We start from the raw sequence: 56,043 nt of genomic DNA, 5'->3' as shown, positions 1-56,043 counted from the left end.
GCGAAGGCCCTCGCTGCGGGCGGCCGCACACCACATCCGCCTGAGGATCATGGCTTCATGTACGACCAGGGTTTCGAGGACATTGATGGTCACTTGTGGAACCTGGTGTGGACGGCGCCAGAAGCTTAAGGAAAAATAGCGTGCAGTCTCGGCCTGAAGCCAGCCTAGTCCGAAACCGCGTTTTTCCTTAACTCGCCGCGACCCAGCGACTAAACGGCTCGGCGTTCAATCCTTGCGGAACGTACCATTTCTTGCGAGTGGCATCCCATTTTGCCCCCAGCTTCTTTGCCTCATCCTTCTCGGCATAAGGCACGTTGAGAATGGTGATTGCGGGTTTCTTGGAATTGGTCGAAGCAGAAGGCGATACCGCCACCATCTCCATGGAATGCAACGGCCAAGCCATTGGTGCCTCGCATGGAACCTGCGATCCGTCCTCGCGTACTTCCACCCAACGATCGCCTTCTGCGCTGTGAATCTTGATAACGTATGGTGGGTCGAAGGGCAAAGACTCGTACATATCTCTACTGTTGAATGGCAGACAGCAAATTGTAGCACTGGCTCCCTGGCTTACTGTGGCCGCTGTTTTTAACGAAGTCTCGCGCCAGCGCATAAAAATCAAAAGGGTTACAGTCAAAAACTGTAACCCTTTGATTTAATTGGTCGGGGCGAGAAGATTCGAACTTCCGACCCCTTGCACCCCATGCAAGTACGCTACCAGGCTGCGCTACGCCCCGACTCGAGCTTCGGATTATATCAGAGCAATTTGTGGTTTTGTCAAAGTTACCTCAAACTATACGAATGACGATCGAACCACAACTGGCTGCGCGTGCGGCCGAACTGATTGCGCAATCCGATGGGCTGGCCATTGCTGCTGGCGCCGGCATTGGCGTGGATTCGGGCTTGCCGGATTTCCGCGGCAATGAGGGGTTCTGGAAGGCCTACCCTGCCCTCGGCCGAGCGCGGATGGAATTCACCAGCGTGGCGTCACCGCGCACTTTTCAAGACGATCCGGCTTTAGCCTGGGGCTTTTATGGTCATCGGCTGAACCTTTATCGCGAGACCGTGCCGCATGCAGGCTTCACGCTGTTGAAGGGTTGGGGCGAGACGATGGAGCATGGCAGCTTTGTTTTTACCAGCAATGTCGATGGCCAGTTCCAGAAGGCGGGTTTCGATCCGCAGGCGGTTTATGAGTGCCACGGTTCGATTCATCACTTGCAGTGCCTGGGGGCGTGCGGCAGCAAAATCTGGGCGGCTGATGATTTCGGGCCGGAAGTGGATGCTGATGCCTGCCGGCTGCGTAATGAGGCGCCGCGCTGCCCGGATTGCGGCGGGCTGGCGCGGCCGAATATCCTCATGTTTGGGGATTGGGGGTGGATTGAGCGGCGTAGCGAGATGCAGGCGGCGCGGTTGGAGGCTTGGCTGGAGAAGGTGCGTCGGCCGCTGGTGATTGAACTGGGGGCGGGGACGGCGATTCCTTCGGTGCGCCATTTTGGGCATGGTGTGGTGCAGCGCGGTGGCAGGATGGTGAGGATTAATCCGCGGGAGTTTGCGGTTGGTAGTGCGCAGGATGTGGGAGTTGCGGCTGGGGCGCTGGAGGGATTGCTGGCGATTGCGGCGGCAATTAATCAAAACCGGTAAACCAGGGTCAGACCCGTAGGGTCTGACCCGCCTGCTCTTGAGACTGGGCTTAAGTGAACTTCACCGAGAGGCTGGGGAGGCCTTCGATGCTGGCGGTGAGGGATTGACCTCGGCCCACTGCGCCGACGCCTTCGGGGGTGCCTGTGAAAATCAGGTCGCCGGGTTCGAGGCGGAATAGCGTGGAGAGGTTGGCGATGGTTTCGGATACCGACCAGATCATGTTATCGGTGCTGCTGGACTGCTTCACCGTTCCATCCAGGGCCAATGCGATGGGGGCGCTTTCAACCCCGGTGGCGTCGGCTGCGCGGCGCAACTCCCCTACCGGCGCAGAATAATCGAAGGCTTTGCCGATCTCCCAAGGGCGGCCGGCGTCCTTCATCCTGCCTTGCAGGTCGCGGCGCGTCATGTCCAGGCCCACTGCGTAGCCGAAAATGTGCTTGGGCGCGTCTGCTACCGAAATGCCGCTGCCGCCGGCGCCGATGGCTACCACCAGTTCGCACTCGAAGTGGAAATTGCTGGTTTGCGGCGGGTATGGCAGTTCGGCCACCGTGCCTGGCGCCACCGGCACCACGGCCGCTGCATCGCCCGGCTTGCAGAAGAAGAATGGCGGCTCACGGTCCGGGTCAGAGCCCATTTCGCGCGCGTGGCCAGCGTAGTTGCGGCCTACGCAGTAAACGCGGCGCACCGGGAAGCACTGGTCGGTGCCGGAAATTTGCAATGCCGCGAGCTGGTGCGGCGCGAATACGTAATCAACCATTCTCAATATCCTCAGGTGAACAAGAGCGCCCTCATGGCGATGCGGAAGGATGAAATCAGCTCCGGAATCGGCAAGTCGGGATAATTCAGCACCCGCAATTGTAGTCCCTGGTGCAGGCAAATCACGGCCTGCATGCGTCCTTCGACGGTGGCGTCGTCGGCAGGCAGGCCATGCTTTTCTCGGCCGGCCTTCAGCAGCGCCAGCAGGCTGGTGCACATCCTGCGGTCGGCATCCTGGCTCAAGGCGGCTATTGCGGGGTTGCGCGCACTTTCCGCGGCGATTTCCAGCGGCAGCGCCCAATGATCGGGGTCGAGGTTGTTATGGACACTCTGCTCGACGTCGTCGATGATCGCCTGCAGCGGGTCCGGCTGGCTGCCGATATTGCTGATGATTTCATGCACCCGCGTCTCGTTTTCCTCCACGAAGGCGGCGATGATCGCATCTTTGCCGGCGAAGTAGTTGTAGATATGGCCGGCGCTCATGCCGGCTGCTTTGGAGATCTCGGACATGCTCGCGCCGTGGAATCCGCTGCGGCGGAAACAGGTGGCGGCGGCGTCCAGTACCTGGCGGCGGCGATTAGCGGCGCGCTCTGGGTCGATGTGGCGTTTTTCAGTCATAAGGCGATACTCTGGCCAAGGGAATGAGCTTTGTCAAATTACAACGTGCTATGATTGAAAGGCAGTTACTTCATTCTTAAAGGAAAGAGTGATATGCCCTCCCGTACCTCTCGCTCGATTGAGATGCGGCCCGCGGAAGCGGGCGACCTGGCGTTCATGCAGCAGCTTTATTCCAGCACGCGCAGCGCCGAAGTTCGGATGGGGGGCTGTGACCTCGCCACCGAAACCCTGCTGCAAGGCTTGCAGTTCAAGGCGCAGCAAACCTGGTACGAAACCCAATACCCCAATGCCGACCTGGCCGTGATCATGGATCGTGAACGCCCGATGGGGCGCCTGTACGTCGATTACGGTCCGGACGAATTGCGCATCCTGGATATTTGCCTGCTGCCCGAATACCGCAACCGCGGCATCGGCCTCGGCTTGCTGCGCAGCCTGCAGGCCCAGGGCGAGCGCCTGCGCTTGCCGGTGCGGATCAACGTTCCGCTGGGCAGTCCGGCCCAGCGCCTGCTGCTGCGCTGCGGCTTCGACATCCTGGCGGCGGACGGCATCTACAACATCATGGAATGGATGCCGCCCGCCGGCATTGATTAAGCCCAGCCTCCCAGTACTTTGTACAAGGTGACCTGGTTCGTCGCCTTGGCCAGGCGCACGCTGATCAGGCTTTGCTGCGCCGAGTAAAAGGTACGCTGCGACACCAGGGCATTCAGGTAAGACTCCGCCCCTTTCTGGTAGCGCGCTTCGTGGATGCGGTAGCTGCGGCTCGCCGCTTCGGTCAGCGCAGTTTGCGATTCGACGCGTTCGTCCAGCGTGCCGCGCTGTACCAGCGCATCTGCCACTTCGCGGAAAGCCGACTGGATCGCTTTTTCATAGCGCGCCACGGCAATGCCGTTGTCCGCCTTGGCGATATCAAGCCTTGCCTTGTTGGCGCCGGAGTCGAACAGCGGCAGCGTCAGTTGCGGCAGGAAGGTCCAGGCACCGGTACCAGCCTTGAACAGGTTGCCCAGGCTGCTGCTTGCGCTGCCTGCGCTTCCGGTCAGGGTAATGCTCGGGAAGAACGCTGCGCGCGCCACGCCGATATTGGCGTTGGCGGCTCGCAGCGAATGCTCGGCTTCCAGCACGTCCGGGCGTTGCAGCAGCACGGAGGACGGCACGCCTTCCGGCAGTTCGGCCAGCGTGGTCAGCGCGGTCGGCAAGGCTTGCGGAAGCAGGCTTGCCGGCACTTGGGTACCGACCAGCAGGGCCAGCGCGTTCTCGCCGGCCGCTACCTGGGCGGTGTACAGGGCCATGTCGCTGCGCGCGGCTTCGACACTGGTTTGTGCTTCGTACATATCGAGCCCCGAGGTGGCGCCGGATTCGAAGCGGCGCTTGCTCAGCTCATAGGTGATCTGCTGGCTTTTCAGCGTGTCCTGCGCCAGCAGCAGGCGTTCCTTGTCGGCTGCCAGGCCAAGCCAGGTGCTGGCGACTTCGGCCACCAGGCTTAGACGCTGGGCGCGCTGGGCTTCCTGCGTGCCGAGATAGGTTTGCAGGCCCGCTTCCGAAGCGTTGCGCAGCTTGCCGAACAGGTCCAGCTCATAGGCAGGAATTGCCAGGCCACCGGTGTACTGGCGGCTGATGTCGCCGCCCGGTGCACGCGCGGCGCTCTGGCTTACTTGCGCATTCACCTTGGGCAGTTGGGCGGAACGGTCTATGCCGTACTGCGCCCTCGCCTTTTCAATGTTCAGCGCCGATACGCGCAGGTCGCGGTTGTTCTTCAGCGCCAGTTCCACGACTTCCCGTAGTTGCTGGTCGCCGATGAAGTCCTGCCAGGCGATTTCGCTGGCCGGCTTGGCATCGGCCGCCGCTTTAGCTGGCTTATAGGCCTCGCCCTGCGGCCAGGCCGCAGCGACCGGCGAGTCCGGACGCTGGTAAGTTGGCGCCAGGCTGCAGCCGGCCAGCAAAGCTGCCGCTGCAAGGGTAAAGAGAGTCTTGTTCATTTCAATTCGCCTCCGAAGCGATGGCCGGTGCGGCTGGTGCGGCGCTGGCGGCCCTGCGGCCAACCCATGCGCGCACCACCACGAAGAACACCGGCACAAAGAAGATGCCGAGGAAAGTAGCCGTCAGCATGCCGCCCAGCACGCCAACGCCGATCGCGTTCTGGCTGCCGGAACCTGCGCCGCTTGCCAGCGCCAGCGGCAGCACGCCGAGGCCGAAGGCGATGGACGTCATCAGGATCGGGCGCAGGCGCAGCTTGACCGCCTGCAGCGTGGCTTCACGCAGCTCGATGCCTTTTTCCTGCAGCTCCTTGGCGAATTCCACGATCAGGATCGCGTTCTTCGCCGACAGGCCGACCACGGTCAGCAGGCCGACCTGGAAGTACACGTCGTTCGCCAGGTGGAAGCCCCAGGTGGCGAGCACGGTACCGATCACGCCGAGCGGCACCACCAGCAGCACCGAGAACGGCACCGACCAGCTTTCATACAGGGCGGCCAGGCACAGGAACACGATCAGCACGGAGATGGTGTACAGCACCGTGGTCTGCGAGCCGGAATCGCGCTCTTCCACCGACAGGCCGGTCCATTCGAAACCGATACCGGCCGGCAGTTGCGCCACCAGCTTTTCCATTTCAGCCATGGCGACACCGGAGCTGACGCCCGGTGCCGGCATGCCCTGCACGTTCATCGAGGGCACGCCGTTATAACGTTCCAGGCGCGGCGAGGCATAGATCCAGCGGCCGGTAGCGAAGGCGGAGAACGGAACCATCTCGCCCTGCGCATTGCGCACGAACCATTTGTTGAGGTCTTCCGGCGCCATGCGCGACTCCGGCGTGCCTTGCAGGTAGACGCGCTTGACGCGGCCACGGTCGACAAAATCGTTCACGTAGGACGAACCCCAGCCCACGCTCAGAACGCGGTTCACGTCTGCGACCGACAGGCCCAGCGCAGTGGCTTTCTGCTGGTCGATATCCAGCTTGAACTGCGGCGTATCTTCCTGGCCGTTTGGACGCACCGCCATCAGCAGCGGGTTCTTGGCCGCCATGCCCAGCAACTGGTTACGCGCACCCATCAGCGCTTCGTGGCCGACGCCGCCCTGGTCCTGCAGTTGCAGGTCGAAACCGCTGGCATTACCCAGTTCCATCACGGCTGGCGGAGCAAAGGCAAATACCATCGCTTCGCGGATTTGCGAGAACGCGCCCATGGCACGGCCGGCAATCGCTTTCACCTTCTGGTCCGGATTCTTGCGCTCGGACCAGTCTTTCAGCCGCACGAAGGCAAGACCGGCATTCTGGCCGTTACCGGCAAAGCTGAAGCCCGCCACGGTGAACACGGAAGCCACGGAAGCTTTTTCGTCTTCCAGGAAGTGGTGCTCCAGCTTCTCCAGCACTTTCAAGGTGCGTTGCTGGGTAGCGCCGGTTGGCAGCTGCACCATCGAGAACAGCACGCCCTGGTCTTCTTCCGGCAGGAAGGAAGTCGGCAGGCGCATGAAGGACACGGCCAGCACTGCCAGCAGCGCGCCATACACCAGCAGCGAACGGCCGCTGCGGGCAATCATCTTGCCAACCCAGCCCTGGTACTTGGTGCTGCTGCGGTCGAAGCTGCGGTTGAACCAGGCGAAGAAGCCTTTCTCGGAAACGTGGGAACCAGGTTTCAGGAAAGTCGCACACAGTGCGGGAGTAAACACCATTGCCACCAGCACCGACAGCACCATGGCAGACACGATGGTCACAGAGAACTGGCGATAGATCACGCCGGTGGAACCGCCGAAGAATGCCATCGGCACGAACACGGCGGACAGCACCAGCGCAATACCTACCAGCGCGCCGGAGATCTGGCCCATGGACTTGATGGTCGCCTCTTTCGGCGACAAGCCCTCTTCCGTCATCACACGCTCAACGTTCTCCACCACCACGATGGCATCGTCCACCAGCAGGCCGATCGCGAGCACCATCGCGAACATGGTCAGCGTGTTGATCGAATAGCCCAGCGAGAACAGTACGCCGAAAGTACCCAGCAACACCACCGGTACCGCAAAGGTCGGGATCAGCGTGGCGCGGAAGTTCTGCAGGAAAACGTACATCACGATGAACACCAGGATCACCGCTTCAACCAGGGTCTTGACCACTTCTTCAATGGACAGCTTGACGAAGGGCGTGGTGTCGAATGCCACGGCAGCCTTCATCCCTTGCGGGAACTGCTTGCCCATCACTTCAATTTTCTTCTTCACCGCGTCGGCCGTATCAAGGGCGTTGGCGCCGGTGGCCAGCTTGATCGCCACACCTACCGCAGGCGAGCCGTTGTAGCGTGCCACGGTATTGTAGTTTTCGTTGCCCAGCTCAATGCGAGCCACGTCGCGCAGGTGCACTGTGGCGCCGCTGGCCGTGGTCTTCAGCAGGATGGCGCCGAACTGCTCCGGCGTCTGCAGGCGGCTTTGCGCAGTCACGGTGGCATTCAGCTGCTGGTCCGGCATGGCAGGAGCACCGCCCAATTCACCGGCCGAGACTTCGGCATTCTGCGCCTGGATGGCGGCCGTTACGTCGGCGGGTGTGAGCTGGAAGCTTTGCAGCTTCTGCGGGTCGAGCCATATGCGCATGGCGTACTGGGAGCCGAACAGGGTCACATCGCCCACGCCTTGCACACGGCTCAGCGGATCAATCACATTGGCGGCCACATAGTCGCCAAGGTCGGACTGTTTCATCTTGGCGTCTTCGGACACGAAGCCCAGCACCAGCAGGAAGTTGCGGGTCGCTTTCGACACCACCAGGCCTTGCTGCGTCACGGCGCTAGGCAGCAACGGGGTCGCCAGTTGCAGCTTGTTCTGCACCTGCACCTGTGCGATGTCCGGGTTGGTGCCGCTGTTGAAGGTCAGCGTGATGTTGATGCCGCCGGTCGAATCGCTGTTCGACGACATATAACGCAAGCCGTCGATACCCTTCATCTTCTGTTCGATGATCTGGGTCACGGCGTCTTCCACCGTCTTGGCCGATGCGCCCGGATAGGAACCGGTGATCGAAATCGATGGCGGAGCAATACTTGGGTACTGCGAAATAGGCAGCCCTTTGATCGCCATCACACCGGCCAGCATTACAACGATGGCGAGCACCCAGGCGAAAATCGGGCGATTGATAAAGAAGCGGGACATAATTGAAACCTCCGCTTAGCGCGCCGCGACTGCTGGCTTGTCCGCAGCTGCGGCGGTGGCAGTGCCTGTGGTGTTCTTCGCCACTACGGCCGGAGCACCAGGCTTCACTTTCTGCAGGCCTTCCACGATCACGCGGTCGCCGGCAACCAGGCCGGATTTCACCAGCCATTTATCGCCGATGGTGCCGCCGGTCTGCAGCACGCGCTGTTCAACCTTGCCTTCCTTGTTCAGCACCAGGGCGGTGGCCTCGCCTTTCGGGTTGCGGGTCACGCCCATTTGCGGCACGGCGATGGCGTGCTCGCTGACGCCCGTTTCCAGGACGGCGCGCACAAACATCCCGGGCAGCAGGTCATGCTTCGGATTCGGGAACAGCGCGCGCAACGTCACATTGCCGGTGCCAGGATCAACGCTCACGTCGGAGAACTGCAGCTTGCCTGGCAGCGCATACTTGCTGCCGTCGGCCAGCAGCAGCGTCACCGCGGCCTGGCCGTCGCCCTTCTTGAGCGAGCCGCTATCCATTTCACGTTTCAGGCGCAGCAATTCTTCGCTCGACTGGGTGACGTCGACGTAGATCGGATCCAATTGCTGCACAGTGGTCAGTGCAGTGGCCTGGCCGGCCGTCACCAGCGCGCCGGGCGTTACGTTGGAACGGCTGATGCGGCCGGAGATCGGCGAAGCCACCTTGGTGTAATCGACATTGATGTGCGCAGAATCAACTGCGGCTTGCGCGGCTTCCACTTCGGCCTTGGCCTGTTCGTATGCGGCCACGGCATCGTCGTAATCCTGGCGGCTCACGCCTTCAATTGCGACCAGCTCTTTATAGCGGGCGACTTTCGGCGCAGCGGCAGCCAGGTTGGCCTTGGCCTTGGCCAGGTTCGCCTTGGCGGAGTTGAAGGCCGCCACGTAGGTCGCTGCATCGATCTGGTACAGCTGGACGCCGGCCTTGACGTCGCCACCTTCGGTGAACAGGCGCTTCTGGATCAAGCCACCAACCTGCGGACGCACCTCGGCGACCAGGAATGCTGCAGTGCGGCCGGGCAGTTCGGTGCTCATGGCCAGCGCTTGCGGCGCCACGGTAAATACCGCCACTTCCGGCGCCTGCTGGGCGCCGCCCTGCGCCGGACCAACCTGTTTGCCGCCGCAGCCGGCGACCATTGCGACTACCGCAGCAGCGGTACCTAGCAGTATGAAATTCTTGTGCATGTTTTTCATCTTTTTTCCAGAAAGACTTAGAATGAACGATCATTCTAACACGATTTGGGATTCCGACTTACCAGTCAGTAATTCTACGTAGCCCTTAGAGGCGCCACTCTAATCGCAGTGCAGCATCTTTAAGTTTTATCAATATCTGCCAGAATGAGTTCATGCACTCACTTAAGAGCAATAATAAGAACCGTGTTTGACCTCGTGTCACCAGCGCTTCGCGCGCAACCGCAGTTCCTCCCGCTGGCATATGCCAACCATCTCCCTGCCCTTTTGCCTGTCACGGCCCCGCCGCGTCGCTGACTTCACGCGCGCCTGCTTGCGTCGCCGTGACGCACATCTGTTTCCAGCTTTATCCACAACCGAAAGGTCTGTATGTCAAGCCAGCTGTTTGGCCTCATCGTAGTAGCAGCGATCCTGTTTACTGCACTGCTGTTGTTGTTGATTTCTGGTGTCATCAAGTACATTCCAAACGACCGCACCGGGGTCGTTGAAAAACTCTGGAGCCCATCCGGCTCCGTGCAAAGCGGCCTGCTCGCACTGAATGGCGAGGCAGGCCTGCAGCCGGAACTCCGGCGAGGCGGTTTCCACTTCTTCGCGCCGTTCCAGTACCGCGTCCACATACATCCAATGGTGTCCGTAACCCAGGGCACCATCGGCTACGTTTTCGCGCGCGACGGCATCGACCTGCCCGCCGGACAGACGCTGGCCGACAACTCGGGCATCGACGATTTCCGCGACGTTCGCGCTTTCCTGAATAACGGCGGCCAGAAAGGCCCGCAACGCAAGATCCTGCGCGAAGGTACGCACATCATCAACCCCGCCCTGTTTGTGGTGATGACCGGCGAAGCCACGTATTCGATGTCGCTCGACGCCAAGGAAAAGATCTACTACGAACAAATGCGCGGCCTGCTTGATGAACGCGGCGGCTTCACGCCCGTGGTGATCAAGGAAACCACCGGTTCGCACGACTCCGACCAACTCGCCGTGGTGACGGTGCAGGACGGCCCTGGCCTGCTGAAGGACGAACTGCTGGCGCCTGACGTGGGCGATACCCACAACTCCTACCAGGAACCTGAGAAATTCCTGTCAGCAGGCGGCCGCCGTGGCCGCCAGGAACGTGTGCTGGTGGAAGGTACCTACTTCATCAACCGCCTGTTCGCGACGGTGGAGTTCATCAAGAAAACCGTGATCCCGGTCGGCTTTGTCGGCGTGGTGGTGTCTTACACCGGCCGCAAAGGTCATGACTTGTCCGGTACCGACTACTCGCACGGCGAGCTGGTGGAAAGCGGCTGCCGAGGTGTGTGGCGCGATCCGCTCATGCCGGGAAAATACGCCTTCAACACCTACGCCGGCAAGATCGAGCTGGTGCCGACCACGAACTTTGTGCTGATGTGGAAATCCGGTGAAAGCGGCTCCAGCTTCGATAAGAACCTGCGCGAAATCACGCTGATTACCAAGGACGCATTTGAACCGCAGCTCCCGCTGTCAGTGGTGGTGCATATCGACTACCGCAAGGCGCCGATGGTGGTGCAGCGCTTCGGCAATGTGGCGCAACTGGTGGAGCAGACGCTGGACCCGATGGTCTCCTCATACTTCAAGAACGTCTCCCAAACCAAGACCTTCATTGAACTGATCCAGTCACGCAGCGAATTGCAGCACAACGCTTCGGAAGACATGAAGCAGCGCTTCCAGGCCTATTCGCTGGAGTTCCAGGAGGTGCTGATTGGCACGCCTAAACCGCAGCAAGGTGATAACAAAATCGAGAACATCATGGCCCAGCTGCGCGACCGCCAGATCGCGCGTGAGCAGGTAGAGACTTTCGCGCAGAAACAGATCGCAGCCGACAAGGAGCGCGAACTGAATGAAGCCGAACAGCGGGCCGCCAAGCAGAAAGAGCTCACCGGTTCCCTGGTCGACATATCAATTAAGGAAAACCAAGGTGCTGCAAACGTAAAAGCCGCCGAGAAACGCCGCCAGGAGATCGAAGCTCTGGCGCAGGCCGAACGCTTCAAGCAGGAGATGGAAGGCTCCGGCCGCGCATCCGCCATCCGCTCGGTGGGTGAAGCGGAAGCTGCCGCGATCCAGGCCAAATCAGAAGCGATGCAAGGCGAAGGCGCCGACAAGCAGCTGACGCAAACCGTGATGCTGCGCCTGGCCGAAGCGTTCGAAGTCTCGAAGGTGCCGCTGGTGCCTCAGATCCAGATGGGCGGCGGCGACAACAACGCCTTCAACACATTGCTCGGCCTGATGAGCGCCATCAAGGCAGGTGAACTGACTGCAACCACCGAGAAGGTATAACCTACAACACGGGCCGGTACTAGAGTGCCGGCCAACTTTCTCCTTTACGTGAAATGAAACGACTCCCCCAAACTACGTTTGTACCGGAACTAAGAACCTGCAGCACTTTGCGGGATGTCTGTGCTTTCCTAGGCAGGTCGCGCGGAGCACGTGCCAACGTGTGGCATTATTCGGCCCAGTACGGAATGGCCCTTGCCGCACGAGGCGCAGTTGGCAGCGCAAACGATCATGACGCCGCGTTATCAGTGGCAAACAGCCTGGCGCGCGCCAAAGCCGAAATCGACATCGTGACATGCCATTCCCACGAGGTGATTTCGGAGACCCAGTCCATTCTGCGCGCTGCCCAAGACTTCCTCGAGAAGAACACGATTCCACCCACCGAATGGCCGCTCCCGCAAGAGATTGCCGATGAGGTGGAACGCTTCGTCACACAGCGCGTCCCTGGACCTCACATGCTGAAGCACTTCCGAATAAATTGCGAGCCAAGCGGCTTTCCACCACAAGCTATCGAATCACTGGAAATGTCTATCGAGTACTCTAACGCCAATGATATCTTGCACATCTTCGACATCCTCAACGTCAAACCTGAAGCTCATGACAGCACCGGCGCATGGATCGCAGAGCCCAGGCACTGCGAGATATTTGGTATAAAGGCATACATCTCATACAACGACGGCGCAATCAAGATTACGGCCAGCCACGGGGCTTATGACATCACAGATATCGATTACAAAAATGCGGAAATCATTGAAGCCAACCTGGCAGGCATGAACCTCAAAATAAGATGAATATTCACAACCTCGCCGCACTGCTGTAAGAACATGACTCAAAATGTGAATGAAGCGAACACGCCGCACATCTGCGAAATCTGCGGGCTTTCTTGCCAATCCGAATTGACATCCTGTCCGTATTGCGGCAATCCATTGGAGGAGCCGGATCATGGATTCCCCGCCACCAGTGAGGCGTTTAGACAAACCGTTGCAGAATTCGGTTTCCGGCTAGCCGAAACCGATTCGGCCATTTTCGACAGCGCTGAAGCGCTGTTCCTCTCCCAACTATCCTCCGAAGCCGCAAAAGAGTTTGGCTATGCACGAGAACACGTACTCGAAAACGATGATGCCTTCTACATTCCGTTGGGATGGATCGGTTGCTGCGGTCATTTGATCAGCAAATTCCCCCTTCACCTGATTTCCTTCGGCTCATACATTGGTCCGGAAACGCATCTCTGGGCCTATTACCAGGGCATCAGCATGTCTCCGTTGGGCAAGGACCGCAAGAACCAGTTGAGGATACTGAGCATCTGCGACTATGAAAATACCGTGACTGTGCTGAAGACCTTCCTGGATCACCGCTGGCTGGAGCGCAAGTCGGCTCCCAGGCTGTCTTCCTTGCCAGTTGAGTTGAATGAAGTCGACCTATACTTCGGAATCAGCGGTCTGCTCCAGGCAAAGAAAAACAACTGGTTCCAGTTCGAGATTTCATAGAAAGGCGTATATGTTCGTCCCGGTTAGTCAATCACACAAATCTGTCGTCATCCAGGGGGCGCCGTTTGACACGTCGATCAGTCATCTCTCGCTCCACTCGAAGCTGGACATGGAGGAACTCAGGCTGCTTGCGGAATTCAAGCACCTCTCCTCCGCTAGTTTTTCCGGAACCAACCTGGATGACATAGGACTAGGCCACGTCTGCCGAGTCACGAGCATTGAAAACCTCGATTTGCAATTCACTGAAATTTCCAATCAAGGTTTAAGCAGTCTTGAGAATTTGCCCCGACTTGCGAAACTCCGGTTGAAGGAGAATGATCAATTGACCAACGACTGTATTGGATACTTGACCAGGCTTGACAGCTTGGTCGAATTGCAGATTCATGAAACCTCCATCGATCAGCAAGGAATCAAGCAGTTCGCATTGATGGGGAAATTGAGAAATTTTCTCATCGACTTTGACAACTGCAATGGTTCCTTCGAGACCGTGAAAGAGCTGTCATTAGAAATGGCTGATTGCGAAATCCTCGTCAAAGGGCATGGTGAATTCCGTAATGGAGAATTCTTCGGCAAGTGGCTCACCTGAAACGCGTAGAATGGCGCTTTTGAATTGGAGAGCAATATGAAAAAGACTGATTTGGCAAAGAGCGACGCGAAAAAATTGATGGGTAAGATGGCCGTACCAGGCGCTACTTCGTTCGGAACCTCCACCAATCCTGCCATCGACAAGCGCGAGCAGCGCAAACGCGATCAAGCACTTGGCCTGGTACCGTTTGCAGTCAAACTTAACGGCGATTTGGTAAAACGCCTGCACGATTTGGCTAATGAAGGTGGGCTTGACCTTAATACCGTTGTCGCGGAGCTTCTTGTCAAAGGTCTCGACGCACAGTAACCAGGGAGAACTCGATACTTGATCTCCAGTGAGACTGCAAAACCCAGGGATGACATGCGTCCGTTTCCTGGCTTTGCCAAGGGCAAGCGAATCATGCTCGCCATCGGAAAACGCCGCTACGACGCAGCCAAGAAAGAAGATGTGCTACGCGTTCACTGGCATGGCATGGTCGACGTCAAGTAAATCGAATCAGCCTCGCGCAATCTTTCTGCGCGCCAGCTCGCGGTCGAGCGCATTGGCGAAGTTCTGCCGGTCGCCTTGACTGAAGGCCGCTGGTCCGCCGGTATCGACGCCGGCGCCGCGCAGTTCTTCCATGAAGGCGCGCATCGTCAGCTGCTGCGCGATGGTGTCCTTGGTGTACCAATCTCCACGAGGATTGAGTGGGAGACCGCCCTTCTCCAGTACCAGGGAAGCCAGCGGGATATCCGCGGTAACGACAATATCACCGGCGCTCACACGCTCGACAATTTCGGCATCGGCTGCATCGGCACCCGCCGGAACTTGGAGCGCGCGGATAAAGCGCGAGCCGGGAACACGGATCAATTGGTTGGCCACCAGCGTGACATTGATCTGCGTGCGCTCCGCTACGCGGAACAGGATGTCCTTGATTACAGCGGGACAGGCGTCCGCATCTACCCAAATGTGCATGAATTACATCGAATACGATTAAAAGAATCGGACATTGTAATCAAGTTGGCCAAACTATATCGTCCAAAAGCCGCTGGAGCTTAGCTGCGCGGTCGGAATTTACCATCGCAACATAAGAAATCCTGCCTGCGAGATAGGCCTGGAAGTTGGGGTGACTCTCCCGGTTCTGGGATTCCGGCCCATGACGCACGCAATTGGTCAGCGTCGCCTTGAGTTTATCGTACTCGTCGCGAGCAATGTTCGGATGCGCATTGACGACGATGCCCGTCACTTGCTGCCGCGTTCCTTCGCGCATCAGCCGCGTTTTGCGGGTGTTCACACGGAAGCCCTCTTCCAGGGCGATTGCGGCAACCTGGATATGAAAGCGCTCTGCGCACCGCGCAAACTCGTCCCCGCCAGAAAAGGCCAGGTCGTCGGCATAGCGACTATATGACGCGCCGAGCGAGCGCGCCAGCGATTCAAGCCGTATATCAAGCCGGTAGGCGCAGAGATTGGCCAGCGCAGGCGAACAAGGAGAACCCTGCGGCAGGTGCGGCGATTTCAAGGCCTGGCGTTCGGACCAGGCAAGTGAGCCTCCGGATTGCTTGTCGCGGAACAGGTCATGGGGTGCGCGGTTAACGCAGATGCGCGCCAATGTTCCAGCGACGCTCTCCGGGTAGCCGAGCTTTTCAAACAGCGCCTGGACGCGCGCGTGCTGGATGCTGGGGAAAAAATCCTTCAGGTCCATGCGCACAACGGCGTGCTGGCCGGCGTGCCGTGCAGCGTGCGTGACGCAGGAATGCCCGCGCCGGAAGCCGTGCGCCGATGCATGCGGCGGCACCAGGTCCAGGATCTGGCGCAGTATTTTCTGCTGGATGCGGCGTAGCCGCTCTTTCGGAATTTCGATCAGGCGCAGGCCGCCGCTACGCTTTGGCACCCAGCGATAGTGGTAATGCTGGAGGCGCGATTGCTCGTCGCGCGCGATGCGCCACTGGTCTGCGAACCAGCGCAGCGCGCCGACCGGCTCGTTCAGCCATACGGCCAGGTCGCCGACAGTCGGCAGGTCCGGCAGTGCGAGTTCGGCCAGCCATGCGGGTTTTGGCGGGCGAATCGGCTGCTCGAGGCAATAGCGCCGCACATCCTGCAGCTTGATGAATGGGGGCGCATCGGCGCCGCCCTCTTCTTCATCCTCATCTTCGTCATCGTAGTCAACGTGACCGCGACCGAGGAGTTGCAACAAGATGTCGGCCAACTCGTGCCGGCTGAAGTAATGGAAGTTCTCTCCGGTCCGCATGACGAGCGCCATGCAGACGCCAGGGGCCCAGGGCTGCGTCGCGTCGAAAACGCGGTCGCACGCCGCGATCAGGTTCTCCGGGCTACCGTCCGTGGCCAGCATCGTGTCGGCAAGCGCAAGCGCGGTAAGTTTTTCGTTATCCATGAATTGAAAAGGGGCAGAGAGCCGCCAACGAGTCTCGTGAAGCGTGCGTATGGTTGCGCGAAGCGCAATGCCACTCATGCGGCGAAATGCAGAACATCAAACATCCCGCGGGGTAACCCCGCAGAGGCTGTCCCTGCACGAAGCAAAGACAGGCCGGCTTGGCGGTTCCGCCCCGCCGACACAGTAGGTTAATTTTCCGTGAAGGTCAACACCGAGGCGATTACAGCGTCGCCGGCGTCGCGTCGAGCTGAACGTTTTGCAGGTAGACCTGCGAATACGCCTCAAAGCCGGAATCGATGCCAAGGATGATCCACACCGCGCCAGTCGCATCGGTCGTCACCTTCTGCGCCTTATCGTTCTTCACTGTCTTGCTGGCATAGGAAACAGCGGTGCCGCAAGTCTGGCCATTGGCGATGTTGCCGATGACTTGCGCGTCCTTGCCGCCTTCGGCCTGGTTGCCGCGATCGATGTTCATGCGGATCGCGTTATTGGCAGTAACCGCCTTAGGCTCGGTCGCCGTGGCGCCCGCATAGACCCATACTGCTTCGCCTGGCGCACCGCCCACGCCCATGCATCCGGTTTGCGCATTGCTGGCAAATTTGAGCGAGAAGGTGATGTTGTACGTGGTGTTCTTTTCCAGGCCGGAGAACTGCTTCTTCACGAACAGGAAAAGGTCGTCGCTGCGATTGGTGCCGCCAACCAGGTAGCCCTTGCCGGTCAGCGGAGTTGGCAGCGCGCGCTGTTCGAAGACGACGTTGGTTGGTGCGGTCTCAGGTGTGTAGTCGGAGGAGCTGCCGGTCCAGCCAGTAATGCCATCCTTGTCGAAGTCCACAGCCGCCGAGACCTGCTTCGGCCGTTTGTCGTCTTCGCCGCCGCCGCCGCATGCCGCCAACACAGACAGCATGGCAACGGAGAAACCGGTTTTCAGGATTGTTTTCATTGACTGTCCTTCTCACATTAGTTTTTGGAAAACCAATTGTAGAAAGGAGCAAAGGCGCCGTGACGGCGCCTTTGTATGTAGAGGTATGTAGCCCGCTTGGACCATTAACTACATTTCTCTACTTCCAGTCGCCGCGCAGTTCTGCTACCTGGCGATACAGCAGTTCCGGGCTTACTTCGGTAGGTTCGACCGGTTGGCCCACCGCCAGCGAAAGATGCGAACGGAAGCCTTTGCGGAAAGCGCGTTCCAGCAGGCCGTCCTTGCTGCGGCTAAGCAGGTGGCCCCACAAGCCGCGCAGCGCCATCGGGATCACCGGCACTTGGGTGCGTTCAATGATCTTGCTGATGCCGCCCTTGAACTCATTCATCTCGCCGGTGCTGGTCAGCTTGCCTTCCGGGAAAATGCAAACCAGCTCGCCCTCATGCAGCGCTTGTGCGATATCGACAAAGGCTTTCTCCATCAGCCATGGGTCTTCCTTGGCAGGTGCAATCGGGATCGCCTTGGCGGTACGGAAGATCCAGCCAAAGAACGGCGTCTTGAAGATGCGGTGGTCCATCACGAAGCGGATCGGGCGCGGGCTGGCTGCCACGATCACAATCGCATCGACGTAGCTGACGTGGTTGCACACCAGGACAGCGCCGCCCTCTTCCGGAATGCGGTCGGCATCGATGGTCTTCACGTTGTGCACAGTATGGATCAGGAGCCATGCCAGGAAACGCATCAGGAACTCGGGCACCAGCGAGAAGATGTACGCCGCCACGAGGGCGTTCATGATTGCGGTTGCCAGGAATACTTGCGGAATCGTGAAACCCTGGGCCAGCAGCAGAATCGCTACGCCGGTCGCCACCACCATGAACAGCGCGTTCATGATGTTCATGCCGGCGATGGTGCGCGACAGATGCTGCGGGTCGGCACGCAACTGGATCAGCGCGAACAATGGAACGATAAAGAAACCGCCGAACACGCCGATCATCACGACGTCGAGGATGATGCGCCATGCGCCGGGCAGCATCACCATGGCGTAGGCATTCACTTCGCCCGGTGCGCTGTAGCCCTGGCTGGCCAGGTACAGGTCGATGCCGAATACGGACAGGCCAATCGAACCGAAAGGCACCAGGCCGATTTCCACCTTGCGGCCGGAAAGCTTTTCGCACAGCAGCGAACCGGCGCCGATCCCCAGCGAGAACATCGTCAGCAGCAGCACGAAGACGCTGTTATCGCCTTTCAGGTAATCCTTGGCATACACGGGGAACTGCGCCAGCACGATCGCGCCATAGAACCAGAACCAGGAATTGCCCAGCATGGAGAGGAAGACGGAGCGGTTGCCGGCCGAGAAGCGCAGGTTGCGGATCGATTCAGTGAACGGGTTCCAGTTCACTTTCAGGTCCGGCTGCGGTGCAGGCGTTTTCGGGATGCCATGCGCGGTGACCAAGCCTATCACTGCGAAGAATACGGTAGCAGCAGCCAGCCAGACGATCCCGTCAGGCTTGTAATTGACGATGATTGCGCCGAACACCTGGCCAAGCAGGATGCCGACGAAGGTACCCATTTCAACGATGCCGTTGCCGCCCGTGAGTTCCTCTGCCTTCAGGTGCTGCGGCATATAGGCGTATTTAACAGGGCCGAACAGCGTCGAGTGCATGCCCATGCCGAAGATGGCGACCAGCAGCAATACCAGCGTGTGTGTGAACCAGCCGATAGCTGCCACGCCCATGATGCCGATCTCCAGCCATTTAATAAGACGCGCCAGCTTGCCCTTCTCGATTTTTTCAGCGATCTGGCCGGAAGTGGCCGAGAACAGCACGTACGGCAGGATGAACAGGCCGGGCACCAGGTTGGTGATCAGCGACGAATCGAGGTCGGTCCAGCTGGAGGCTTCATAGGTCAGCGCTACAATCAGGGCGGTCTTGAACAGGTTGTCGTTAAACGCGCCGAGGAATTGGGTCCAGAAAAACGGCGCGAAGCGACGTTGTTTCAGTAGATCGAACTGGCTGGGATGGCTCATGTTGCGGCACGGGAATAGTGAAAATATCGACAACATACAGCACATTGCGCAAGCTCTCAACCCGGCGCGCCAAAGTATCGCATTTTAATACTTTGCGACAACTGCATCACATGCGTAGCAGGCGCCGAAATGCCGGACCGACCGCCAGGACCAGCACCACCATCCGGCACACATGGAAAGCCGTGACCACAGGCACTTCGACGTACAGCGCGCGTGCGGTCAGGGCCATTTCCGCGATTCCGCCGGGAGAAGTCGCCAGCAAGGCCGTGGCGGGGTGCAGGTTGCCGATCTTCGCAAGCAGCAGCCCGAAAAGCGCGGCCAAGCCCAGCGCGGTCGCGGTGCAGGCGGCCACTGCTGCCATGAAGCGCGGCGCGGTATGCAGGAAGCCGGGCGTGAAGCGGGTACCGAGCGAAAGTCCGATGCAAAGCTGGCCGCTGCGCACCATCCATTCAGGCACGCCGCCGACCGGCACTTGCGCCGCGGCCAGCAGCCCGGCGCCGAACAAGGGGCCGAGCACCCAGGCGTTCGGCACGCCGCGCTTCCACATTAGCCAGCCCGCCGCGCAAGTGGCCGCAGCGAGCAGGCCGAAGGCGCCCAGTGCCGCGGGCGATGCCAAAGGTGCCGCGGCGGCAACCGCAGGCAATGGCGGCATGCCATGCCCGCTCCAATAGCGCAGCACAAACGGCAGGAAGCTGACCACGAACATCAGCCGCACGCCCTGCGCCGCCGCCACGTGCTGCGCTGCCGCACCGTGGCGCTCGCCCTGCACTGCCATCTCGGAGGCACCGCCCAGCGCCATCGAGAAGAATGCTGTAGCGGCGCTGACATCGGCCAGCCGCTTGAGCAGCCAGGCGCACAAGCACCCCAGCGCCAGCGCAAACGCCACCGCCCCCGCGATATAGCCGGCACGCGCAGCCACCACCGCCAGCACCGCGGGCGTAAAGTACAGTCCAAGCACGGTTCCGATCGCCCACTGCCCTGCCGCGCGTGCCGCGACCGGGCAGCACAGGTCAACACCCGCGATGCGCAGCGCAGCACTGGCGAACAGCGGCCCAATCAGCCAGGGCAGCGGAGTATCAAGCCACCTGCAAAAAAAAGCGGCCAGCAAGCCGGCCGCCAAAGCTTGGAGGAAGCAACGGTGTCGGGTCAGAAGACCCACAGCTTGTCGGCCGGCAGTTGCAGCCAGTACTGGCCATCCTGCAGACGGTACTTGGAATGGGCGCGCACGCTGATATCGCCGCGTTTGAACAGGCATTCCCAACGGTCGCCCAGGTACATGCAGGTGATCAAAGCAAGCTGCAGCGAATTTTCAACCTGGGAGGTGTTCACACGCACCTCTTCGACGCGGATCAGCGGGGCAATCGAATCGCCGCCTTTGCCACGTGCCGTTGCCTGCAGCTTGCTGCCTGCAACATCGATCACTACCTTGTCGCCTTCGCGCGACAGCAGGGTGCCCGGCAGGCGGTTGTTGCTGCCCATGAATTCGGCCGTGAACAAGGTCTCAGGTGTTTCGTACATCGACTGCGGCGTGCCCTGTTGCTCGATCTTGCCGTTATTGAGCAGCAGGATGCGGTCGGAGATCGCCATCGCCTCGCCCTGGTCGTGGGTCACCATCAGCGCCGACAGGCCCAGGCGCACGATCAACTCGCGCAGGAACGCTCGCGCCTCTTCGCGCAGCTTCGCGTCCAGGTTCGACAGCGGCTCGTCCAGCAGGATCACCGGCGGGTTGTACACCAGCGCCCGGGCAATCGCCACGCGCTGCTGCTGGCCGCCCGACAACTGGTGCGGGAAGCGCTCGCCCAGGTGGCCCAGGCCAAGCTGTTTCAGCACCTCGCCCACGCGGCGGCCGATTTCTTCCTTGTTCATCTTGCGCAGCTTCAGGCCGTAGGCCACGTTCTCCGCCACGGTTTTGTGCGGCCACAGTGCATAGGACTGGAACACCAGGCCCAGGTTGCGCTGTTCGGCCGGCATTTCAAAACCCTTGCTGCCATCGAATACGCGGCGCTCGCCGATGTCGATCGAACCCTGGCGTGGGCTCTCCAGGCCGGCCACGGCGCGCAGCAGCGTGGTCTTGCCGCTGCCCGAAGGGCCCAGCAGCGCCACCACTTCGCCCTTCTGCAGGTGCATCGACACGCCCTTCAGGATAGGGTTGGCGTGGGCGCCGGTGCCGTAGTCCAGGTGCAGGTCTTCGACGGACAGTTCATTCATTTTGAGGTCTCGTTTCATGATCGTGGTCTCAGTTATGCAGCTTGACGCCGAAGCGCAGCGCTATGCCCAGGCCGATGCCGACCAGGGTGATATTGATAAAGGACAGTGCCGCCACCAGGTCGGTCGAACCACCCGCCCACAGCGACACGATCAGCGCGCCAATCACTTCGGTACCCGGCGACAGCAGGTACACGCCTGTCGAATATTCACGCTCGAAGATCAGGAAAATCATCAGCCACGCGCCCAGCAAGCCGTATTTGATCAGCGGCAGGGTCACGTCGCGGGTTACCTGGCCGCGGCGGGCGCCAACCGCGCGTGCCGCTTCCTCCAGCTCAGGGCCAACCTGCAGCAGAGCGGTGGAAATCAGGCGCATGCCGTAAGCCATCCACACCACGGAATACGCCAGCCACACCGCGAAGATGGTGGTGCGCAGGCTGCGCAGCGCAGGGATCGCGTTTTCCACCAGCCACACCGCCAGGCCGTTGTCGGAGCCTTTAAGCATGCCATCGAGCCAGCTGGGGACGAACAGGAACACCCACAGGAAAGCCAGGCCAGCCAGCAGGCCTGGCACCGCACGCGGCACCAGCACGCTGTAATCGAGCACGCGGGTCAGCAGGTCAGGTTTGCGGTGCATGGCCAGCGCAATAAAGCTATAGCAGAAGACCGCCAGGCCGCCGCCGATCACGCCGATCAGCACCGTGTTGATAATGCCGCGGATCAGCGCATGCTGTTCGAAGATGTCGCGGAAGTGCTGCAGCGTCAGGACGTCGGCCAGCTTTACGCCCTCGCCCCAGTACTGCACGAAGGAGCGCAGCGCTATGCCGGACAGCGGCATCACAATGGTGACCAGCAGCCAGGCGCCCAGCACGGCAAACGCCAGCCATTTCCAGCGGCCCAGCGGCAGCGCCTTGCTGCGCGCGCCCTTGCCTTTGATCGACACGTATTTATTGGCCGATTTCAGCAGCCAGCGCTGGATCATCACCAGCGGCATGGTCACCGCCACCAGGCACACCGCCACTGCCGCCATCAGGTGGTAGGACGGGGTACCCAGCTTGTTGGTCAGCTTATACAGGTAGGTCGGCAGTACCAGGTGGCCTTCCGGATCGCCCAGCACCAGCACCAGCCCGAACACCTCGAAGCCGAGGAAGAACACCAGCACGCCGGCATAGGCCAGCGCCGGCATGATCATCGGCAGCGACACGTTGAACATCACCTGCAGCGGCGAGGCGCCGGCCACGCGGGCCGCTTCTTCCACGTCCGAGCCGAGGCTCTTCAGCGCCGACGAAGCGTACAGGTAGACGTGCGGCACGTGGGTCAGGCCGGCGATGATCACGATGCTGGTGAAGGAATACACATTCCACGGGATGAAGCCGATCAGGTCTTTCACCCAGGTCGAGTAAAAGCCCACAGGGCCCATCGACACCACATAGCCGAAACCCATCACCATTGGCGACACGAAGATCGGCACCAGCAGCAGCGGGGAAATCCAGCCGCGACCCGGCAGGTCGGTACGCACCATCAGGAAAGCCAGCATGCCGCCCAAAGGCACGGCGATGGCGGCCAGGCCGGCCGCCAGCAGCAGGCCGTTCTTGAATGCCACTGCAAAATCCGGGTCATCGAAGATGAAGCGGAAGGCGTCCAACCCTACTTCCTTGCCGGGCATGAAGAACGGCGCCGACAGGAAACTCTGGTAAAAGATCAGGAACAGCGGCAGGAAGATGGCGGTGCAGGTCAGCACTGCCACGATCCAGCGCGGCCAATTGATGCTGGCGCGCCCCGTTCCCTGCAAAGTCGCGGTGGTCATTGACAGCTCCTTATTTCTTGCCGGCGGTTTCTTTCCACTGCTTCAGGAAGGCCATGCGTTTCTGCGGCCCCAGGAACTGCAGCAGGATCGGGTGCACCGGCACTGGCTTGATCTTGTCCTGGCCGATCTGCTTGACCAGGTCGGACGAAGTGGTTTCGCCGCTCACGTCGGCGCGGATCGCGAACAGCTTGGATTCGTTGGCGATGATGGTCTGGCCGCGGTGCGACAGGGTATAGTCCAGCCACAGCTTGGCGGCGTTGACATTCTTTGCACCTTTGTTGATGAAGATCACGCGCGACATCACCAGGGTGTAGTCCTTCGGCAGTTGCACGCCGATCGATGGGTCGGTCTTGGCGCGCACCAGGGCGTAGGAACCCAGCACGTTGTAGCCGATCAGGTTTTCGCCGGAGGAGATACGCTCCATCATGGTGCCGGTGGAAGACTGCACGCGCACTTTCGCTTCACCGAAGGCGTTTTCCAGCTCCAGGAACTTCGGGTATTCCTTGGCATCCTGGCTCATGAACATGAAGCCGACGCCGGATTTTTCGATGTCGTAGGTGGTGACCTTGTCCTTGAACTTCGGCTGCTGGATCAGTTTCACGAAGTCGGCGTGGGTCTGCGGCACTTCCTTGGCATCGACCAGGCGCTTGTTGTAGACGATGGCTGCCGGCTCGAACGTGGTGCCATATGCCTGGTCGTCCCACACCGCCCAGCCAGGGATCTTCGACGCTTCCACCGATTTGTATTTCAGTGCGTAGCCGTCGGAGGCCAGGCGCATCTGCAGGTCCATGGCGGACGACCACATCACGTCGGCGGTATTGCCGCCGGCTGCCATCTCGGAGATGAAGCGGTTGTACACCTCGGTCGAATTCATATCGTTGTATTCGACGGTAATGCCGGGGTACAGCGCGTTGAAGTCGCGGATCAGCGGCTGCGCAGCCTTGCTGTCAGTGGCGCCGTACACCACCAGCTTGCCCTCTTTTTTCGCCGCATCGATCACTTTCTGGTAGTCGGCAGGATAGCCTGCAGGCGATTGTGCGAAAGCGGTGCACGCGAACAGGCCCGCGGCGGCCACCAGGGTCGTCTTGATCATTTGTGTCTCCTAGAATTTTTGAGGAATGTTTAGCGCACCAGGCCCAGATGGCTGGCGCGTTTGCCGTAATCGTCCACGGCTTTATGCACATACTCGTTGAGCGCCTGTCCTGTCAGGCTGAAGGGATATAGTCCCGCTTCCGTTCGCAGTTTCGCGAATTCCGGCGTCGCCATGAGGTGCTCGAAGGTTTTCACCCACTGCTGGTAATCGGCATCTGCCACCTGGGGGCCCATCCAGACCCCGCGAATCACCGGCCAGACAATGTCGTAGCCCTGCTCGCGCGCCGTCGGCACCGCAGCCAGTTTTCCCGGCAAGCGCTCTTCCGACATCACGGCCAACACGCGGATCGTGCTGCCGGCCAGGTTGGCTTCGGAAGCATCGCCCGACACTACCTGCACGTAGTTCGCCTGCATCGCAGTAAACGACTCGCCGCCGCCCTCCAGCGCCACGAAACGCAGCACTTTCGGGTCCAGGCCGGCCTGGCGTACCAGCAGGGCCACCTTCAGCCAGTCCTGGCTGCCGATCGTGCCGCTGACGCCGATCAGCACCTTCGACGGATCGCGCTTGAGCGCCGCCACCAGGTCGGCCAGCGACTTGAACGGCGAATCGGAGCGCACCGCGATCATGCCGTAGTCCGCCCCCAGCGCCGCAACCCAGCGCACATCGTCCGCCTTGGCCTTGCCGAATTTGCCTTGCGCGAGGTTCAGCAGCGAACCGCCGGAAAAAGCCACCAGGGTGTTCGGTTCGGCGCGGCGCTGCGAAACCAGCGAGTGCCATGCCACGGCGCCGATCCCGCCCGGGCGATACACCAGCTTCATCGGCTGCCCGCCCGCCATCGTCGCCAGGCCCTTCTGGGCCAGCTTGCACGTCAGGTCCATCGCACCGCCCGGCTTGGACGGCACGATGCATTCAGCTGCGTGCACCTGACCTGCAAGCAGCAGGACAGAAGCGAAGATGGAGAGCAGGATCTTCATGGCTTCATTATTATCAGAAGCGGTGCTGGATGCCAACCATTACACCGTGCTGGCTGTCGCCGAAGGCTGCATCGTCGCGCGACAGGCCAACCAGCTGGTCATGCTTGCCCTTGGTGTAACCGACAGTCGCATACAGGTCGGTGCGCTTGGATGCGGCGTAGCGATAGCGCAGCACATACATGGTCGGATCGGCGTCCTTGCCGGCGGCCAGGTTGCGCTGGTCGATGTGGTACACGGCGCCCGTGATGGTGACGTTTGGCTGCGGTTTGTATGCCACGCCAGCCCACAAGGTGTTGCCTTTTACATCAGCCGTAGCGGCCTTGCCCGCCACCAGCTTGTAGGTACGGCCGCCGAGCCAGAATTTGAAATCGCCGGTGGCGTAATAGCCGCCCAGGTGGTATGCGGTGGTCTCGTCACGGTTGCCGGTGGCGACCACATTGTTACCGTTGATGCGCTCCGCGGTGAACATGGCGCCCAGCGACTCGGACTGGTAGCTGACCGCGCCGGCGTACTTGGCGCTGTCAGCCGAGCTGGCGCCTGCGCCCTGCTGCTCGCCCATGCCGTAGCTGAAGCCATAGTTCCAGTCGCCGGTCTTGCCGGAGTATTTGATCAGGTTATCGAAACCGGTGGTCATGCCGTACTTGCTTGGCAACGTGGCGCTGCCGCCGGTCGCCCAGGAGTAGTAAGGCGCAAAGCCCATCGGGTCGAAGCGGATAACGGTGTCGTACACGCTGGTGAAGGAACGGCCCAGGATCACGCGGCCCCAGTTGCCTTCCAGGCCGACGTTGGCCTGGCGCTTGAACAGGTTGCCATCCTGCGCGCCGGTATCCATCAGGATGCCGCTTTCGAGCTGGAACACGGCTTTCAGGCCGCCGCCCAGGTCCTCACTGCCTTTGATACCCCAACGCGAAGTATTCATGCCGCCGGAGCTGACGTGGGTTACGCTGCCGCCGCCCGCCTGGGCATTGTTGGAAATGTCGACCCCCATGTCCAGCAGGCCGTACACCTGCACATTGGATTGGGCGTGGGCGGAAGTATAGGCGGCAAACATCATCGCGACGGCCGCTGCCATCGAAGTTCTTTTCACAATCAGTCTCCTGGGTTTATAGTTATTTCAGTCATGCCTCGCTCTGGCACGGTTCAACTATAAAATCGCCAACCTTTCAAACGCCTTTCAGGCAAATGCCATGCGAATATTGTTAGTGGAAGACCACACCGAATTACAACACTGGCTTTCCAAAGCCCTGCGCGATGCCAACCTTTCTGTCGAATGCGCCGACAACGGCGCCGACGCCGACTCCCTGCTGCTGACCCAGGAATATGCCCTGGTCATCCTCGATTTGACCCTGCCCCGCATGGACGGGCTGGAAGTGCTGAAACGCCTGCGCGCGCGCGGGGGCAAGACGCCCGTATTGATCCTGACCGCGCGCGGCGGGCTGGAGGATCGCGTGCAGGGCCTGAACCTGGGCGCCGACGATTACCTCGCAAAACCTTTCGAACTGGCCGAACTGGAAGCGCGCGTGAAGGCTTTGCTGCGCCGCAGCGCGGGCAATGAATCGCTGGTGTACGAATGCGGCGCGCTGCGCTTCGATACTGTCAGCCGCATGTTTTCCTATTTCGGCGAGAACCTGCAGCTCACGCCGCGCGAACACGCCGTGCTGGAAGCGCTGATCACCAAGGGCGGCAAGCCGGTCGCCAAGGAAAAACTGTTCGACCAGGTGTTCTCGCTGGCCGATGACGCCAACCTCGACGCCATCGAGCTGTATATCCACCGGGTGCGCAAGAAGCTTGACCGCAAGGAGCCCGGCGCTGCGGCCATCACAACCCTGCGCGGCATCGGCTACCTGCTGCAGCCGGCCGAAGCGAAAGCCTGATGAAGGCCATGCTCGCCATGGGCAGCCTGCGCGGCCAGTTGCTGCGCTGGCTGCTGTTGCCGCTGGTTCTCTTGGAAATCATCAACACCATCTCTGTCTACTACAATGCGGTGGACGCGGCCGACATGGCGTACGACCGCTCGCTGCTGGCCTCCACGCGCGCGCTGGCGGAGCGCGTGTCGGTAGAAGGCGGGAAAGTGGTGGTCGACGTGCCCTACGTTGCGCTGGACAGCTTTGAGACCGACACCCTGGGCCGCATCTACTACAAAGTCACCGGCATCAAGGGCGAGACGGTTTCCGGTTACGACGACCTGCCCGCAGTACCGGCCAATGTGCCGCGCTCGGAGAACTACCCTGCCCTGGTGCGCTTTTACCACGCCAACTACAACGGCCAGCCGATCCGCATTGCTGCCCTGCTGCAGCCGGTATATGACGACAATATGCGCGGCATCGCGCTGATCCAGGTAGGCGAAACGCTTGATGCCCGCAAAGGCCTGACGCTGAAGATCCTGTACGACACCATTGCGTGGCAGGCCAGCGTGGTGCTGTTGGCCGGCTTGCTGGTGTGGTTCGCGGTCAAGCTGGTGCTGCGTCCATTGATGCAATTGAAGCACGAGGTGGAATCGCGCAATGTATCCGACCTGTCCGACCTCGATCCTGCGCTGGTGCACAAGGAAGTGCGGCCGCTGGTGCAGGCCATGAATGCCTCGACCACCCGCATCGCGGGATTGATCGCCAGCCAGCGGCGCTTCATCGCCGACGCATCGCACCAGTTGCGCACGCCGCTGACGGTACTGAAGACCCAGGCCGAGCTGGCGCAGCGCGAATTGGCGCGCGATTCCTCCGCCTCGCCGGAGCTGCGCAATGTGGTGGCCAGCATGGCCGCCACCACCGACTCCACCGTGCACCTGGCAAACCGCCTGCTGATGCTGGCGCGCATCGAGCACAGCGAAAATCGCGAGCCGGTGCCGGTGCCGCTGCGCGAGACGGTGCAGCAGGTCGCGCTGGAACTGGCACTATCCGCCGTCACCCGCGGCATCGACCTTTCGCTGGAGGGCGACGGCGAAGCCAGCGTGAATGGCCAGGCTTTGCTGCTGCATGAGCTGGTGTCGAACCTGGTCGACAACGCCCTGCACTACACGCCGCGCGGCGGCAGCGTGGTGCTGCGCGTGCTGCCGGGCGACGCGCATGTGGTGCTGGAGGTCGAAGACAGCGGCCCTGGTATTCCGCCCGAAGACCGCGACCGCGTGTTTTCGCCCTTCTACCGCGCCGCTTCCACCATGCAGGCGAATCCGGGCGGCTCAGGCCTGGGGCTGGCAATCGTGCGCGATATCGCGGTCTTGCACCACGCCGCGCTTGAACTGGACCAAGGCGTTGCCGGCCACGGCCTCTTGGTGCGCGTCAGGTTGCCGCGCGCCACGCCTCCACCGGCAGCGTAATCGCAATACGGGTGCCTGACGAGCAGTCCATCGCAAAGCTGCCGCCCAGCGCCTGCACCCGCTCGCGCATGCCCGCCAGGCCAACGCCGGCCGCAGTGCGCGCCGGGTCGAAGCCGGTCCCGTCGTCGGCCACCGAAATCCGCAGGGCGTCGCCATGCCGGGCCACTTCAACGCTGGCTGCGCTGGCGCGAGCGTGCTTCACAATGTTCGACAACGCTTCCTGCACGATACGATAGGCCGAGATCGCAGCATCGCCATCGAGTCCGCCGAAATCGCCTTCGGTATGCAGCGAAAAGCGGCAGGAAGGATGGCTGCTGCCGACCTGGCGCACCATTTCTTCCAGCGCGCCCTGCAGGCCAAGCATGTCGAGCATCTCCGGCCGCAGACGGCGCACCAGCGTGCGGCCGCTGTTGTACAAGCCCAGCGCAAGCTTGGTGATCGCCTGCGCCTTTTCGCGAACCTGGGCCGCAGGTTCGGCTGGCTGCAGCGCGCCGGCCAGGCCCGCGATCTGCTGCGCCTCCAGCCGCACGGCGATCAGCGTCGCATTCAATTCGTCGTGGATCTCGAGCGCGATTGCCTTGCGTTCATCCTCCACCACCGTAGTCACGCGTTGCAGCAGGCGGCGCTTCTCGGCATCCGCCGCACGCACTGCCTGCATGGACGCCTGCAGCGACAAGGCGAAGCCGCTGGTCATCTGCCATGCTACGCCCGCGCATACCAGCAGGCCCGCCAGCGCCACCCCTAATTCCAGCTGGAAGCGCGCGCGGGCCTTGCGCAGCAAGGCAGTCGCCGACATCCTCACCTGCACATAGCCCATCGTGCCCACATTGCGGTTTCCGCCCCCCGTCACGTAGAGCAGACGCTTGTGCACTGCCGCTTCGTAATAGCGCGCTTCGGGCGGCGCGTCGCCGCGCGCCGCAACTTCCAGCAGCGGCTTGCGCTCCGCATCGAGCAAGGTCACGCGATGAATCGCGCCGTCGGTTTGCAGCATGCCGTTGATCGTTGCCCGCAGCTCGTCGAACTGCCCGTGCACCAGGCTGATTTCGCTGCTCGCCACCAGCGCACTGGCAAGCAATTGCCCGCGCTCTGCCAACTCGGCATGCACCTCCGACTGGCGCGACTGGTAGCTGTACCAGGTCAGCGTAGCAAACAACGCCAGCACCGGCAGCAAGGTAATCGCCAGCAGCCGCCCGCGCGTGCCGACGCGCCACTTGGCCCGCATCAGGCTTGCAGCACGCCGTGGCGCACCGCCAGGCGGGTGATATCAGCCGCACGCTCAACGCCCAGTTTGTCCTTGATGGCCTGGCTGGAGTTGCTGATCGTCTTGCTGGAGACGCCGAGTTTATCGGCGATTTCGGCATTGGTCAGGCCCTCCGCCATCAGCTTGAAAATTTCCAGCGAGCGCTCGTCGAGCAGCGCTTGCGGCGATTGCTCGCCCAGCACTGACAGGCTGGCCAGGCGTTCCGCGATGGCGGGCATGAAGTACAACTCGCCCTGGGCGGCGCGCTGCACGGCGGTGAAAAGCTCGGCCGGGTCGCAATCCTTCGTCACCAGCGCCCGCGCGCCAATACGGTAGGCCTCTTTGACCAGCGCATCCTGGTCGAACTGGGTCAGGAAGATGAAGTGTGCTTTAGGGGCCACGGCCAGGATCTGGCGCGCCGCATCGAGGCCCGTCATCTGCTCGCCAAAGCGCATATCCAGGATAGCAACGTCCGGTACCAGGGCCTGGTAGGCCTCGACCGCCTCAGCCGGCGTCCTTGCCTGAGCTACAACTTCCACGCCAAAACCGGCCAGCGCCGTCGCAAAACCGCCCATTACCACGGGATGATCATCTGCCAGCAGTACCCTGATCTTATTCATAGCATTCCTCGTTTCCAGATGATGGAAGGATACCACGCTAAGACATAGCAAGAAAAATTGCTTGCTTATTTCCATCAGATGGAAGAATATCTTGCCATGGACTGGCAATTCAGCCTACCAACAAGAAGAAAGGAGCATTTCCATGAACTTCGACACCTCCCGCAAGAACTACTCCGGCCTGGCTTTTGTCGCCGTCTTGCACCTTGTTGCCGCAGGCATCGCGCTGAAGCACTCAACGATCCTGGTCAACCGTGTCACGGAGCCGGAGCCGGTCACGGTGACCCCGTTGCCGCCAGAGCCGAAAGTCTTGCCGCCCAAAATGCCGGACATCGCACCGCCAAAACTGCCGGTCATCACGCTGCCCGAGTTGCCGATCCTGATAACGCCGGTCGATCCGCCGATCACCACCGCGCCGCCCGATAGTAAGCCGCGTGACAAGACGCCGCCGGTCCCGCCAGGTCCCGACACAACGCGCGATCCGATCGAACCTGTGCGCCACAAGCCGCTGAACGTGGCCGCAGTGATCGACGCCGCAAGCTGCGCCAAGCCGTCCTACCCTGCGGCAGCCTTGCGCAACGGCGACGAAGGCACGGTCACCCTGGCCTTCCTGATCGGCAAAGACGGCCACGTGGCCAGCGCCAAGGTCGAACGCACCAGCGGTTTCCGCGACCTGGACCGGGCTGCGCTGCAAGGCCTCTCGATGTGCGCCTTCAAGCCCGGCAGCATCGATGGCGTAGCGCAGGAATCGTGGGCCCGCATGCAATACGCCTGGCGCCTCGACGGGTAAGCAATAGAGCGCGGCAGTAAAGCGAATTCCCCTATCATGCGCCGGTTAACCCTTGCGGTTGCCGGCGCATGCCCTATGTTCATCAAGCTTTCTTTCCGCCAATTATTACTGGGCGTCTTCCTGCTGATCGCCCTGCTGCTCAGCGCGACCTCGATCCAGGCCCTGTTCACGCTGGACCGGCTGGCCGCTGAAAGCCGCGAAGTCGGCCAGCACGCCGTCGTGCTGACCGCGAACGTGCAACGCCTGGCCGAACGCAGCGTGGCCATGGAACGCAGCGCGCGCCAGTTCCTGGTGCTGGACGACCCCGCCTTCCGCGACCGCTACGCCGCCGCCTGGCGCGATGGGGAGGACGCGCTCTCCGCATTGTCAGCCGGCCTGCCCTCCGTACCCAAAGCCAGTTTTACCGCCTGGCGCGACCAGGGCGAGCAAGCCTGGCATGCACTGCAGGCGCCGAACACCAAGCGCGCCCAGCGCCAGCACATGTTGAACACCGCGCTGGCCGGCCTGTCCCCGATCAACGAGGAACTGGCGGACGAGGTCAAACGCGAAGTCGACCAGCGCAACCAGCGCATCCTGCTTGGCCTGGAACACCGGCGCAGCGTCCTGGCCGGGCAACTGCTCGCCTCCATCAGCCTCGCCGCCGCACTGGCGCTCGGCTGCGGCATGTGGCTGGCGCGCCCATTGGCACAAATCGAAGGCGCCATCGACCGCCTGGGCGGCAACCGCTACGACCAGCCGATCGAGGTCGAAGGCCCGGACGACCTGCGCCGCCTCGGCCAGCAACTGAACTGGCTGCGCCAGCGCCTGGCCAGCCTGGAGGCCGACAAATCGCGCTTCCTGCGCCACATCTCGCATGAACTGAAAACCCCGCTGGCCGCGCTGGTGGAAGGCGTGGCCCTGCTGGAAGATGAGGTAGCCGGCACGCTGACGCCGAACCAGCGCGAGGTGGCCGGCATCCTGCGCCAGAACACGGCCTCGCTGCAAAACCAGATCGAAGACCTGCTGCGCTATAACACCGCCACTTTCGCCGCCCAGCACCTGCAGCGCCAGTCCACCGATATCGCGGCCCTGCTGCGCGACACGGTCGACGCCCAGCGTCTGCAATGGCAGGCCCGCGGGCTCGATGTAGCGGTGGAAGGCGGCGCCCCGCCCATTTCCGTTGATCCCGGCAAGCTCGCCATCGCGACCAGCAACCTGCTCACCAACGCCGTGCGCTACAGCCCTGAAGGCGGCACGGTGCGCTTCATCATCGGCGAACAGGCCGGCACGCTGGCGATCGACTGCATCGACCAGGGCCCCGGCGTGGCGCCGGAAGACGCGGCCCATATTTTCGAACCTTTCTACCAGGGGACGCGCCAGCCGCCCGGCGCGCGGCGCGGCAATGGCGTCGGCCTGTCCATCGTGCTCGAATACATCAGCGCCCACAGCGGCTCACTGCAATTGCTGCCGGCCAGCACCGGCGCCCACTTCCGGATCGAACTTCCTTATGAATATTAAATCGCCCTTGCTGCCGGTCTTCCTGCTAGCGCTGCTGCTCGCCGCCTGCGCTCAGCGACAGCCCATTGCACCGGCGCTGCCGCCCTTGCCGCCGCCGCCCGCTCCCGCGCCGCTGACATTGCTGGTCGCGCCGCAGGACGAGGTGGCGCCGCTGCTGGCCTATCACCAGTCGCTGCGCCGCATGACGCAAGGCGAATTGCTGAAGGAGTTGAGCGGCCTGTCGCAGCAACAGAAGACGCCGAAGGTGCTGCTGCAATCGGCCATGGTGCTGTCCCTGACGCGCGGCGGCGGCGACCTGGCAAAGGCGCAGGCGCAATTCGACGTCGTAGCCACGGCGCCGGAGCCGGAAGCCCAGGGATTGCGGCAACTGGCGCAGCTCCTGTCAGCCCAATGCGCAGAAACGCGCCGCCTGATCGATGACGGCGACCGCCTGCGCGCGCAATTGAAAGATAACCAGCGCAAGAACGAGCAATTGAACGAAACCCTGGAAGCGCTCAAAGAGATCGAGCGCGGCCTGCCTGCGAGAGCCAGTAAATGAACGCACCTATCTCCCCCCGCCTGCTGCTGGTCGACGACGACGCCGACCTCCTGCGCCTGCTGTCGATGCGCCTGAACGCCAATGGCTACCAGGTCACCGCCGTCGGCAGCGCCGAAGCCGCGCTGGCCAACCTGTCGATCGCCCTGCCCTCGCTGGTGATCAGCGACGTGCGGCTGCCGGAACGGGACGGCATGTCCCTGTTCCAGCAGATCCGCAGCCAGCATCCCGCATTGCCGGTCATCCTGCTCACCGCCCACGGCACCATTCCCGATGCGGTCGAAGCCACTTCGCTCGGCGCCTACGCCTACCTGACCAAGCCCTTCGACGCCAAGGTACTGCTCGACCGCATCGGCCAGGCGCTAAGCGTCGCCGCCCCCGAAGCCGCACCGGATGCCGGCAGCGGCACATGGCGCGCCGACATCATCAGCCGCAGCCGCGCCATGGAAGAAGTGCTGCATGAGGCGCAGCTGGTCGCAGCCTCCGACGCCAGCGTGTTAATACGCGGCGAAAGCGGCACCGGCAAGGAGTTGCTGGCGCGCGCCATCCACCGCGCCAGCCGCCGCTGCGCCGCACCCTTCATCGCCGTCAACTGCGGCGCCATCCCCGAGCAATTGCTGGAATCCGAACTGTTCGGCCACGTGAAAGGCGCCTTCACCGGCGCCGTCGCCAGCCGCGAAGGCCTGCTGCAGGCGGCCGACGGCGGCACGCTGTTCCTCGACGAGATCGGCGACATGCCGCTACTGCTGCAGGTGAAGCTGCTGCGCGTGCTGCAGGAACGCGTGGTGCGCCAGGTCGGTTCCGATAGCGGCCGCCCGGTCAATGTACGCGTGCTGTCCGCCACCCACCGCGACCTGGAAGCTGCCATGCTGGAGGGGCAGTTCCGCGAAGACCTGTATTACCGCCTGAACGTGATCACGCTCACCCTGCCATCGCTGTCAGAGCGGCGCGAAGACATCGGCCTGCTGGCCACACGCTTCCTGCAAATGCTGGCCGACAAATACGGCAAGACAATCAACGGCTTCGCCCCCGAAGCGTTGGAAGCACTGTCGCGCGCCTCCTGGCCGGGCAATGTGCGCCAGCTGTATAACGTCGTGGAACATGCGTGCGCCCTGGCCACCGCGCCGCTGGTACCGCTCTCCCTGGTGCAGCGCGCCTTGCGCGTGCCCTCGCTGGAAGTGCTCAGCTACACCGAAGCCAAGCAGCGCTTCGAACGCAACTACCTGGTGCAGCTGCTCAAGCTTACCGACGGCAACGTCGCCGACGCCGCCCGCCTGGCAGAGCGCAACCGGACCGAGTTCTATCGCCTGCTGCAAAAGCACGAATTGAACGCATCACAGTTCCGCAATGAACCTGTCGCCTAGGGGCGACAGGCATAAAGCCCGTCAAATCAGGGCCTTGCGCATCGAGGCCGGCAGCCTGTCGCTTTGCGGCGACAAACTTCATGTTGCCACACAGCTAAGTCATTGATTTCTTTACCTGGCACGCGCCTTGCAATACCAATGACAACGCACAAGCGTTGACTGCCAACTTGAAAATGGAGAGATAGACCATGAAGGATTCCAAACTGATCGCAAGCCTGTTCGCCGCCGCCGCATTCGCCCTCGCCTCGCTGTCCGCCCATGCGCAGCAGGAAGGCGCCATGGCCGGTGCCGCAGTCGCTACCGCCGACTCCACGCTGCAGGCCAAGGTCAAGGCAGCCCTGTCGGAGCAGAAAGAGATCATCGTGTCGGCTAACCAGGGCGTAGTGGTCCTGAGCGGCACTGTGGCTAACACCGACGCCGGCGCCAAAGCGATCCAAACGGCATCCGCCGTGGCTGGAGTGAAGGAAGTGAAGAGTGAGCTGACTGTCGCCGGCAAATAATGCCTTTGCTGCAGTAGTACCTCCCTTATCGGGCGACCCAGCGCCGCCCGTTTTTTTATGAAAGTCGGGGTCAGCTCCGGCAATCGGACATTTCGCTACGCGAAATGTCCGATTGCCGGAGCTGACCCCGACTTTTATTACGCGAGGTTCTCGAGGCGGATCTTGGTGACGTTGCCCACCACGCTGGTCAGCTTTTCGATCTTCTCGATGGCCGCCACCACGTTCTTCTCCTGCGTCTGGTGCGTCAGCAGGATGATGTCGGTGTGGGTCTCGCCTTCTGCCGGTTCCTTCTGCATCATGGCGTCGATGGAGATCGAAGCGTCGGCCAGGATGCGCGTCAGTTCCGCCAGCACGCCCGGACGGTCAGCCACCGTCATGCGCAGGTAGTAGCTGGTGGTGATCTCGGCCATCGGCATGATCTTGATGTCGGTCATCGCGTTCGGCTGGAAGGCCAGGTGCGGAACGCGGTGTTCGGGATCGGCTGTCGCCAGGCGGGTGATGTCGACCAGGTCGGCAATCACGGCGGAAGCGGTCGGCTCCGGGCCGGCGCCTTTGCCGTAATACATGGTGGCGCCGATCGCGTCGCCTTGCACCAGCACTGCATTCATCGCACCTTCCACGTTGGCGATCAGGCGCTTGGCCGGGATCAGGGTCGGGTGCACGCGCAGCTCAATGCCTTCGCCGCCAGTCGCTTGGGCGCGGCGCGCGATGCCCAGCAGCTTGATGCGGTAGCCCAGTTGTTCGGCGTACTTGATGTCGATCGCCTGCAGCTTGGTGATACCCTCGATATGGGCTTTTTCAAACTGCACCGGAATGCCGAAGGCAATCGCCGACAGGATGGTCGCCTTGTGCGCCGCGTCCACCCCTTCGATATCGAAGGTCGGATCGGCTTCAGCGTACCCCAGGCGCTGCGCTTCCTTCAGCACGGTGGCGAAGTCCAGGCCCTTGTCGCGCATCTCGGACAGGATGAAATTGGTGGTGCCGTTGATGATGCCGGCAATCCATTCGATGCGGTTGGCCGTCAGGCCTTCGCGCAGCGCCTTGATGATCGGGATGCCGCCTGCGACAGCCGCCTCGAAGGCGACCATCACGCCCTTGGCGTGGGCCGCGGCAAAGATCTCGGTGCCATGCATGGCCAGCAGCGCCTTGTTGGCGGTGACCACGTGCTTGCCGTTGGCGATGGCCTGCATCACCAGTTCCTTGGCGGTGTCATAGCCGCCAATCAGCTCCACGACGATATCGATTTCCGGATCGTTGACGATCGCGAATGGGTCTGCCACTACTTTGCACTGGCCTTCGGTGCGCTCTTTTGCGCGCTCCAGGTTGCGGGCCGATACGGCCACAATCTCGATACCGCGGCCGGCGCGGCGGCGGATCTCTTCCTGGTTGCGTCGCAATACACTGAACGTCCCGGCGCCTACATTGCCTACGCCCAGCAAACCTACTTTAATCGATTTCATCTCTCAAATTCCCTGGTTTTGTTAGCTGTGCCCGTGCCGTTTTCGGTAGCTTTCCATGAAGCGTGCGATGCGGCCGAATGCATCTTCCATATCGTCCGAGTTCGGCAGGAACACCACGCGGAAGTGGTCCGGGCTATGCCAATTGAAGCCCGTGCCCTGCACGATAAGGACCTTGGTTTCTTCCAGCAGTTCGTATGCGAATTGCTGGTCGTCCGCGATCGGGTAGATCTTCGGATCGAGGCGGGGGAACATATACAGTGCAGCTTTTGGCTTGACCACGCTGACACCCGGAATCTCGGACAGCAGCTTGTATGCAAGGTCGCGCTGCTTGAGCAGGCGCCCGCCAGGGGCCACCAGGTCGTTGATGCTCTGGTAGCCGCCGAGCGCAGTCTGGATCGCAAACTGCCCCGGTGCGTTGGCGCAAAGGCGCATCGAGGCCAGCATATTCAGGCCCCAGATGTAGTCCTTCGCATATTTCTTGTTTTCGCCCGAGAGCACCATCCAGCCCGCGCGGTAGCCGCAGGAGCGGTAGCTCTTGGACAGGCCGTTGAAGGTCACGCAGAACACGTCTTCGCACAGCGCGGCGATCGAGGTGTGGGTGACGCCGTCGTACAGCACCTTGTCGTAAATTTCGTCGGCGTAGATGATCAACTGGTGCTGGCGCGCCAGTTCGATAATCTGCAGCAGTACTTCGTCGGGGTACAGCGCGCCAGTCGGGTTGTTCGGGTTGATGACCACGATCGCCTTGGTATTCGGCGTGATCTTCCTGCGCATGTCGTCGATGTCCGGGAACCAGTCCTGCTGCTCGTCGCAGACATAATGCACCGGCTTGCCGCCGGACAGGCTGACTGCCGCGGTCCACAGCGGATAGTCCGGCGCGGGCACCAGCACCTCGTCGCCGTTGTTCAGCAGCGCGTTCATGGACATGACGATCAGCTCGGACGCGCCGTTGCCCAGGTAAATGTCGTCCATCGTCACGTTGGCGACTTTCTTCTGCTGCGTGTAGTGCATCACCGCCTTGCGCGGCGCAAACAGGCCTTTGGAATCGGTATAACCGGCCGCATTCGGCAGGTTGACGATCATGTCGTGGACGATTTCGTCAGGCGGATCGAAACCGAACGGCTGCATATTGCCGATGTTCAGCTTGATGATCTTGTGGCCCTCTTCCTCCATCAGGCGGGCCTTCTCCGGCACAGGGCCGCGGATCTCGTAACAAATCTCGTTAAGCTTGTTGGATTTCTGAACCGGACGCAAAATCAATCCCTTACGTATAAATGCTGCATTGCGAAAATACCCATTCTGCCGAATTAAATTGGTTTAATCAACCATCGATATGCGCAAAACGTTACAATAAGATCTCTATTGTATTTAAATATAGCGAAAAGTTATGAAGCTCCACTCCAGCACCACCGGCCAGTACCAGACCGTTTCCGGTTATTTCGAAGGTGGAGTCGAGATCAACGGCAAGCCTTACGACTACAGCCTGCTGGTGCTGCCGGAAATTGCCCCGCGCCCCTGGCCGGTGGCGCAGTTCGAGGAACTGACAGTCGAACATTTCGAACAACTGCTGGCCGAGCAGCCGGATGTGGTCATCCTCGGCACCGGCGAGCGCCAGCGTTTCGTCCATCCGCGCCTGGCCGCGCCGCTGACCGCCAGGCAGGTCGGCGTCGAATGCATGGACACCAATGCCGCCTGCCGCACCTATAACATCCTGATGGGCGAAGGCCGCAAAGCCCTGCTGGCATTGATCATTGAAAAATAACACTTCGCCCCCATATAAACGCGCATGAGCCAAACCATCCCCGACTTCAGCGCCGCCATGACCAGCGGCCAAACCTTCCAGCTTTCGGGCCGCCCCGCCAAATCCACCGTGCTGTTCTTCTACCCCAAGGACAACACCCCGGGCTGCACCACCGAGAACATGGCCTTCCGCGACCTGCACGAGCAGTTCACTGCCGCCGGCGCTGAAATTTATGGCATCAGCCGCGACTCGCTGCGCTCGCACGAGAACTTCAAGGCGAAACTGGGCCTGCCGTTCGAACTGATCTCCGATCCGGAGGAAGCGGTATGCCTGGCCTTCAATGTCATGAAGATGAAAAAAATGTACGGTAAAGATGTACGCGGCGTTGAGCGCAGCACGTTTGTGATTGACGCAAAAGGCCGATTGGTGAAAGAATGGAGAGGCGTGAAAGTACCAGGTCACGTCGATGAAGTGCTGGAATTCGTGGCAAACCTGGGCTGATGGCAAGGCCCTCGCTGCGAATGTGTTAGCTCAACGGGAGCTTTACATTTGAACGTGTCAGCCAGATTTTGAGTCGAGCAAGTCCTTCCACCCACTGTCCCCGGTGGCATGCCCACCGGCTTTCGGGCGACGCAGACGCCCGCCAGGCATCCTTTAGTTTTTCCGATTCACCCCACAGTACGTCCATGCCGGGCATTCGCCCTCGCGTGGGCGCATCTTTTTTAGATTGAGATCCTGATGCCACTGCCAAAACTGCCTAGCAAGCCAGCCACCCTGCTGCTGGCTAAAGACTACCCGAAGGCTAGCGGAGCAAATCCGGTTCCCTTCCCTACTGAAGAAAAGGCAGCACCCGCGCCGAAGAAAGCGGCGCCCAAGACTGCTGCCAAAGCAGTAAAAGAACCGGTTGCGAAAAAGACCGCAGCCAAGAAGGCGCCTGCATTGAAGGCCGTCAAGCTGCCGGACGACGTCCCGGCGCCACCGCGCACCAAGGCCGCGCCGCAAGCCCGCGCCAAGGTCACGCCGATCAAGGCCGATGCGCCGCACCCGGCCAAGCACAAAGAGCACGAAGTGGTGCTCAAGTCCGCCAGCAGCCGCAAGGCCGACGTGGTGGGCAGCACCAAGCTGTTCGTGCTCGATACCAATGTGCTGATGCACGACCCGTCTTCGCTGTTCCGCTTTGAAGAACACGATGTCTTCCTGCCGATGATGACGCTGGAAGAACTGGACAACCACAAGAAAGGCATGACCGAAGTCGCGCGCAATGCACGCCAGGTATCGCGTACGCTGGATGCCCTGGTCAGCAACACCGACGACGACGACATGGAAAACGGCATCCCGCTGAACAAGCTGGGTAACAAGGATGCCAAGGGCCACCTGTACTTCCAGACCAAGGTGCAGGTAGCCGACCTGCCGGAAGGCCTGCCGCAAGGCAAGGCCGACAACCAGATCCTGGCCGTGGTGCGTTCGCTGGAAGCGGAACAGCCGGAGCGCGCCGTGGTGCTGGTGTCGAAAGACATCAACATGCGCATCAAGGCGCGCGCCCTGGGCCTGCCGGCGGAAGACTACTTCAACGACCACGTGCTGGAAGACACCGACCTGCTGTACTCGGGCATCGTCCAGCTGCCGGACGATTTCTGGAACAAGCATGGCAAGGACATGGAGTCATGGCAGGAGAACAAGCACGGCCAGTCGAGCACCTTCTACCGCGTGACAGGCCCGTTCATCCCGTCCCTGCTGGTGAACCAGTTCGTCTACCTGGAACCGAACAACGGCGAGTCGCCGTTCTACGCGCAAGTGAAGCAGATCAACGGCAAGACTGCCGTGCTGCAGACCCTGCGCGACTACTCGCACAACAAGAACAGCGTCTGGGGTGTCACTGCCCGCAACCGCGAGCAGAACTTCGCGCTGAACCTGTTGATGAATCCGGACTGCGACTTCATCACCCTCTTGGGCCAGGCCGGCACCGGCAAGACCCTGCTCGCGCTGGCCGCCGGCCTGGCGCAGGTGCTGGAGACCAAGCTGTATAACGAGATCATCGTCACCCGCGTCACGGTGCCGGTGGGCGAAGATATCGGCTTCCTGCCGGGTACCGAGGAAGAGAAGATGGGTCCCTGGATGGGCGCCTTCGACGACAACCTGGAAGTGCTGAACAAGTCCGACGGTGAAGGCGGCGAATGGGGCCGCGCGGCGACGCAGGACCTGATCCGCTCGCGCATCAAGATCAAGTCCCTGAACTTCATGCGCGGGCGCACCTTCGTCAACAAGTTCCTCATCATCGACGAGGCGCAGAACCTGACGCCGAAGCAGATGAAGACCCTGGTGACGCGCGCCGGTCCTGGCACCAAGATCCTGTGCCTGGGTAATATCGCCCAGATCGACACGCCTTACCTGACTGAAGGTTCGTCCGGCCTGACCTATGTGGTCGACCGCTTCAAAGGCTGGGCGCACAGCGGCCACGTAACGCTGGCACGCGGCGAACGTTCCCGCCTGGCAGACCACGCGAGCGACGTGCTGTAAGCACTCCCGCCTCCCCGAAAAAGCCCCGCCCAGTGCGGGGCTTTTTTTTCTGGCGCGCCGGCTCCGAGCCAAGGGTCGCCCCCTTGTTCACCCGCGTTGCGCGGCCGCTCGAACTGATATATGATTCATATACGTTTCATATATACGGAAAAGCAAATGGGAATTGTAAACATCGAAGACGAACTGCACGACCAGATCCGCAAAGCCAGTGCAGTGTCGTGCCGCTCCATCAATGCGCAAGCAGGTTTCTGGATCAAGATCGGCATGTTGTGCGAAATGAACCCGACCTTGACCTTCAACGAAGTCGTTACGCAGGAATTGCGCGCCGCGGGCGTCGAGGTTCCGCCCCTGCGAATGACACCAGCATGACCAAGCGGCCGGAAGAAATCGCCTTGATGGCGGAATCCGGCAGGCTGCTGGCGAGCGTGTTCGGCTTCCTGGACGGGTTCATCCTGGCCGGTATGTCCACCATGCGGGTCAATGACCTGGTAGAAGACTTCATAGTGAATGAACTCAATGCACGCCCCGCAAGTAAAGGGCAGTATGGATACGCCTACGCCTTGAACTCCTCCCGTAACGCCGTCGTTTGCCACGGCGTCCCATCGCCGAGTGAAATCCTGCTGGATGGCGATATCGTGAACTTCGATATCACTCTGGAGAAGAATGGTTTTATCGCAGATTCCAGCAAAACCTACTTGGTCGGCGATGTCTCTCCATCTGCCAGGCGGCTGGTGCAGGTGACGTATGAGGCCATGTGGAAGGGGATCCAGGCCGTACGCCCTGGCGCACGGCTTGGCGACATCGGGCATGCCATCGAGCGTCACGCGCGGCGCAGCAACTACTCGGTGGTACGCGACTTTTGCGGACACGGCATTGGACGCGAAATGCACGAACCGCCCCAGGTACTACATTGGGGACGGCCAAGGACCGGGCTCGTTCTGCGCGAAGGCATGACATTCACCATCGAACCAATGATCAACGAAGGCCGCCACGCAGTCCGGACCGAGGATGATGGCTGGACTGTCGTTACAGTGGACGGAAAATTATCCGCGCAGTTCGAGCACACTGTGGCTGTAACACGAAACGGCGTGCGGGTCCTGACGCTGCGTCCCGGCGAAAGCCGCCCAAATTAGGCCACTCGGCGTGCGATCGGGTGGCCGGGATTCAGTTGCAGGAGGTCCCACAGGTTGCCGTACAAGTCTGCGAAGACCGCAACCATGCCGTAGTCCTGCTGCTTCGGCTCGCGCACGACCCGCACGCCTTTTGCTTTCAAGCGCTCGAAGTCGCGCCAGAAATCGTCCGTGTTCAGGAACAGGAATACCCGGCCGCCAGCCTGGTTACCGACAAAGGGCTCCTGCTCCGGCCTGGAAGCGCGCGCCAGCAGGATCGTGGTGCCACTGCCACCGGGCGGCGCCACCACTACCCAGCGCTTGTCCTGCTCCGCCTGATAGGTATCATCGAGCAGCTCGAAGCCGAGCGTGTTGACATAGAAATCGATCGCCTCATCGTAATCGCGCACGACAAGGGCAATGTGGACAATTGATTGTTTCATTCCATCTCCATCATGTAATCCTGGACCGCGTGGAAAATCCTCGCGGCATCAGACGCGTAAAGGCGCGATGCATTCCAGCAGTTGTATTCAATGATACGGATCCCGTCCGCGGTCTCGGCAAGATCCATGGTGAATACCGCGTGCGGCTGGTATAGCTGCGCAACCGCGCCAGCCGCGGCCATTAACTCGCCCGGGATGTTCGCGCTGAAGGTCGCCTTTCCTGCAAAACGGTACATCGATCCTCTCACAACTTCGCCCTTCACCACCAAGAAGCGGTACTCCGCGGTGACCGGCTTGCCAGCCTGGAGGATACCGGCATCGAATGCCTTTTCATCTTTGCTCGGTTTGATGAATCATTGCTTGCGCAACTTGCGCCAGACTTTGCGCACCAACAGGCCAAGCGCGAACAGGATCAGCACCCATGGCAGCATGTATGCCGTGCCGGTAATTGCGGTGGCGATTCCTTCCGACAGGTTGCTACCGAAATCGCTGAGCGAACGCTTGACCGGCGACCAGAAGCCGCGCTGGGTGCGGGACTGGATCGAGATGTTCAGCAGGTCCATATTGACCCGTTCCATCAGGCGCGCTTCGGCGCCGGTCGCGGATTCGAGTTCGCTTTGCACCGTCGCCAGTTCCTGCGACAGTTTGATCAGGGCTTCGGCGTTGCTGCCTACTTTACTCTCCAGCGCCAGCAGCTTTTCGCGATAGGAGCGCAGCATGTCAAGCCGCTTGGCGTTGTCACGGATCGGGCCTTCCAGGTCTTCCGCCGAAGTGTTGCGCGATGCGACTTCGCCGCCGGTCGCTGCCAGCGCAATCAGCTTCTCGATGCCGGCGCGCTTGACGCGTACCCGGATATGCGCGCTCGACTCCCGGCCGCCGGCCACGCCGGATGCCAGCAGCGTGCATTGGTTAGCCGCGTCGGCCTGGCAAGCCGCGACCAGTTTATCGAGCAGCGGCTTAACGCCGCCCTCCGGCGAATCGACTGTGACCGAGTGTTCATAGGCGAGATACTTGCCGCGCTGCGCTTCGACCGCCGACGCTGGCGAACCGTCGGCCGCATGCGCAGCCATTTCCCTGGCTGCGCCTGCCGATCCCGGCGGAGCATACTTCGCGGAACAGCCCTGAAGCAAAAGCAGCGCCAGCACGCTTGACCTTACAATGGCAGGAAGGATTAAAGTACGTTTACCCATATGACGAAAGGAACTCCAAATGTATGAACTGACTGTGGAAAATATGACTTGCGGCCACTGCGTCTCGGCCGTAACGGAAGCCGTACACACCGTCGACCCGGCAGCCTTTGTCGAGGTAGACCTGAAGGGCCGGCACGTCAAGGTCAACTCGACTGCAGCGCTGGAGCCGATCAAGGCCGCCATTGTGGACGCCGGCTACCCGGTCACCCGCGCGTCGGCCTGACGCGCACGCCCTGCTCCAGTTCCGGGTAATGCCGGAACACGTCATCCTCGTTGTTGGCGAGGCGGCGCTTTGATGCGAGGTAGGCGGCGATATTTGGACGCGCCGCCACTTTCGCCGATAGACGCTCCAGTCCAGGCCAGCGGCCTGCGTATGCCGCCATCGCTTTCGGGAAGGCATAACGCAAGCCGTCCAGCAACTGGAACAGCGACAGGTCGACGTAGCTGAGGCGCGAGCCAACCATCCAGCCGCCCCGGCCGCCATTGGCCTGCAGCACCGACTCAAAATAATCGAGGTATTTCGGAATACGCTCCGTCACGAAATCGCGCGACCTGGCTTTCGCCTCGCGCGCCTGCTCCTCGTAATACTGGTTGAGCGAAATCGGGTGATGCGTGTCGTGCGCCTCGCCCACGATGTCGGCGATAGTCGACTGCAGCTGGTTGCACCACAGCCGCCCCGCCTCCGAACGCGGCGCCAGCTTGTGGCGCGCACCAAGGAACAAAAGGATGTTGGCAGTCTGGCCGACCAGCAGTTCGCCGGCACGCAGCACCGGCGGCGCAAACGCTGCGCGCTCGTCGCTGCCGCCGGCAATCACCTCGTTCATCGCCTTCATGCCCCCTTTGCCGCGCGCCACGTCGACGTAGGGAACGCCCGCCTCTTCCAGCGCCAGGCGCACGAATTCGCCACGCCCCTGGATCGTCGGCCAGTAGTAAAGCTTGTAAGGCTCCATCATTGCACCTCCTGTGCCAGCAGCCATGCTTCGACGGCGCGTACTTCGTCGCGCGGATCGTCGCCCTCCGGCCGAACCACATAAAAATCGAATCCGCCGAGCACCGGGCCAACCGGGGCCTCCAGCAGTCCCATGCCTATTTCTTCACGCACCAGCGGCAATGCAGTCAGCACCACGCCCTGCCCCGCGATCGCCGCCTGCACCGCGTGCGACTCTTCGGAGAAGTGTGCACCGGCGCTGAGGTCCAGCGCGATGCCGGCTGCCTTCGCCCACTTGTCCCAGGTGATGGCGCTTTTCAGGCCGCGCTGCCAGTCGAAATGGATGAGCGGGTGGCGCGCCACGTCGCTCGCCTTGCGCAGCTTCAAGCGGGGGCTGGCGACCGGCGCGAATCCCGCCCGGAGCAATCGTTGTGCATGCAAACCCGCGAAGTGCCCGCCGCCGCCGCGTACCGCCAGGTCCGCCGCGCCGCCGGCCAGGTCGACCGGACTGTTGCTGGCCTGGATGTTGAGGGCGATCCCAGGATGGGCCGCATTGAACGACGCCAGGCGCGGCACCAGCCAGCGTGCCGCAAAGGACGGCGTGGTCGACAAGGTGACCGTGCGGCGCTGCTCCCGCCGCAGCCGCTCGACGCCGGCGGCGATCGCGTCAAGGCCATTGCCCGTCGCCTGCAGCAGAATACGGCCCTCCGCTGTCAACTCTACCGCCCGGGTTTTGCGCAGGAACAGCCGCACCTCCAGCGCCTCCTCCAGCGCACGCACCTGGTGGCTGATCGAAGTCGCGCTGACCGACAGCTCCTCGGCTGCGAGCTTGAAGCTTTGCAGCCGCGCAGCTGCTTCAAAGCTGCGCAGGGCGGACAGGGATGGCAGGCGGCGTTTCATGTTAAACACTATACATGAATCCAGTTCATCCATCCGCTGAGAATTGCTCGTTTGTCACTGGTCGCGGGCCGGCGCACAGTACGGTCATCGCAACCCAATGGAGAGAACTATGACCACCATCCTGCATATCGATTCAAGCGCCCGGCCGGGGCGTTCCGGCGAACAGGCGCATGGCTCGCATACACGCCGCCTGACGGCACGTTTCCTCGAGCGCTACCTCCAGCTTGATAGCAGAACAGAAGTCATCTATCGCGACGTTGGTGCTGAGCCGCCATCGCCAGTCACAGGCGGCTGGGTGCATGCTGCGTTCACCCCGCCTGCGGCGCGCGAGCCGTGGATGCAGGAAGCGCTGGCGCAAAGCGACACGCTGGTCGATGAAGTGCTGGCGGCCGATATCATCGTCGCCGGCGTGCCGATGTATAACTTTGGCCCGCCGGCCCAGTTCAAGGCCTGGCTGGATAACATCGTGCGCGTCGGGCGTACCTTCGGCTTCGACCGCTCGCGGGCCGGGGAACCGTATTGGCCGCTGCTGGCCGACGCCGGCAAGCAGCTCGTGATACTGTCGTCACGCGGCGACTATGGCTACGGCCCCGGCCAGCGGCTGGAAGGCATCAATCACGTCGAAGCGTCGGTGCGCAGCGTGTTCCGCTACCTGGGCGTGACCGATGCATACGGCGCGGCCATCGAATACGACGAATTCGGCGACGACCGCCTGCTGCGCTCCATTGCCGAAGCCGAAAGCGCCACCGACCGCCTCGCCGAGGCCATCGCCGCCACGCGCACCACGGCCAGCCGCCGCGTCGCCTGAGCGCAGGCAAGACTCGGGCAGCTTGGCTATAATGGCCTGATGCCCGAACTCCACACCATCTTACTGCTCGCCGCAGCAGGACTTTTCGCCGGCACGCAGAATGCGTTGGCCGGCGGCGGATCCTTCATCACCTTCCCCGCCCTGCTGCTGGCCGGCTTGAATCCCGTCGCTGCGAACATGACCTCCACGGTCGCCATGTTCCCGAGCCAGGCGACATCGGCCGTTGCCGGCCGCAAGTTCGCTGACGGCGTCAGCGGCCTGACTTTCCCCCAGCTCTTCACGATCAGCATTATCGGCGGCATTTTCGGCGCCATCCTGCTGTGGATCACACCCCCGACCTTCTTCGCCAGGCTGGTGCCATGGCTGGTGCTGTTTGCCACCACCATGTTCGCCTGGGGCGCCTTCCGCCGCCAGCCGGTGCAGGCTGCCTCCACCATGCCGAAGTGGGTGCTGGCCGTGATCCAAGCCTGTATTTCAATCTACGGAGGCTACTTCGGCGGCGGCATCGGCTTCCTGATGCTGGCCGCGCTGACCATCGCCGGCCAGCAGATCCGCGCCGCGACAGCCACCAAGAACATGCTGGCAATGGCGATGAATGCCTCCGCCACCCTGATCTTCGCCTTCTCCGGCATGATCAGCTGGCCCGCCGCCCTGGCCTTATGTGCGGGTGGTATTGCGGGCGGACTTCTTGGTTCGTGGCTGATCTATCGCCTTCCCCCGCAACTGATGCGCATCTTTGTGGTGATCGTGGGCGCAGTGCTCACCGTGTACATGTTCCTGCGCTGAACCCAGCGTTTGCAGGATCGGGCAATCCGGGCGCTCGTCGCCGTGGCAGGTTTTCGCCAGGCTTGCCAGGGAGTCGCGCATCTCGGTCAGCTCCACGATGCGCTGGTTCAGTTCATTCACATGGCTCATGGCGATAGTCTTGACGTCCGAACTGGCGCGGCCGGTATCCTGCCATAGCGACAACAGGTCGCTGATCTGCTCCAGCGAAAATCCCAGGTTGCGGGCGCGCTTGATGAAGCGCAGCGTGTGCAGGTCGTTCTCGCCGTAGATTCGGTATCCGCTGTCGGTGCGCGCGGTTTCCCGCACCAGGCCGATGCTCTCGTAGTAGCGGATCATTTTGGCGCTGACGCCCGATGCGGCAGCGGCTTGTCCGATATTCATGGCTTACTCCTTCGAAGGCTGCCAGCGGCGCAGCAGCAAGGCGTTGCTGATCACGCTGACCGAACTGAATGCCATCGCTGCGCCGGCCAGCAAAGGATTCAGCATGCCAAGCGCCGCCAGCGGAATCCCTGCCACATTGTAGATGAATGCCCAGAACAGGTTTTGGCGGATTTTGCTGAAGGTGCGTTTTGAAATATCAAAAGCATCCGCCACCAGCAGCGGCTCGCCGCGCATCAGCGTGATGCCTGCGGCATTCATGGCGACGTCGGTACCGGTGGCCATGGCAATGCCCACGTGCGCCGCCGCCAGCGCCGGTGCATCGTTGATGCCATCGCCAACCATGGCGACACGCTTGCCTTCCGCCTTCAGCCTGGCGATGACGGCGGTTTTATCGGCAGGCAGCAGGTTCGCTTCCACGCTGCCGATGCCCAGTGCCTGCGCCACCGCTCGCGCGCTACCCTGGTTGTCGCCGGTCAGCATGACGGTGGCGATGCCGCGGGCATGCAAGCGCTCGACCGCGGCGCGCGCGTGCTGCTTGGGCTGGTCGGCAAAGGCCAGCAGGCCAAGCAACTGCCTGCTGCCGGCGTCGGCCAGCCAGGAAATCGTGTGGCCGGATGCTTCCAGCTCACCCGCGCGCTGCTGCAGCGGCGCCAGGTCGATGTCCCGCTCCGCCATCAGCCGGCTGCTCCCCAGCAGCAGTTCCAGCCCCTCGACCGTCGCCGCCAGGCCGCGCCCAGCCAGCGTGGTCACCGCGTTTGCGGTAAGCGATGCCGCATCGCCGGCTGCTGCGGCGTCGGCATCCAGCACCGCGCGGGCCAGCGAATGTTCGCTGCCGCGCTGGATTGCAGCGGCAAGTTGCAGCGCCCGAGCGGTCGGGATACCGTGCGGCAGCAGCTGCGCCAGCACCGGTTTGCCTTGCGTGAGCGTGCCGGTCTTGTCGAAGACGACGGTATCGACCTGGCGCGCCATCTCCAGCGCCTCGGCATCCTTGATCAGAATCCCATGCTGCGCCGCGACGCCGGTGCCCGCCATGATCGCGGCCGGCGTGGCAAGGCCCAGCGCGCACGGGCAGGCAATCACCATCACCACCACCGCATTGATCACGGCCAGCTCGACACTCCCGCTTGCCAGCCACCAGCCGCCAAAGGTCAGCACCGCGATCACCAGCACCACCGGCACAAACACCGCCGCCACTTTATCGACCAGTTTCTGAACCGGCGCCTTGGCCGACTGCGCATCCTCCACCAGGCGGATGATCCGCGACAGCATGGTCTCGGCGCCCGTCGCGCCGGTGCGAACCAGCAGCAGTCCCTCGCCATTGATCGCACCACCGGTGACGCGGTCGCCGGCATGCTTGGCAACGGGCAGGCTCTCGCCCGTGATCAGCGATTCATCAACGTGGCTGGCCCCATCCACCACTTCGCCGTCCACCGCCACGCGTTCGCCGGCCCGGATCACCACGATATCGCCCACCCGCACCTGGCCAATCGGCAAATCGGCATCCGGTTCGCCTTCGCGGCGTACGCGCGCAGTCGCCGGCCGCAAGTCCTGCAGAGCGCGGATGGCGGAAGCGGTCTGCCGCTTGGCCCGCGCCTCCAGCCATTTCCCGAGCAAGACCAGGGTCAGCACCACCGCCGACGCCTCGAAGTACAGGTGCGCCATGCCCTGCGACGGCGCCAAAGCCAGGTAGACGCTCAAGCCATACGCCGCCGAGGTGCCCAGCGCCACCAGCAGGTCCATATTGCCGGCACGAGCTTTTACTGCCTTCCAGCCCGCGCGATAGAAGCGCGCGCCGAACACGAATTGGACCGGGGTCGCCAGCAGCCATTGCAGCGACGCAGGCATCATCAGGTGTACGCCGAACCACTCCGCCACCATCGGCACCACCAGGGGCACCGACAGCGCAGCGGACAGAATCACCGCCAGGCCTTCAGGAATGCTCGGCGTGGAATCTGCGGCCGGCGCCGCCAGTTCGCTGGCGGTGTAGCCGGCCTTGCCGATGGCCTGCTGCAGGGCGGCAAACGCCAGCGGCGAATCGGAATCGACACGCGCTGTCTCGGTGGCCAGGTTGACGGCGGCATGCGCCACGCCCGGCACGGTCGCCAGCGCTTTTTCGACGCGGCGCACGCAGGATGCGCAACTCATGCCTTCAATACGGACGGTTTGCTGGAACTGACTCATGGGATACTCCTCGCCTATGCTCTGGCGACCAGTATCAAGTATCCCATGATGGGAAGGTCAAGCGCTTTTTTACCGGACTTCGCAGTCGACTGCGCGCGGCGCCTGGTTGCTGGCCGTGGTTTTACCGCCTGGCACGGCGGTATTGAAGATGGGCGGCGGATTGAACTGCATGCCGGGGTTCTGCGGCAGCACCACCGGAGGCAGCGCCGCGCCCGGTGTAAAACCGAACTGTCCGGCATTGAAGGATAGGCTGCCGCCCCCGTTGTTGAGATGAATCATGCCATCCAGCACCTGCACGTACAGGCCGGGCGCGCGTGGCGCCTGCGCCGCTGGCAGTTTGCCGGCCGGCGCCACAATTTCCGCCACAAACAGCGTGCCGCGGATACCGATGGTGGCGGCCGGTGTCTTCAGCTCGAACTTTTCCTTGCTGCGCTTGCCCAGCAGCCCGGACACGGAGCGCAAGCCGCCCTTGACCAGGTTGAACTGGGCCCGGTCCGCTTCCTGCTTGCCGCTATCGAAGCTGAAATTTTCAATAGTCAGCGTGCTGCCGGGCCGCAAAGTGATTTCGCTATTGTCGATAAAACGCACCAGGGCATAAGTACTTTTCTCCGTCACCAGCGTATCGCCATTTTCGACCTCCGACTTGATCGACAGGACTTTTGCCGTGCCGTCGGCCTTGCGCGCCATCAGCGGTCCATTCAACTGGATCACAGTGCCGGCCACGGGGGCTGCCAGCGCCAGCGCGGCAGCCAGCCACAGCGACGCCAGTACCAGGCCATGCCCGGCCAGCTTAGTTGCAGTACATTTTTGCAGGGGCTTCATGCTGTTTCGCTCCGCTGGTTTTTTCCTGGGACAGTTTGTCGCTCTTGTCGTCTTTCTTCGCTTTTTCCTTGCCCTGGTCTGGCGCACTGGCCACTGAAGCCTGGCCGGCTGTGTCGCCGTTGCTGGCGCTATTGATCACCTGGATGGTGTGGTTGACGGCGGCCTGCACCGGGTTGCTAGGCTGCGCTTCCGTCGGCGGCAACACCAGTTGGCAGCCCGGCAAGGTCGGATCCAGCTGGCACTGGTCGATCGAAGTCGGCGGCGTAGCCGGCGGCTTTACGGTCTCGCCGTTGATCCCGATGCTGCCGCCCGGCGCCTGCACGCTCCCGGGAGGATACGTGACCTGGGTAGCGGCAAGCAGCGAAACGTTGCCCTGGCTGCTTTTCACCAAAGCGCCGCTGGCGATCAGCAAATTGTCGCCGCCGCTGCCGCTATCGCCCGCCTCCAGCAGGATGTCGCCCGAGGTGGACAGGACACTGCCGTAAATGCTGAGAGGGCTGTGCGCGCTCAAGCGGATATCGCCGCTGTCGCTGTTCACCAGGGCGCCCGGAGCCAGCGTCGTGGCTCCGTAATTATCGAGCGCGATCGCGCCGCCATTGCCGGGCGCGAGCTTCAACTGCAGGATCGTGAGCGGTGCCGGCGCCCCGGCATTGTTGCTGATGACGATAGCTGCGTTACCACTGGTCGCCGTGCTTTCGGCATCGAGCTCGGACACGAAGGTCTGCAGCGCTGCCGCGGCGCCGCCGATATTGGCGCCCGAACGCGCCACCAGCTTGTTGGCCTTGATGGCCGCCCCATCGGTCGCCAGCGCGCCATCCGCATGCAGCGTGGCCGTCCCCGCAACCTGGATGCCGTTGATATCGTAGCCGCTGCCCTTTGCCGAACTACCCCCTTGCAGCCGCACTACCGACAGTGCTTGCCCGCTGCGGAAGTCGAAATTGCCGGAGCCGACCACGGCCGCGATATGCGCCACCTGGTTGCCGCTGTGGTCCAGCTGCACATTGCCATTGGCTTCGACGCCCAGTTCCTGCACCTTCAGGGCCGCGGCCGCATTGGCGGTATCCTGCGTGATGCCAGCGGTGGTGAGCAGGCCCAGGCGCGTGGTCAGCGGGTTCAGGTTGGCCGCGCCGCCAATGTGGATGGCTCCCGCGCCAAAGTTGTTGCTGGTGCCGGTGTCGGCGCTGGTGGTACCCGCGTTTGTGCCGGGTTTGCTGCCGGGTGTACTACCGGGTATGGGTTCGCCGCTGCCGTCATCGCGGTTGCCGATGCCGACCGTTGCAGCGGCAATCCTGTTCAACTGGGTCAGCGACAGGCAAGCCGTGCCGCAGGAAGCACCGATCGTAATGCTGTGGCCGGCGGTGGCCGGCGTCAGCGAGGCCAGGCTGGCCGTCACGTCGGCTGTGAAATCCATGGCATCCGCATTCAGGTGCACGACATCGGCTTGCAGCGGCGCCGCCACCTGCAGCAGCCCCGCGCGCGCTTCCAGTTCCAGCTCCCGGCCCGGCATGCTGACTGCCCCGCCCACCTTCATGCCGTTGGCGGCCGTGATGAACAGGCGCGGCGTAGCCAGTGTCGCCAGGCCGCTGCCGCCCAGATAGGTGGTGGGCGTGCCGGTCGGGCCGTTGCCGCCAAGCTCGATGGTGCCCGAGCTATCGATCCCGATCATGTCCGCCGCCATGCCGCTGCCGGCCGCTCCGGTCAGGACGACGGAGCCGCCGCGCACCTTAATGCTCTGCGCGGTGAGCATGGCGTTATTGGTCAGCGTGCCCCCCGCCTCGGCCCCCAAGCCGGCAGCGGCCGGCAGCTTGACCGTTCCCAGCAGGTCCACATTGCCGCCCGTTTGCAGTACCAGCGAAGTGAGCGCGGCAGAACCGGTGAGGTCGAGCTGGTCCGCCGTGATATTGCCGGCATTGAAAACGGGTTTGCCGCTGGGGTCGAACGCGAAGCCCCCAATCACCAGGTTGGGCGCTACCAGCCGGCCCAGGTCGGCATTGCCCAGCACCAGCCCGCCGCTCTCGCTGGTCGGCGTGCCGCCCACCCGGATGGCGGCGCCGCCAATGCTGGAGACACGAATGCTGTGCTCGGCATTTGCCTGGCCAGCCAGGCTCATCGCATTGGCCTCGAGGCCGATATCGCCCCCGCTGAGCTGGGAGCCGATTTCACTGACCAGGCTGCCGCTCGTGGCACGCAGCAGCATGGAGCCGCCGCTGACCGCGGCAGTCCGGGCCAGCCGCAGCGAGGCGCCCTCCAGCTGCACCGGTTTGCCATTGCCATTGACCGCGCCGTTGACCACCAGGTCGCTGGCGCGCACACGCAGGTTGCCAAATCCGAGGCTATTGACGGCATCGGACTGGCTCAGTGCCAGCACCTCGAGCGTACCGCCATCGACATAGTTCAGGTTGCCTACCCCTTCGGCCCGCAGGCTTCCTGCCAGGTTGCCGCCACTGGCCAGGTTGACCTGGCCGCTGCCGTCCAGCGTCAGGCTGGCGGCGCGCACCGGTGTGCCGGGATCCTGGTTCAAACTGCCCGCCTTCAAGGTCACGTTGCCGGGCGTTTGCACGCCGACCTGGCCGTTGCCAAAGGTCAGGTTCAGGTTGCCGATATTGCTGAAACTGATATCGCCGGAAGCCGAGGCCGCCAGGCCCATCACCTGGTTGGGACCGTTCAACGCCACCGAGCCGGCATTGATCAGCAGGACCGGCGCGAAGATCGACCCGTTGCCGCTGACGGCGCCGCCGCTCTGCAGGTAAAGCCCGGACCTCGGCTTCAGTGCCCCGTTCACCGCAATAGCGCTGCTGGCCAGGGTCAGCATGGCATTGCCGGCATTGCTGCCGGCCAGGTCCAGCATGCCCTCCACGCTGAGCAATCCCCCATACTGGGCCAAGCCGATATTCAGGTTTTGCGTGAAGATGGATGAAAGCTCCGCACCATCCAGGCTCAGCACCCCGGGCGTCCCATCGCTGGTTTGGCCCAGCTTGATCTCCGTGCTGGCGCCATACGGGTTGAGGGAAACGCTGTTGGCGGCCTGTATCTGGGCGCCGCTGCCGATCCGCATGCTGTCGGCCTTCCAGCGCATTTCCTGCCCCGCCAGCAAGACACCGGCGCCGACCTCGATTTCCGCACCGCTCAGTTCGATGGCACCCATGCCGGTCTCGATACCTGCCATCAGCTTCACCGCGCCGCTGCCGGTTGCGGCACCGGATGCCGGGTCATTGGCCTGCAGCCGCAGCATGCCGCCATTGGTGGCCAGCTTGCCCTTGACCATGATGTGATTGCCGGCCTGGGCCAGCAATCCCACACCCGGCGCGCCAATCGCGACCGGATCGACAAAAGTGATGTCGTGCCGCGCCTGCAAGGTGACATCGGCCGTCGCCCCGTTCAACAGCGAGGTGGCGAGTTCCGTCACGCCGGTGGAGGGCCCGGAGAAGAAGCTGGCGACATCGGACAGCGTGGCCGGCACGCCCGGCGCCAGCTTCACTTCGATATCGAAGGGATCAAGCAGCCATCGGCCGCGCCGGCCTTGCGACGCGCCCGCATCAACGCGCAGGCCGCCCAGTTCCAACTGGTGCGCCGAGGTTTCCACCAGGCCGCCATCGCCGCCCAGCGACCCGCCGCGCGCCGAAATGCTGCCCTGCACGCTGGCCCTGTCGTCGGCCCAGACGATCACCTTGCCGCCTTGGCCGCTGCCGCCGGCATCGGCCGCCAGCACCACGTCCTTCCCGACATACACCTGGCGCGCATTCGGCAGCTGCGCATTGGCGCCGCGGTAGTCGCCGCCCACCAGCACGCTGCCGCCGCCTTCCTCGCCGCTGGCGTCCACCCGCGCATCGCCCAGCAGGCCGACTTGCGGCCCCAGCACGGCAACCTCGCCGCCGCCGCGCGCCGTGGTGCGGCTGCCGCCTTCGACCATCGTGCGGCCGCTGGCGCGCAGCAGGACCTGCCCTTGCGCGCCGCGCACCGCGCTGTCGGCGCTGGCCGTGCCGCGCTGGTTGACCAGCGCGCCGAAGATGCCAATGCGCCCGCCCTGCGCCACCACCTGGCCCAGGTTCAGCGCCTGGTCGTCCGGCGCTGACACCACGACCTGCAGGGCCGGGTTGGCGCCGTCCACCAGTTGTACGCTATGGCCTGCCGCCAGCATCACGGCGCCGCCGGGCGCATGGATAATGCCGTTGTTTTCCACCTGCGGCGCCACCAGGTAGACCAGGCCGCCTTGCCCGGTGCTGATCTGCCCCTGGTGCTCCACCTTGCCGGCGCCTGTTCCGCCGCTGAAGTGCAGCCGTCCGGCCAGAAAATCGGCATCGGACAGCGCCAGGCTTGACGCCACCAGGCCCTGCACGTCAATGCGCGCGCCCTGCCCGAACAGCACGCCGTTCGGGTTGAGCAGGTAGACCTGGCCGTTCGACTGCAGGCTGCCCAGGATGCGGCTGGGATCCTGGCCGGTGATCCGGTTCAGCACCTTGCTGCCGGCCCCCTGCTGCACAAAACGCGTCACTTCGTCGGCGCCGATCGAAAAGCTGCGCCAGTTGATGATGGTGTTGGGCGTATTGGCGACGGTGAAGACATTGCCCTGCTGGCTGAAGCTGGCCTGGCCGGTCGCCACTTGCGGCGCCACGGGATTGGCCAGCGCGCCGCCGAAGCAGGAGGCGACCGCCAGGCCAAGCAGCTTGCGCTGCAGTTTGCTGTGCTTGCTGTAGTCCATGTCGATGTCCTCAATAGGCAAGGCCGAGCCGCAGGTGCAGCCTGCCGCTGCCGTCGCGCCCGGTTGGGCCGCCCTGCACCACGTGCCCATAATCAAGTTGCAGGTTGGCCTGGCTGCCCAGCAGCACGCGCAAGCCGAGACCACTGCTGGCCACCGAGGCAGCCGTCAGTTCGCCCGGCAGTGCATCATTGCGCCGCACATGGGCACGGTCATGGAAGGCCAGCAAGCGGCATTGCCAGCGCTCGTTGCACAGGTTGGGCGTGTACAGTTCCAGGTTAAGGCTGGCGCCCTTGTCGTTGGCGATTTCGCGTTCGGGCAAGCCGCGCACCGAAGCGCCGCCGCCGGCGCCGAACTGCTCGCCCGGCACCAGCGCGTCCGGGGTGTACTGGACGTTGGCGATGGCGCGCCATTGCCAGTCGCCGGGCAGCAGCCGGCTGATGCTGGCGCCCGCGCGCGCAATGGTGTAGTCATCCGGCGCCCCGGCACGCGCACGGCTGAAGTCGTCCTGGCCGCCGCGCTTGCCGCCCGGCAGGTTGCGCAGCAGCGTCAGCGACAGCCCGGCATCGCCTTGCGGCGCACTCCAGCTGCCAAGGTAACCCACGCTCAGCGGGCGTACAGTGACGTTGTTGCCGAGCTCCTGTCCCAGCAGCAGCACGCTGTTGCGGAACGCCTTGGATTCCGCGCCGAACAGCAGCTTCCCTTCATAGCCGGGATGGCGCGGCAGGTAATGGCTGTAGCGCGCGCCAAACACCGTGCCCTGGCCGCTGACCGCCACGCTGAAGGCGCCCACCGCCACCGTGCCGGAATCGATGTTCGAGTAGCTGGCGTAAAAGTCGAGCGTGTCGCCCAGTTGATACAGCGGAATGTGGTAGCCCAGGCCGTATACCTTGACCCGCCCCGGCTCTTCGGCCGAGGTGGTGTACTGCAGGCTGGCCAGGTGGTCCAGCCCGAACAGGTTGGCATGCTGCAGGCCGAACCCGATATGGGCGCGGCCGGTCTGCTCGGTGCCGCTGTTGTCGACATTGAGCATGGCCTTCCATTGCCGTTCATCGGCCACCTCCAGCAAGGCGTCGACCTCGTCCTCGCGGCTGCCGCTTTGCAGCTTCATGGTGACCTGGCGGGCGGG

General features: G+C 62.4%; 53 protein-coding genes, 1 tRNA gene and 1 pseudogene (2 of these 55 running past the window's edge). 24 read left to right on the top strand and 31 right to left on the bottom strand.

Translation table 11 applies throughout. The features are described from left to right. Positions 1-129 carry the 3' portion of a VOC family protein gene (locus ASE26_RS01850; protein ID WP_055931411.1) on the top strand. 270 nt of this gene lie to the left of the window's left edge, so the window shows 129 of its 399 coding nt (coding positions 271-399); its start codon lies beyond the left edge, outside the window; the stop codon is at positions 127-129. 58 nt (positions 130-187) lie between these two features. Here ASE26_RS01850 and ASE26_RS30395 read toward each other — a convergent pair whose 3' ends face one another. Then, positions 188-517 (bottom strand): DUF5710 domain-containing protein, encoded by a 330-nt coding sequence (locus ASE26_RS30395; protein WP_156397996.1) that lies wholly within the window; start codon positions 515-517, stop codon positions 188-190. 140 nt (positions 518-657) lie between these two features. Then, positions 658-734 (bottom strand) — tRNA-Pro (locus ASE26_RS01845). A 64-nt stretch (positions 735-798) separates the two neighbouring features. Here ASE26_RS01845 and ASE26_RS01840 point away from each other — a divergent pair. Beyond that, a complete protein-coding gene (locus tag ASE26_RS01840) occupies positions 799-1,638 on the top strand; it encodes a Sir2 family NAD-dependent protein deacetylase (protein ID WP_055931408.1) in 840 nt (279 codons plus the stop codon). A 49-nt stretch (positions 1,639-1,687) separates the two neighbouring features. Here ASE26_RS01840 and ASE26_RS01835 read toward each other — a convergent pair whose 3' ends face one another. Both ASE26_RS01835 and ASE26_RS01830 read right to left on the bottom strand, forming a co-directional pair. Next, entirely contained in the window at positions 1,688-2,395 is a 708-nt protein-coding gene (locus ASE26_RS01835) for a fumarylacetoacetate hydrolase family protein (protein WP_055931405.1), read from the bottom strand. A gap of 11 nt (positions 2,396-2,406) precedes the next feature. Further along, positions 2,407-3,012: a TetR/AcrR family transcriptional regulator gene (locus tag ASE26_RS01830; protein ID WP_055931402.1), complete on the bottom strand. Its 606-nt coding sequence runs from the start codon at positions 3,010-3,012 to the stop codon at positions 2,407-2,409. A gap of 93 nt (positions 3,013-3,105) precedes the next feature. Here ASE26_RS01830 and ASE26_RS01825 point away from each other — a divergent pair, with 93 nt between their 5' ends. Next, positions 3,106-3,603: a GNAT family N-acetyltransferase gene (locus tag ASE26_RS01825; RefSeq protein WP_156397995.1), complete on the top strand. Its 498-nt coding sequence runs from the start codon at positions 3,106-3,108 to the stop codon at positions 3,601-3,603. Here ASE26_RS01825 and ASE26_RS01820 read toward each other — a convergent pair. From ASE26_RS01820 to ASE26_RS01810, 3 genes are read right to left on the bottom strand one after another with little or no spacing between them, the layout of a single operon-like run. Next, positions 3,600-4,985 carry an efflux transporter outer membrane subunit gene (locus ASE26_RS01820; RefSeq protein WP_055931396.1) on the bottom strand — a complete coding sequence of 462 codons (1,386 nt, stop codon included), beginning with the start codon at positions 4,983-4,985 and terminating at the stop codon, positions 3,600-3,602. The two genes, ASE26_RS01825 and ASE26_RS01820, sit on opposite strands and share 4 nt — an antisense overlap. Position 4,986: 1 nt before the next feature. After that, positions 4,987-8,127, bottom strand: a complete 3,141-nt coding sequence (locus ASE26_RS01815) for an efflux RND transporter permease subunit (protein ID WP_057245492.1) — start codon at positions 8,125-8,127, stop codon at positions 4,987-4,989. 15 nt (positions 8,128-8,142) lie between these two features. Continuing rightward, complete coding sequence (locus tag ASE26_RS01810; protein WP_082507322.1) at positions 8,143-9,339, bottom strand: efflux RND transporter periplasmic adaptor subunit; 1,197 nt, start codon at positions 9,337-9,339, stop codon at positions 8,143-8,145. 366 nt (positions 9,340-9,705) lie between these two features. Here ASE26_RS01810 and ASE26_RS01805 point away from each other — a divergent pair, with 366 nt between their 5' ends. The 6 genes from ASE26_RS01805 (at position 9,706) to ASE26_RS31805 (ending at position 14,190) form a co-directional block, all read left to right on the top strand. Then, positions 9,706-11,631, top strand: coding sequence for an SPFH domain-containing protein (locus ASE26_RS01805; protein WP_082507321.1), 1,926 nt, complete (start codon positions 9,706-9,708; stop codon positions 11,629-11,631). A 185-nt stretch (positions 11,632-11,816) separates the two neighbouring features. After that, entirely contained in the window at positions 11,817-12,419 is a 603-nt protein-coding gene (locus ASE26_RS01800; RefSeq protein ID WP_055931390.1) for a hypothetical protein, read from the top strand. Between the two features lie 45 nt (positions 12,420-12,464). Further along, positions 12,465-13,115 carry a hypothetical protein gene (locus ASE26_RS01795; RefSeq protein ID WP_156397994.1) on the top strand — a complete coding sequence of 217 codons (651 nt, stop codon included), beginning with the start codon at positions 12,465-12,467 and terminating at the stop codon, positions 13,113-13,115. A gap of 10 nt (positions 13,116-13,125) precedes the next feature. Then, complete coding sequence (locus ASE26_RS01790; protein WP_055931384.1) at positions 13,126-13,701, top strand: hypothetical protein; 576 nt, start codon at positions 13,126-13,128, stop codon at positions 13,699-13,701. Positions 13,702-13,737: 36 nt separating this feature from the next. Beyond that, positions 13,738-14,007 carry a hypothetical protein gene (locus ASE26_RS01785; protein ID WP_055931381.1) on the top strand — a complete coding sequence of 90 codons (270 nt, stop codon included), beginning with the start codon at positions 13,738-13,740 and terminating at the stop codon, positions 14,005-14,007. Between the two features lie 54 nt (positions 14,008-14,061). Next, positions 14,062-14,190, top strand: coding sequence for a hypothetical protein (locus tag ASE26_RS31805; RefSeq protein WP_255357004.1), 129 nt, complete (start codon positions 14,062-14,064; stop codon positions 14,188-14,190). A gap of 6 nt (positions 14,191-14,196) precedes the next feature. On the opposite strand, the gene ASE26_RS01780 is transcribed toward ASE26_RS31805, so the two are convergent. The 10 genes from ASE26_RS01780 to ASE26_RS01735 all read right to left on the bottom strand — a co-directional run bounded on the left by ASE26_RS01780 (position 14,197) and on the right by ASE26_RS01735 (position 26,183). Next, positions 14,197-14,655: a YaiI/YqxD family protein gene (locus ASE26_RS01780; protein ID WP_055931377.1), complete on the bottom strand. Its 459-nt coding sequence runs from the start codon at positions 14,653-14,655 to the stop codon at positions 14,197-14,199. A gap of 40 nt (positions 14,656-14,695) precedes the next feature. Beyond that, complete coding sequence (locus ASE26_RS01775) at positions 14,696-16,072, bottom strand: reverse transcriptase family protein (RefSeq protein WP_055931375.1); 1,377 nt, start codon at positions 16,070-16,072, stop codon at positions 14,696-14,698. A 220-nt stretch (positions 16,073-16,292) separates the two neighbouring features. Then, positions 16,293-17,012, bottom strand: coding sequence for a hypothetical protein (locus tag ASE26_RS01770; protein ID WP_055931372.1), 720 nt, complete (start codon positions 17,010-17,012; stop codon positions 16,293-16,295). A 118-nt stretch (positions 17,013-17,130) separates the two neighbouring features. Then, positions 17,131-19,017 carry an MFS transporter gene (locus ASE26_RS01765; protein WP_055931369.1) on the bottom strand — a complete coding sequence of 629 codons (1,887 nt, stop codon included), beginning with the start codon at positions 19,015-19,017 and terminating at the stop codon, positions 17,131-17,133. Positions 19,018-19,123: 106 nt separating this feature from the next. Next, entirely contained in the window at positions 19,124-20,176 is a 1,053-nt protein-coding gene (locus ASE26_RS01760; RefSeq protein WP_055931367.1) for an AbrB family transcriptional regulator, read from the bottom strand. Further along, positions 20,164-21,225 carry an ABC transporter ATP-binding protein gene (locus ASE26_RS01755; protein WP_055931364.1) on the bottom strand — a complete coding sequence of 354 codons (1,062 nt, stop codon included), beginning with the start codon at positions 21,223-21,225 and terminating at the stop codon, positions 20,164-20,166. The genes ASE26_RS01760 and ASE26_RS01755 overlap by 13 nt, the downstream gene beginning before the upstream one ends. A gap of 28 nt (positions 21,226-21,253) precedes the next feature. After that, positions 21,254-23,029, bottom strand: a complete 1,776-nt coding sequence (locus ASE26_RS01750; RefSeq protein ID WP_055931357.1) for an iron ABC transporter permease — start codon at positions 23,027-23,029, stop codon at positions 21,254-21,256. Positions 23,030-23,039: 10 nt separating this feature from the next. Then, a complete protein-coding gene (locus ASE26_RS01745; RefSeq protein WP_055931354.1) occupies positions 23,040-24,122 on the bottom strand; it encodes an ABC transporter substrate-binding protein in 1,083 nt (360 codons plus the stop codon). 29 nt (positions 24,123-24,151) lie between these two features. Continuing rightward, complete coding sequence (locus ASE26_RS01740; protein ID WP_055931352.1) at positions 24,152-25,096, bottom strand: tripartite tricarboxylate transporter substrate binding protein; 945 nt, start codon at positions 25,094-25,096, stop codon at positions 24,152-24,154. 13 nt (positions 25,097-25,109) lie between these two features. Then, on the bottom strand, positions 25,110-26,183 hold the full coding sequence (locus ASE26_RS01735) for a porin (protein ID WP_055931348.1): 1,074 nt from the start codon (positions 26,181-26,183) through the stop codon (positions 25,110-25,112). A gap of 100 nt (positions 26,184-26,283) precedes the next feature. On the opposite strand from ASE26_RS01735, the gene ASE26_RS01730 reads away from it, so the two are divergent. Then, on the top strand, positions 26,284-26,970 hold the full coding sequence (locus tag ASE26_RS01730; protein ID WP_055931345.1) for a response regulator: 687 nt from the start codon (positions 26,284-26,286) through the stop codon (positions 26,968-26,970). Next, on the top strand, positions 26,970-28,409 hold the full coding sequence (locus ASE26_RS01725; protein ID WP_055931343.1) for a sensor histidine kinase: 1,440 nt from the start codon (positions 26,970-26,972) through the stop codon (positions 28,407-28,409). Before ASE26_RS01730 ends, ASE26_RS01725 begins: the two co-directional genes overlap by 1 nt. Here the strand turns inward: ASE26_RS01725 and ASE26_RS01720 are convergent. Both ASE26_RS01720 and ASE26_RS01715 read right to left on the bottom strand, forming a co-directional pair. After that, the gene (locus ASE26_RS01720; protein ID WP_055931340.1) at positions 28,372-29,631 is read right to left on the bottom strand and encodes an ATP-binding protein; all 1,260 of its coding nucleotides are present in this window, start codon (positions 29,629-29,631) and stop codon (positions 28,372-28,374) included. The two genes, ASE26_RS01725 and ASE26_RS01720, sit on opposite strands and share 38 nt — an antisense overlap. After that, positions 29,631-30,269: a response regulator transcription factor gene (locus ASE26_RS01715; protein WP_055931338.1), complete on the bottom strand. Its 639-nt coding sequence runs from the start codon at positions 30,267-30,269 to the stop codon at positions 29,631-29,633. The genes ASE26_RS01720 and ASE26_RS01715 overlap by 1 nt, the downstream gene beginning before the upstream one ends. Positions 30,270-30,411: 142 nt before the next feature. Here ASE26_RS01715 and ASE26_RS01710 point away from each other — a divergent pair, with 142 nt between their 5' ends. From ASE26_RS01710 to ASE26_RS01690, 5 genes are all read left to right on the top strand, one after another. After that, positions 30,412-31,056, top strand: coding sequence for an energy transducer TonB (locus tag ASE26_RS01710; RefSeq protein ID WP_055931335.1), 645 nt, complete (start codon positions 30,412-30,414; stop codon positions 31,054-31,056). Positions 31,057-31,131: 75 nt separating this feature from the next. Then, positions 31,132-32,553, top strand: a complete 1,422-nt coding sequence (locus tag ASE26_RS01705; protein ID WP_082507318.1) for a HAMP domain-containing sensor histidine kinase — start codon at positions 31,132-31,134, stop codon at positions 32,551-32,553. Further along, positions 32,543-33,091, top strand: a complete 549-nt coding sequence (locus ASE26_RS01700; protein WP_055931329.1) for a hypothetical protein — start codon at positions 32,543-32,545, stop codon at positions 33,089-33,091. Before ASE26_RS01705 ends, ASE26_RS01700 begins: the two co-directional genes overlap by 11 nt. After that, positions 33,088-34,452, top strand: a complete 1,365-nt coding sequence (locus ASE26_RS01695) for a sigma 54-interacting transcriptional regulator (RefSeq protein WP_055931326.1) — start codon at positions 33,088-33,090, stop codon at positions 34,450-34,452. The genes ASE26_RS01700 and ASE26_RS01695 overlap by 4 nt, the downstream gene beginning before the upstream one ends. Before the next feature lie 188 nt (positions 34,453-34,640). After that, positions 34,641-34,952, top strand: a complete 312-nt coding sequence (locus ASE26_RS01690; RefSeq protein ID WP_055931323.1) for a BON domain-containing protein — start codon at positions 34,641-34,643, stop codon at positions 34,950-34,952. A 137-nt stretch (positions 34,953-35,089) separates the two neighbouring features. Here ASE26_RS01690 and ASE26_RS01685 read toward each other — a convergent pair whose 3' ends face one another. Together ASE26_RS01685 and ASE26_RS01680 are read right to left on the bottom strand one after the other, a co-directional pair. Beyond that, positions 35,090-36,412: a homoserine dehydrogenase gene (locus ASE26_RS01685; protein ID WP_057245491.1), complete on the bottom strand. Its 1,323-nt coding sequence runs from the start codon at positions 36,410-36,412 to the stop codon at positions 35,090-35,092. A gap of 21 nt (positions 36,413-36,433) precedes the next feature. Then, positions 36,434-37,666, bottom strand: coding sequence for a pyridoxal phosphate-dependent aminotransferase (locus tag ASE26_RS01680; RefSeq protein ID WP_055931894.1), 1,233 nt, complete (start codon positions 37,664-37,666; stop codon positions 36,434-36,436). A gap of 133 nt (positions 37,667-37,799) precedes the next feature. Here ASE26_RS01680 and ASE26_RS01675 point away from each other — a divergent pair, with 133 nt between their 5' ends. The 5 genes from ASE26_RS01675 to map all read left to right on the top strand — a co-directional run bounded on the left by ASE26_RS01675 (position 37,800) and on the right by map (position 41,803). Next, entirely contained in the window at positions 37,800-38,174 is a 375-nt protein-coding gene (locus tag ASE26_RS01675) for an Mth938-like domain-containing protein (RefSeq protein WP_055931317.1), read from the top strand. A gap of 24 nt (positions 38,175-38,198) precedes the next feature. Further along, positions 38,199-38,654, top strand: a complete 456-nt coding sequence (locus ASE26_RS01670) for a peroxiredoxin (RefSeq protein WP_055931315.1) — start codon at positions 38,199-38,201, stop codon at positions 38,652-38,654. A 237-nt stretch (positions 38,655-38,891) separates the two neighbouring features. Then, on the top strand, positions 38,892-40,670 hold the full coding sequence (locus ASE26_RS01665) for a PhoH family protein (RefSeq protein ID WP_055931313.1): 1,779 nt from the start codon (positions 38,892-38,894) through the stop codon (positions 40,668-40,670). A gap of 156 nt (positions 40,671-40,826) precedes the next feature. Continuing rightward, positions 40,827-41,039, top strand: coding sequence for a ParD-like family protein (locus ASE26_RS01660; protein WP_055931311.1), 213 nt, complete (start codon positions 40,827-40,829; stop codon positions 41,037-41,039). After that, complete coding sequence (gene map / locus ASE26_RS01655) at positions 41,036-41,803, top strand: type I methionyl aminopeptidase (protein ID WP_055931309.1); 768 nt, start codon at positions 41,036-41,038, stop codon at positions 41,801-41,803. The genes ASE26_RS01660 and map overlap by 4 nt, the downstream gene beginning before the upstream one ends. Here the strand turns inward: map and ASE26_RS01650 are convergent. From ASE26_RS01650 to ASE26_RS01640, 3 genes are read right to left on the bottom strand one after another with little or no spacing between them, the layout of a single operon-like run. Further along, positions 41,800-42,222 (bottom strand): VOC family protein, encoded by a 423-nt coding sequence (locus ASE26_RS01650; protein WP_055931306.1) that lies wholly within the window; start codon positions 42,220-42,222, stop codon positions 41,800-41,802. The genes map and ASE26_RS01650 overlap by 4 nt on opposite strands. Beyond that, on the bottom strand, positions 42,219-42,533 hold the full coding sequence (locus ASE26_RS01645; protein ID WP_255357008.1) for an ATP-grasp domain-containing protein: 315 nt from the start codon (positions 42,531-42,533) through the stop codon (positions 42,219-42,221). The genes ASE26_RS01650 and ASE26_RS01645 overlap by 4 nt, the downstream gene beginning before the upstream one ends. A 42-nt stretch (positions 42,534-42,575) precedes the next feature. After that, entirely contained in the window at positions 42,576-43,292 is a 717-nt protein-coding gene (locus ASE26_RS01640) for a DUF4349 domain-containing protein (RefSeq protein ID WP_055931301.1), read from the bottom strand. Positions 43,293-43,431: 139 nt separating this feature from the next. Here ASE26_RS01640 and ASE26_RS01635 point away from each other — a divergent pair, with 139 nt between their 5' ends. Then, positions 43,432-43,635: a heavy-metal-associated domain-containing protein gene (locus ASE26_RS01635; RefSeq protein ID WP_055931297.1), complete on the top strand. Its 204-nt coding sequence runs from the start codon at positions 43,432-43,434 to the stop codon at positions 43,633-43,635. On the opposite strand, the gene ASE26_RS01630 is transcribed toward ASE26_RS01635, so the two are convergent. Beyond that, positions 43,616-44,365 (bottom strand): glutathione S-transferase, encoded by a 750-nt coding sequence (locus ASE26_RS01630; protein ID WP_055931294.1) that lies wholly within the window; start codon positions 44,363-44,365, stop codon positions 43,616-43,618. The genes ASE26_RS01635 and ASE26_RS01630 overlap by 20 nt on opposite strands. Beyond that, a complete protein-coding gene (locus ASE26_RS01625; RefSeq protein WP_156397993.1) occupies positions 44,362-45,240 on the bottom strand; it encodes a LysR substrate-binding domain-containing protein in 879 nt (292 codons plus the stop codon). The genes ASE26_RS01630 and ASE26_RS01625 overlap by 4 nt, the downstream gene beginning before the upstream one ends. A gap of 109 nt (positions 45,241-45,349) precedes the next feature. On the opposite strand from ASE26_RS01625, the gene ASE26_RS01620 reads away from it, so the two are divergent. Together ASE26_RS01620 and ASE26_RS31340 are read left to right on the top strand one after the other, a co-directional pair. Beyond that, positions 45,350-46,048: an FMN-dependent NADH-azoreductase gene (locus tag ASE26_RS01620; protein ID WP_055931289.1), complete on the top strand. Its 699-nt coding sequence runs from the start codon at positions 45,350-45,352 to the stop codon at positions 46,046-46,048. A 39-nt stretch (positions 46,049-46,087) separates the two neighbouring features. Next, complete coding sequence (locus ASE26_RS31340; RefSeq protein WP_055931286.1) at positions 46,088-46,834, top strand: sulfite exporter TauE/SafE family protein; 747 nt, start codon at positions 46,088-46,090, stop codon at positions 46,832-46,834. Between the two features lie 15 nt (positions 46,835-46,849). Here the strand turns inward: ASE26_RS31340 and cueR are convergent. The 5 genes and pseudogenes from cueR to ASE26_RS01595 form a co-directional block, all read right to left on the bottom strand. Continuing rightward, a pseudogene (gene cueR, locus ASE26_RS29645) lies at positions 46,850-47,215 on the bottom strand (Cu(I)-responsive transcriptional regulator); the annotation flags it as partial. A 3-nt stretch (positions 47,216-47,218) separates the two neighbouring features. Beyond that, a complete protein-coding gene (locus tag ASE26_RS01610; protein ID WP_200960788.1) occupies positions 47,219-49,396 on the bottom strand; it encodes a cation-translocating P-type ATPase in 2,178 nt (725 codons plus the stop codon). 69 nt (positions 49,397-49,465) lie between these two features. Next, positions 49,466-50,218: a FecR domain-containing protein gene (locus tag ASE26_RS01605; protein WP_055931283.1), complete on the bottom strand. Its 753-nt coding sequence runs from the start codon at positions 50,216-50,218 to the stop codon at positions 49,466-49,468. After that, positions 50,187-54,917, bottom strand: coding sequence for a filamentous hemagglutinin N-terminal domain-containing protein (locus ASE26_RS01600; RefSeq protein WP_162259156.1), 4,731 nt, complete (start codon positions 54,915-54,917; stop codon positions 50,187-50,189). The genes ASE26_RS01605 and ASE26_RS01600 overlap by 32 nt, the downstream gene beginning before the upstream one ends. A gap of 10 nt (positions 54,918-54,927) precedes the next feature. Further along, positions 54,928-56,043, bottom strand: partial view of a ShlB/FhaC/HecB family hemolysin secretion/activation protein gene (locus ASE26_RS01595; RefSeq protein ID WP_055931277.1) — the 3' portion only. It continues 468 nt past the right edge of the window; only the last 1,116 of its 1,584 coding nucleotides appear in the window; its start codon lies beyond the right edge, outside the window; the stop codon is at positions 54,928-54,930.

Origin of the sequence: Duganella sp. Root198D2 (genome assembly GCF_001428585.1) — a bacterium.
Taxonomy (GTDB): Bacteria; Pseudomonadota; Gammaproteobacteria; order Burkholderiales; family Burkholderiaceae_D; genus Rugamonas.
Note: the sequence above shows the minus strand (reverse complement) of the source record. Positions and strands in the feature narration are given on the sequence as shown.

Excerpts from the sequence above, each read along its gene's own strand:
- ASE26_RS30395 (WP_156397996.1), bottom strand. The coding sequence starts at position 517 with ATGTACGAGTCTTTGCCCTTCGACCCACCATACGTTATCAAGATTCAC.
- ASE26_RS01840 (WP_055931408.1), top strand. The coding sequence starts at position 799 with ATGACGATCGAACCACAACTGGCTGCGCGTGCGGCCGAACTGATTGCG.
- ASE26_RS01835 (WP_055931405.1), bottom strand. The coding sequence starts at position 2,395 with ATGGTTGATTACGTATTCGCGCCGCACCAGCTCGCGGCATTGCAAATT.
- ASE26_RS01830 (WP_055931402.1), bottom strand. The coding sequence starts at position 3,012 with ATGACTGAAAAACGCCACATCGACCCAGAGCGCGCCGCTAATCGCCGC.
- ASE26_RS01825 (WP_156397995.1), top strand. The coding sequence starts at position 3,106 with ATGCCCTCCCGTACCTCTCGCTCGATTGAGATGCGGCCCGCGGAAGCG.
- ASE26_RS01820 (WP_055931396.1), bottom strand. The coding sequence starts at position 4,985 with ATGAACAAGACTCTCTTTACCCTTGCAGCGGCAGCTTTGCTGGCCGGC.
- ASE26_RS01815 (WP_057245492.1), bottom strand. The coding sequence starts at position 8,127 with ATGTCCCGCTTCTTTATCAATCGCCCGATTTTCGCCTGGGTGCTCGCC.
- ASE26_RS01810 (WP_082507322.1), bottom strand. The coding sequence starts at position 9,339 with ATGAAAAACATGCACAAGAATTTCATACTGCTAGGTACCGCTGCTGCG.
- ASE26_RS01805 (WP_082507321.1), top strand. The coding sequence starts at position 9,706 with ATGTCAAGCCAGCTGTTTGGCCTCATCGTAGTAGCAGCGATCCTGTTT.
- ASE26_RS01800 (WP_055931390.1), top strand. The coding sequence starts at position 11,817 with ATGGCCCTTGCCGCACGAGGCGCAGTTGGCAGCGCAAACGATCATGAC.
- ASE26_RS01790 (WP_055931384.1), top strand. The coding sequence starts at position 13,126 with ATGTTCGTCCCGGTTAGTCAATCACACAAATCTGTCGTCATCCAGGGG.
- ASE26_RS01785 (WP_055931381.1), top strand. The coding sequence starts at position 13,738 with ATGAAAAAGACTGATTTGGCAAAGAGCGACGCGAAAAAATTGATGGGT.
- ASE26_RS31805 (WP_255357004.1), top strand. The coding sequence starts at position 14,062 with ATGCGTCCGTTTCCTGGCTTTGCCAAGGGCAAGCGAATCATGCTCGCC.
- ASE26_RS01780 (WP_055931377.1), bottom strand. The coding sequence starts at position 14,655 with ATGCACATTTGGGTAGATGCGGACGCCTGTCCCGCTGTAATCAAGGAC.
- ASE26_RS01775 (WP_055931375.1), bottom strand. The coding sequence starts at position 16,072 with ATGGATAACGAAAAACTTACCGCGCTTGCGCTTGCCGACACGATGCTG.
- ASE26_RS01770 (WP_055931372.1), bottom strand. The coding sequence starts at position 17,012 with ATGAAAACAATCCTGAAAACCGGTTTCTCCGTTGCCATGCTGTCTGTG.
- ASE26_RS01765 (WP_055931369.1), bottom strand. The coding sequence starts at position 19,017 with ATGAGCCATCCCAGCCAGTTCGATCTACTGAAACAACGTCGCTTCGCG.
- ASE26_RS01755 (WP_055931364.1), bottom strand. The coding sequence starts at position 21,225 with ATGAATGAACTGTCCGTCGAAGACCTGCACCTGGACTACGGCACCGGC.
- ASE26_RS01750 (WP_055931357.1), bottom strand. The coding sequence starts at position 23,029 with ATGACCACCGCGACTTTGCAGGGAACGGGGCGCGCCAGCATCAATTGG.
- ASE26_RS01745 (WP_055931354.1), bottom strand. The coding sequence starts at position 24,122 with ATGATCAAGACGACCCTGGTGGCCGCCGCGGGCCTGTTCGCGTGCACC.
- ASE26_RS01740 (WP_055931352.1), bottom strand. The coding sequence starts at position 25,096 with ATGAAGATCCTGCTCTCCATCTTCGCTTCTGTCCTGCTGCTTGCAGGT.
- ASE26_RS01730 (WP_055931345.1), top strand. The coding sequence starts at position 26,284 with ATGCGAATATTGTTAGTGGAAGACCACACCGAATTACAACACTGGCTT.
- ASE26_RS01725 (WP_055931343.1), top strand. The coding sequence starts at position 26,970 with ATGAAGGCCATGCTCGCCATGGGCAGCCTGCGCGGCCAGTTGCTGCGC.
- ASE26_RS01720 (WP_055931340.1), bottom strand. The coding sequence starts at position 29,631 with ATGCGGGCCAAGTGGCGCGTCGGCACGCGCGGGCGGCTGCTGGCGATT.
- ASE26_RS01715 (WP_055931338.1), bottom strand. The coding sequence starts at position 30,269 with ATGAATAAGATCAGGGTACTGCTGGCAGATGATCATCCCGTGGTAATG.
- ASE26_RS01710 (WP_055931335.1), top strand. The coding sequence starts at position 30,412 with ATGAACTTCGACACCTCCCGCAAGAACTACTCCGGCCTGGCTTTTGTC.
- ASE26_RS01705 (WP_082507318.1), top strand. The coding sequence starts at position 31,132 with ATGTTCATCAAGCTTTCTTTCCGCCAATTATTACTGGGCGTCTTCCTG.
- ASE26_RS01700 (WP_055931329.1), top strand. The coding sequence starts at position 32,543 with ATGAATATTAAATCGCCCTTGCTGCCGGTCTTCCTGCTAGCGCTGCTG.
- ASE26_RS01695 (WP_055931326.1), top strand. The coding sequence starts at position 33,088 with ATGAACGCACCTATCTCCCCCCGCCTGCTGCTGGTCGACGACGACGCC.
- ASE26_RS01690 (WP_055931323.1), top strand. The coding sequence starts at position 34,641 with ATGAAGGATTCCAAACTGATCGCAAGCCTGTTCGCCGCCGCCGCATTC.
- ASE26_RS01685 (WP_057245491.1), bottom strand. The coding sequence starts at position 36,412 with ATGAAATCGATTAAAGTAGGTTTGCTGGGCGTAGGCAATGTAGGCGCC.
- ASE26_RS01675 (WP_055931317.1), top strand. The coding sequence starts at position 37,800 with ATGAAGCTCCACTCCAGCACCACCGGCCAGTACCAGACCGTTTCCGGT.
- ASE26_RS01670 (WP_055931315.1), top strand. The coding sequence starts at position 38,199 with ATGAGCCAAACCATCCCCGACTTCAGCGCCGCCATGACCAGCGGCCAA.
- ASE26_RS01665 (WP_055931313.1), top strand. The coding sequence starts at position 38,892 with ATGCCACTGCCAAAACTGCCTAGCAAGCCAGCCACCCTGCTGCTGGCT.
- ASE26_RS01660 (WP_055931311.1), top strand. The coding sequence starts at position 40,827 with ATGGGAATTGTAAACATCGAAGACGAACTGCACGACCAGATCCGCAAA.
- map (WP_055931309.1), top strand. The coding sequence starts at position 41,036 with ATGACCAAGCGGCCGGAAGAAATCGCCTTGATGGCGGAATCCGGCAGG.
- ASE26_RS01650 (WP_055931306.1), bottom strand. The coding sequence starts at position 42,222 with ATGAAACAATCAATTGTCCACATTGCCCTTGTCGTGCGCGATTACGAT.
- ASE26_RS01640 (WP_055931301.1), bottom strand. The coding sequence starts at position 43,292 with ATGGCTGCGCATGCGGCCGACGGTTCGCCAGCGTCGGCGGTCGAAGCG.
- ASE26_RS01635 (WP_055931297.1), top strand. The coding sequence starts at position 43,432 with ATGTATGAACTGACTGTGGAAAATATGACTTGCGGCCACTGCGTCTCG.
- ASE26_RS01630 (WP_055931294.1), bottom strand. The coding sequence starts at position 44,365 with ATGATGGAGCCTTACAAGCTTTACTACTGGCCGACGATCCAGGGGCGT.
- ASE26_RS01625 (WP_156397993.1), bottom strand. The coding sequence starts at position 45,240 with ATGAAACGCCGCCTGCCATCCCTGTCCGCCCTGCGCAGCTTTGAAGCA.
- ASE26_RS01620 (WP_055931289.1), top strand. The coding sequence starts at position 45,350 with ATGACCACCATCCTGCATATCGATTCAAGCGCCCGGCCGGGGCGTTCC.
- ASE26_RS31340 (WP_055931286.1), top strand. The coding sequence starts at position 46,088 with ATGCCCGAACTCCACACCATCTTACTGCTCGCCGCAGCAGGACTTTTC.
- ASE26_RS01610 (WP_200960788.1), bottom strand. The coding sequence starts at position 49,396 with ATGAGTCAGTTCCAGCAAACCGTCCGTATTGAAGGCATGAGTTGCGCA.
- ASE26_RS01605 (WP_055931283.1), bottom strand. The coding sequence starts at position 50,218 with ATGAAGCCCCTGCAAAAATGTACTGCAACTAAGCTGGCCGGGCATGGC.
- ASE26_RS01600 (WP_162259156.1), bottom strand. The coding sequence starts at position 54,917 with ATGGACTACAGCAAGCACAGCAAACTGCAGCGCAAGCTGCTTGGCCTG.